This is a genomic window from Pseudomonas sp. MWU12-2029 (assembly GCF_023242425.1).
Taxonomy (GTDB): domain Bacteria; phylum Pseudomonadota; class Gammaproteobacteria; order Pseudomonadales; family Pseudomonadaceae; genus Aquipseudomonas; species Aquipseudomonas kribbensis.
Genome location: NZ_JALJDY010000015.1, coordinates 1 through 56,344, shown reverse-complemented (window position 1 = coordinate 56,344; position 56,344 = coordinate 1). Strand labels below are relative to the sequence as shown.

The window sequence follows — 56,344 nt, the reverse complement described above, 5'->3', positions numbered from 1 at the left end:
GAAACGGCCGGCTAACGTCTGTGCAACGAGGAATATCCATGCAAGTTTCTGTTGAAAATACTACTGCTCTTGAGCGCCGCATGAGCATCACCGTGCCGGCTGAGCGCATCGAGACTCAGGTCAACAAGCGTCTGCAGCAGACTGCCCAGAAGGCCAAGATTGCTGGCTTCCGTCCAGGCAAAGTGCCTATGAGCGAAATCAAGCGCCGTTTTGGTGCTGATGCGCGTCAGGAAGCGATCGGCGACGTGATCCAGTCCTCCTTCTACGAAGCTGTGGTTGAGCAGAAGCTGAACCCGGCCGGTTCGCCGTCGATCGAGCCTAAGTCGCTCGAAGCTGGCAAGGACCTGGAATACGTAGCCGTATTCGAAGTGTTCCCTGAGTTCACCGTTGCCGGTTTCGAAGGCATCACCGTTGAGCGTCTGAGCGCTGACGTGGCTGACGCCGATCTGGACAAGATGCTGGACATCCTGCGCAAGCAGAACACCCGTTTCGAAGTGGCCGATCGCGCTGCCCAGAACGAAGACCAATTGAACATCGATTTCGTTGGCAAGGTTGACGGCGAAGTGTTCGCTGGCGGTTCCGCCAAGGGTACTCAGCTGGTGCTGGGTTCGGGTCGCATGATTCCTGGCTTCGAAGAAGGCCTGGTTGGCGCCAAGGCCGGTGAAGAGCGCGTTCTGAACCTGACCTTCCCAGAGGACTATCAGAACCTGGACCTGGCTGGCAAAACCGCCGAGTTCACCGTGACCGTCAACACCGTTTCCGAGCCAAAGCTGCCAGAACTGACCGAAGAATTCTTCGCTCAATTCGGCATCAAGGAAACCGGCCTGGAAGGTTTCCGTGCCGAAGTTCGCAAGAACATGGAGCGTGAACTGCGTCAGGCGATCAAATCCAAGGTCAAGAATCAGGTAATGGACGGTCTGCTGGCCACCAACCCGATCGAAGTGCCAAAGGCTCTGCTGTCCAACGAAGTTGACCGTCTGCGCGTGCAGGCTGTTCAGCAGTTCGGTGGCAACATCAAGCCTGACCAACTGCCGGCCGAGCTGTTCGAAGAGCAAGCCAAGCGCCGCGTTGTCCTAGGTCTGATCGTGGCTGAAGTGGTCAAGCAATTCGACCTGAAGCCAGACGAAGCCCGCGTTCGCGAAATGATTCAGGAAATGGCTTCGGCCTACCAAGAGCCTGAGCAGGTTGTGTCCTGGTACTACAAGAACGAGCAGCAACTGAACGAAGTCCGTTCGGTTGTGCTGGAAGAACAAGTTGTGGATACTGTTCTGCAGAAAGCTAGCGTGACCGACAAATCGGTCTCTTACGAAGAAGCGGTCAAGCCGGTAGAAGCTCCAAAAGCCGACTGATTGTTTCTGCGTTAGAAGCACACACCATAAGCCAGCCTTCGAGCTGGCTTATGCGTATTCAAGACATGACTATTTGGGAGTGACTGCAGAGCATGTTCCGTAATTCCTATATTCAGCAGAACTCTGATATCCAGGCCGCCGGCGGCCTGGTCCCGATGGTTGTCGAGCAATCTGCTCGTGGCGAGCGCGCCTATGACATCTACTCGCGTCTTCTCAAGGAGCGAGTGATCTTTCTGGTGGGTCCGGTAGAGGACTACATGGCCAACCTGATCTGCGCGCAATTGCTGTTCCTTGAAGCGGAAAACCCGGACAAGGACATCCATCTTTACATCAACTCCCCGGGCGGCTCGGTCACTGCAGGCATGTCGATCTACGACACCATGCAGTTCATCAAGCCAAACGTGTCGACCACCTGCATCGGTCAGGCCTGCAGCATGGGCGCATTCCTGCTGACCGCAGGTGCACCGGGCAAGCGTTACTGCCTGCCGAACTCGCGAGTGATGATTCACCAGCCACTGGGCGGTTTCCAGGGCCAGGCGTCGGATATCGAAATCCACGCCAAGGAAATCCTCTTCATCCGCGAGCGTCTGAACACGCTGATGGCCAAGCACAGCGGGCGCACTCTGGAAGAAATCGAGCGCGATACCAACCGCGACAACTTCATGAGTGCAGAAGCTGCGAAGGAATACGGCTTGATCGACGAAGTGATCAACCAGCGTCCAGCTTAAAATAAGCAGCTCAAAACAGGCCTGATCGGCTGGTCCGATCAGTGGCGGGCTTGAAAAAGCCCGCAATAGCCTTCATCTTGTGTTGCAAGCCTATCGGATTTGGATCGAACGAATGACTGACACCCGCAACGGCGAGGACAACGGCAAGCTGCTCTATTGCTCCTTCTGTGGCAAAAGCCAGCATGAAGTGCGCAAATTGATTGCCGGCCCCTCGGTCTTTATCTGCGACGAGTGCGTCGACCTGTGCAACGACATCATCCGCGAGGAGGTGCAGGAAGCACAGGCCGAAAGCAGCGCGCATAAATTGCCTTCGCCTAAAGAAATCAGCGGCATCCTTGACCAGTACGTCATTGGTCAGGAGCGTGCGAAGAAGGTTCTGGCGGTAGCGGTGTACAACCACTACAAGCGTCTGAACCAGCGTGACAAAAAGGCTGACGACGTCGAACTCGGCAAGAGCAACATCCTGCTGATCGGCCCGACAGGCTCCGGTAAAACCCTGCTGGCCGAAACCCTGGCCCGCTTGCTGAACGTTCCGTTCACCATCGCCGACGCAACCACCCTCACCGAGGCGGGTTACGTGGGTGAAGACGTCGAGAACATCATTCAGAAGCTGCTGCAGAAGTGCGATTACGACGTGGAAAAGGCCCAGATGGGCATTGTCTACATCGATGAAATCGACAAGATTTCGCGCAAGTCCGACAACCCGTCGATCACCCGGGACGTTTCCGGTGAAGGCGTGCAGCAGGCCTTGCTCAAGTTGATCGAAGGCACGGTCGCTTCCGTTCCGCCGCAAGGTGGCCGCAAGCATCCGCAGCAGGAATTCCTGCAGGTCGACACCCGTAACATCCTGTTCATCTGCGGTGGTGCGTTCTCCGGTCTGGAGAAGGTGATTCAGAACCGTTCCACCAAAGGTGGCATCGGTTTCAACGCAGAAGTGCGCAGCAAGGAAGAGGGCAAGAAAGTCGGTGAGTCCCTGCGTGAAGTCGAGCCTGACGATCTGGTCAAGTTCGGTCTGATCCCGGAATTCGTCGGTCGTCTGCCGGTCCTCGCGACGCTGGACGAGCTGGATGAGGCTGCATTAATGCAGATTCTCACCGAGCCGAAAAATGCCCTGACCAAACAGTACGCCAAGCTGTTCGAGATGGAAGGCGTGGATCTGGAATTCCGTTCCGACGCGCTGAAATCGGTCGCCAAGCGTGCCCTGGAGCGTAAAACCGGTGCCCGTGGCCTGCGTTCGATTCTCGAAGGTGTGCTGCTCGACACGATGTATGAAATCCCCTCGCAGTCCGAGGTGAGCAAAGTCGTGATCGATGAAAGCGTGATCGAAGGCAAGTCCAAGCCACTGTATATCTACGAAAACAGTGAGCCGACGGCCAAGGCAGCGCCGGACGCGTAAGTGTCCACCCTGCCGGAACAAAGAAGGGGCCTTCGGGCCTCTTTTTTTTTATGTCGTTTTTTACATCCGCTTTGCGCTTGTTTTTTTTCAAGGCAGCCCCCATCTTGGTTTCAAGCTTAATTCCATCTGATTACGGCCATATGGCCGCCGTAGAGGCGAAATCATGAAGACCACCATCGAATTGCCTCTCCTGCCATTGCGTGATGTCGTTGTGTATCCGCACATGGTTATCCCGCTGTTCGTGGGGCGCGAGAAATCCATCGAAGCCCTCGAGGCCGCGATGACGGGCGACAAGCAGATCCTGCTGCTGGCCCAGAGAAACCCAGCTGACGACGATCCCGGAGAAGACGCTCTGTATCGCGTCGGTACCATTGCAACCGTTCTGCAATTGCTCAAGCTGCCTGACGGCACCGTCAAGGTTCTGGTCGAAGGCGAGCAGCGCGGTACTGTCGAGCGTTTCAGCGAGGTCGATGGCCACTGCCGTGCCGAAGTCTCGCTGATCGACGAAGTCGACGCCGCCGAGCGCGAGTCCGAAGTCTTCGTGCGCACGCTGCTGTCGCAGTTCGAACAATATGTTCAGCTGGGCAAGAAAGTCCCGGCTGAAGTCCTGTCGTCGCTCAACAGCATCGATGAGCCGGGCCGTCTGGTAGACACCATGGCTGCGCACATGGCGCTGAAGATCGAGCAGAAGCAGGAAATCCTCGAAATCATCGATCTGGCTGCCCGGGTCGAGCACGTTCTGGCTCTGCTGGACGCCGAAATCGACCTGCTGCAGGTCGAAAAGCGCATCCGCGGCCGCGTCAAAAAGCAAATGGAGCGCAGTCAGCGCGAGTACTACCTGAATGAGCAGATGAAGGCCATTCAGAAGGAGCTCGGCGACAGCGACGAAGGCCACAACGAAATCGAAGACCTGAAAAAGCGCATCGACGCTGCCGGTCTGCCGAAAGACGCACTGGCCAAGGCCACCGCCGAGCTGAACAAGCTCAAGCAGATGTCGCCGATGTCGGCCGAGGCCACCGTCGTGCGTTCCTACATCGACTGGCTGGTACAGGTGCCGTGGAAGGCCCAGAGCAAGGTGCGTCTGGATCTGGCCCGTGCCGAAGACATTCTCGACGCCGATCACTACGGCCTGGAAGAGGTCAAGGAACGCATCCTTGAGTACCTCGCCGTGCAGAAGCGGGTGAAAAAGATTCGTGGCCCGGTGTTGTGCCTGGTCGGTCCTCCGGGCGTGGGTAAAACCTCGCTGGCGGAGTCGATTGCCCACGCCACCAACCGTAAATTCGTGCGCATGGCCCTCGGTGGCGTGCGTGACGAAGCGGAAATCCGTGGTCACCGTCGGACTTACATCGGTTCGATGCCAGGAAGATTGATTCAAAAGATGACAAAGGTGGGCGTCCGCAACCCGCTGTTCCTGCTCGATGAAATCGACAAAATGGGCAGCGACATGCGTGGCGACCCGGCGTCTGCGTTGCTGGAAGTGCTCGATCCGGAGCAGAACCACAACTTCAACGATCACTATCTGGAAGTCGATTACGACCTGTCGGATGTGATGTTCCTCTGCACCTCGAACTCGATGAACATTCCGCCGGCGCTGCTGGACCGGATGGAAGTGATCCGTCTGCCGGGCTACACCGAAGACGAAAAGATCAACATCGCCGTCAAGTACCTGTCGCCAAAGCAGATTGCCGCCAACGGCCTGAAGAAGGGCGAGCTGGAATTCGACGAGGAAGCGATCCGCGACATCATTCGTTACTACACCCGTGAAGCCGGTGTGCGTGGCCTCGAGCGGCAGATTGCCAAGGTCTGCCGCAAGGCGGTCAAAGAGCATGCACTGGAAAAACGCTTCTCGGTGAAAGTGACAGCTGATCTGCTGGAACACTTCCTTGGCGTGCGCAAATTCCGCTACGGTCTGGCCGAGCAACAGGATCAGATCGGTCAGGTGACCGGCCTGGCCTGGACTCAGGTCGGCGGTGAATTGCTCACCATCGAAGCGGCCGTGGTGCCGGGCAAAGGGCAACTGATCAAGACCGGTTCGCTGGGTGACGTAATGGTCGAATCGATCACTGCGGCCCTGACCGTTGTGCGCAGCCGTGCCAAGAGCCTGGGCATTCCCCTGGACTTCCACGAGAAGCGCGACACCCACATTCACATGCCGGAAGGTGCTACGCCGAAAGATGGCCCGAGCGCCGGTGTAGGCATGTGCACCGCACTAGTGTCCGCTTTGACGGGTATTCCTGTGCGTGCCGATGTCGCCATGACCGGCGAGATCACCCTGCGTGGTCAAGTCCTTGCCATTGGTGGCCTGAAGGAAAAACTCCTGGCCGCGCACCGTGGTGGAATCAAGGTCGTGATTATTCCGGAAGAGAACGTGCGTGATCTGAAGGAGATTCCTGACAATATCAAGCAGGATCTGCAGATTAAACCGGTTAAATGGATTGACGAGGTCCTGCAAATTGCGCTGCAATACGCGCCGGAGCCCTTGCCGGATGTGGCTCCGGAGATTGTCGCGAAGGATGAAAAACGCGAGTCCGATTCCAAGGAAAGAATTAGCACGCATTAATACGTCTTTGGCTGGGGGGCTTGTTGACAGTTTTTTAGAGCCCTTGTTATAAAGCGGCTCTTAAGTGTCTGTAGGCCATTCAGCACTCGTTTTTGCTTTCACCAAAAAACTTAGAATCATCTCAAAATAGATATAAGGGGACTTAGAGTGAACAAGTCGGAACTGATTGATGCTATCGCTGCATCCGCTGATATCCCGAAAGCTGCTGCTGGCCGTGCGCTGGACGCTGTAATCGAATCCGTCACTGGCGCTCTGAAGGCTGGCGACTCCGTAGTTCTGGTAGGTTTCGGTACTTTCTCGGTAACCGATCGTCCAGCTCGCATCGGTCGTAACCCACAGACCGGCAAGACTCTGGAAATCGCGGCAGCCAAGAAGCCAGGTTTCAAAGCCGGTAAAGCCCTGAAAGAAGCCGTCAACTAAGTTTGATTCAGGTTTTTACCCATCCGGGTCGGGGTCATGCCTGACTTGGCAGCGGAGCGGTAGAGCAGGCAGTCTGGAATAATTGCCTGCTACGCCGGGATCGAGGGTTCGAGCCCTGTCCGCTCCGCCAGTTACGAGAAGGCGCATCCTCGGATGCGCCTTTCTTCTATCCGGATTCTACCCACGCTCCACGGTTGCCTAATTTTTGAAGTTCAACCGTTTCTGGGGGACGCATGCTGCAGAATATCAGGGACAATTCACAAGGCTGGATTGCCAAGACCATTATCGGGGTCATCGTTGCACTGATGGCCCTGACCGGTTTCGATGCCATTTTCAAGGCCACGACTCACACCAACGAGGCGGCCAAGGTCAATGGTGAAGAAATCAGCCAGAACGAGCTGAGCCAGGCCGTTGACATGCAACGCCGTCAGCTGATGCAACAGCTGGGCAAGGACTTCGATGCTTCCTTGCTCGACGAAAAAATGCTGCGCGAATCGGCCCTCAAGGGTCTGATCGATCGCAAGCTGCTGCTGCAAGGCGCAGAAAAATCGAAGTTCGCCTTCTCCGACGCGGCGCTGGACCAGGTGATCCTGCAAACGCCTGAATTCCAGGTTGACGGCAAGTTCAGCTCCGACCGTTTTGACCAGGTGATCCGTCAGCTGGGCTACAGCCGTATGCAATTCCGCCAGATGCTGGCTCAGGAAATGCTGATCGGTCAGCTGCGCGCCGGTGTAGCCGGCAGCGGTTTCGTGACTGACGCTCAAGTGCTGGCCTTCGCCCGTCTGGAAAAACAGACCCGTGATTTCGCCTCGCTGAACATCAAGGCTGATCCGGCAGCAGTGAAGCTGACCGACGATGAGGTCAAGGCTTACTACGACGAACACGCCAAGGAATTCATGACCCCGGATCAGGTGGTCATCGATTACCTCGAACTGAAGAAGGCTTCGTTCTTCGACCAGGTTGCCGTCAAGGATGAAGACCTGCAGGCGGCGTACCAGAAAGAAATCGCCAACCTGTCGGAACAGCGTCGTGCGGCGCACATTCTGATCGAAGTGAACGACAAGACCACCGAGGCCCAGGCCAAGGCGAAGATCGAAGAAGTCCAGGCACGTCTGGCCAAGGGCGAGAAGTTCGAAGCGCTGGCCAAGGAGTTCTCGCAGGATCCGGGCTCGGCCAACAATGGCGGCGACCTGGGTTATGCCGGTCCTGGCGTCTACGACCCGGCCTTCGAGAAAGCCCTGTATTCGTTGAGCAAGGATCAAGTGTCCGAGCCGGTTCGCACCGATTTCGGTTTCCACCTGATCAAGCTGCTGGGCGTCGAAGCGCCGGAAGTGCCGACCTTCGCCAGCCTGAAAGACAAGCTGACCCGCGAGCTGAAAGCCCAGCAGGTCGAGCAGCGTTTCGTCGAGGCGACCAAACAGCTGGAAGACTCTTCGTTCGAAGCGTCTGACCTGGCTCAGCCGGCCCAGGATCTGAAACTGACCGTGCACACCTCCAAGCCGTTCGGTCGTGAAGGTGGTGAAGGTGTTGCGGCCAACCGCGCCGTGGTCACTGCCGCGTTCAGCAACGAAGTGCTGGATGATGGTGCCAACAGCACCGCCATCGAGCTGGATCCGGAAACCGTGATCGTGCTGCGCGCCAAGGAACACCTCAAGCCTGCGCAACTGCCGCTGGATGCCGTGGCGACTGCCATTCGCACCCAGTTGGCCAAAGAGCACGCCAGCGCGGCTGCCAAGACCAAGGCGGAGCAACTGATCACCGGTCTGCGTGATGGCAAGACCCCTCTGGACAAGGCCATCGACGGTCAGAACTGGAAAGTCACCCAGGCGGCGACCCGTGCCCAGGAAGGTGTCGATCCAGCGGTGCTGCAAGCGCTGTTCCGCATGCCGAAACCGGCTGCCAAGGACAAGCCGACTTTCAGCAGCGTGACACTGCCTGATGGCAGCCTGACCATTGTGCGTCTGAACGCTGTGAACGAAGCCGCTGCGCCGACCGATGAAGAGAAAGCACAATACCGTCGCTTCCTCGCTTCGCGTGAAGGCCAGCAGGACTTCGCGGCGTACCGCAAGCAGCTGGAAAGCGAAGCGGACATCAAGCGTTTCTGATGCCTGACTGAGCGATAAAAAAGAGCCCCGGATAAAAGTCCGGGGCTTTTTTTTGCCCGCTATTCAGTGCGGGGGGAATCCATGTTGCCGGGCATTTGCGGTCGCCCAGAGGGTCAGAATCAACAAGCCCGCAACGATCCAGGGAAAGGCACTGACACCCGGATTCGCCAGCAACAGACCACCTGCCAGTCCGCCTCCGGCAATGCCGACATTCCACAGGGTCACCAGCATCGATTGCGCGGTGTCGGCGGCGTCCTTCGCCGTTTTCGCCGAGGCCGTCTGCAGCAGTGAAGGCATTGCGCCGAAGGCCAGTCCCCATACCGCCGTTGCGGCGTAGACCACGCCGGGCATTTCCCGCCACAGGGCCAGGGCAATCGCGGAAAGCATGAACAGTGTAGCGCTGATGAGTACCAGCTCCCGCAGCCAGCGATCAATCAGGCTGCCGACAATCCACAGGCTCAACACCGACGCGAGGCCGAATACCAGTAACACGCGGTCGATTTCGGCACCGAGGCCGGAGGGTTCAAGGAACGGCGCTATGTAGGTGTACAGAAGGTTGTGAGCGACCACGTAGGACAGCGTCACGAACAGCACGGACCGCACGCCCGGCAGGGTAAACACCTGAAGCAGGGGCAGGCGCTTCCCGGCGCGCTCACCGGCAAAGTCTGGCACTTGCCAGCGTACCCAGATCACCAGCAGCACGGTCATCGCGCTCATGATCGCGAAGCTCAACCGCCAGCCGACCACTGTACCCAGCAGCGTGCCGGCCGGTATGCCCAACGAAAGCGCGAGAGGGGCGCCGAGCATGGCCACGGTAATGGCGCGACCCTGCAGATGCGGGGCCACCATGCGGCTCGCATACCCTGCCAGTAACGCCCAGAGCAACCCGGCAAACACGCCGGCAATAAAGCGCGCGATCAACGTCAACCAGTACAGCTCCGACAACGCGGTGATGCTGTTGGCGATGGCAAAACCGCCAATGGCCGACAACAGCAGTGGTCGGCGACGCCAGCCTCGGGTGGCGATGGTCAGCGGAATGGCCGCCAGCATCGATCCGATGGCGTACAGCGTGACCAGTTGCCCGATCAGTGCCTGAGAGACTTCGAGACCCGCGCTCATCTGCGGTAACAGGCCAGCGGGCATGGCTTCGGTCAGCACGGTAATGAATCCGGCGGTGGCCAGTGCGAGCAGGGCACCCAACGGTAATCGTTCTGCGGGTTCGACCGGGTTGGCAAGCGTTGCAGAAGTCAGTTGTGCATCGTTCATGAGCCAGCATCCATTTTGCCGAGGGAGATGAAGGCCACAGGGTAGGGCGCTGCGCATTCGGGAAAAACAGGTTAGGGTTCCGAACATCTCGGACAGGAATGTCGTGAATCAGGGAGAAAGAATGGACAGTCTGGGCAGTATTTCGGTGTTCGTGCAGGTGGCGGAAACCCGCAGTTTTACCGAGGCGGGCCGCTTGCAAGGCGTGTCATCTTCGGCGGTGGGCAAGAGCATCGCGCGGCTGGAGGCGCGGCTCGGGGTCAGGTTGTTCCATCGCACCACCCGCAGCATCACGCTCACCAGTGAGGGCGCGCTGTTTCTTGAACGCTGCCGCAAGATTCTCGCCGAGGTCGAGGCGGCCGAATTCGAGTTGTGTGATGCCGCATCGGCGCCTCACGGCAAGTTGCGGGTCAGCTTGCCCCAGGTGCATGAACTGGTGATGCCGGTCATGAATGAGTTCATGGCGCTGTACCCGCAGATCGAGCTGGATCTGGACCTGACCGATCGCATGGTCGATGTCGTCGAGGAAGGCTTCGATGCGGTCATCCGCACAGGAAAACCTCGGGATTCTCGGCTCATGGCCCGGCCTTTGGGGAAATTTCACATGGTGCTGGTGGCCAGTCCCGGGTATCTGCGCGAACGCGGTGTGCCGCTGATCCCCGCCGATCTGGCGCAGCACGCCTGTCTGCGCCATACGTTTCACGCCACGGGCAAACTGGAACCCTGGCCACTGAAGCGCGAGGAGGGTGTTCCCGAGCCGAGCTTGCCGACACGCTTGGTCAGTACATCAATTGAAGCGGTCAGTCATGCGGCGCTGGCCGGCCTGGGCATCGCTTGCCTGCCGGACTTCATGATCCACGAGGCGCAAAGGCAGGGGCGCCTGCAGCGCGTGCTGGATGAACATCTGGAGCACGTCGGACAGTTCTGGGTGCTTTGGCCATCCAGTCGCCATGCAACCGCCAAGTTACGGGTGTTCGTCGATCATTTGTCGGCGCGACTTTTTCCTGTCGCCGAGGGTCAGTAGAGTTGTAACTGTTTTAAGACACTAATCGGTACGCCGCGGGGCAGCGATCTGTTGCACAATACGCCCCGGACCGTTTTCCCTCAGGATGTTTAATGTTGAATTCTATTCCCGTGCGTTTTTTCGGGTTGGCGTTGTTGCTGACCGCCGCTGCCGGCTGCTCCAAGGACAAGCCTATCTACGAGCATGAGAACTTCGACGACTCCGGCACCTTTTCGCGCAACTATCCGGTCACCGATGCCGCCAGCTGCGAAGCGGCGCGCCGTGCGTTGCTCAGCCAGGGCTACATCATCACCAGCAGCGACCCGAAACTGGTCAGCGGGCACAAGAGCTTCCAGCAGACCGGTGAAACCCACATGGAGATCAGCTTCAACGTGGTGTGCACCGATGACGGCAGCTCCGCGCACCACGCGACAGTGTTCGCCAACGCCCTGCAGGACCGCTACGCGCTGAAGAAGACCAACAACTCGGCCAGCCTCGGGGTTGGTGTGCTGGGCTCGGTGTCGATGCCGATCGGCTCCTCTGACGACTCGATGGTCAAGGTGGCCAGCGAAACCGTGTCCTCGCAGAAGTTCTACGAGCGCTTCTTCACCCTGGTCGAGCTGTTCCTGCCGGCCGAAGCGAAGAAAGCTGCACACATCACCGAGAAGCCGAAAGCCGATCTGGGCGTACCGGAGCCCAAGGCTGCGCCGGCCGCGCTGGCCCCGACGCCAGCGGCCGAGCCGACTCCGACTCCGACGCCAGCCCCGGCCGCCGAGCCGGCCACGAACCCGGCGCCTGCCGCCGCAGAGACTACTCCGGTCAGCTCGGAGCCGGTCGTTCCACCTGCCGAGGCGGCGCCGATCACCCCGGCCCCGGGTTCGGAGCTGGTTCCAACATCAGCGCCGGCACCGGAAGTCATCACGCCACCGGCCAATCCGACTGACTTGCCGCCGCCATCAGAGCCGATCCCGGCGATGCCAAGCGGGCATTGACCGGTCGTGGGAGCGACGCAACGTCGCTCCCGCTTCGATTCCTGTGTGAGCTGAAATGTCGGTATCCCCGCGATAAATCCCTGACCGCCTGCTACGTTTATTTCATGAAGGCCGTGTTTCATTTTTCCTTCATACGGGCACTTTATGCTCGAGGCACTGGTCATTTGCTCCAGGCCATTTCAGCAAAGCAGTGAGGGGGATTACACGATGGATGACTATCAAGAAGAACTGCTTGAATTCCAGGCTTACGAACTGGATTCGCCGGAGCCTGCGGAAGACGCCACCGAGCTCTGAGGCTTCAACCGGTCTTGCGGTGACTGCGGCGGAACTCGCCCGGTGTCTGGCCGTTCCAGCGCTTGAAGGCGCGCTGGAAAGCTTCGGCCGAGGCAAACCCCAGCAGGTAGGCGATTTCACCGAACGCCAGTTCAGTGTCGCGGATGTAGGTCATCGCCAGATCACGGCGGGTGTCGTTGAGGATCGCGCGAAACTGCGTGCCTTCTTCGGCCAGCTTGCGCCGTAACGTCCAGGTTGGCAGCTTCAGGCGTGCCGCCACTTCTTCCAGGTCGGGTTCCCGGCCGCCATTGAGCAACGGCCCGAGCAATTGCGTGATGCGCTCACGCAGGCTGCGGGTTCGCGTCAGTTGTTCCAGTTCCCGTTCACACAGTTGCAGCAGGTGTTTCCAGGTGCTGGGGCAGTGCTCCGGATTGCGTGCGGCCAGGCTGGCGAGGCTCAGGCGCAGTTGATTGTGTTCGGCGCCGAACTGGATCGGGCACTCGCCGAGCACGGCGTAGGCGTCGCGGTAGTCCGGTGTGTCGAACTCGATTTCGATTCGTTCCGCGCGCAGCGGTTCGGGGCTGACGCTGGACAACTGATGCAGCCACCCGGCGATGATCGAATCCACCACAAAACGGTTGTAGGCGTTGTACGGGCTGATCGAGTAGAAACGCAGCCACGCGCCGCTGGCATCTTCGTGGAAACTCGACTGACCCCGATAATTGGAGCCGTACAACGGTTCGAAGCGCGTCAGGCAGCGGGCGGCCTCGCGCACGGTCGGCGCCTGCGCTGCGGTGACGCCGGCCAATCCCGCCTGGCTCAGACAACTGAGCTGGCCCATGCGCAAACCCAGCGCCGGATCGCCGGTCAACTGAATTGCACCATGACCCAGGCGCATGTAGCGCGGGATCGACAGGCGTGCGCCGGCCTCGGCCAGTCGTGCGGTGTCGAGCCCATATTGTTCGAGTAACGGCTGCGGGTCGGCGTCATGACTGCGCACGGCATCGGCCAGGCTATGGACGAAGCCCACCGACAGATCCCCGAGACGCATCGGCAGCGGCTTCATGGTCTACAGCCAGAGATTGAGCAGGCGCGCGCCACGGGCTTCGCCGTCGGCGAACTGCTGGCCATTGCTGCTGAGGAAGCTCTGCCCGGAACTCGGCTTGTCCCAGAACTGCCCGCGCAGGAACACGCTCATGCCGGCAATCGCCCGGCTGCCCGGCGGTTGTGCCGTGAGGGTCAGGCGATGCCAGGCCTGGCCTTCGCTGATCTCTCCCGGTTTGAGGTTGACTGAGTCCGGCACGTTCAAGCCCCTGTAACCCTGCCAGGGCTGGTCCCACACGCCATGCCCGATGACGAACGCAGGCACCGCGATCAATTGCGCACCTTGCTCGTCGAGCCTGCGATAGTTGTCCGGATACCAACTGTCGTTGCCGATCAGCACACCGAGGCGTCCGGCGGGGGTGTCGACCACATTGATCTGTGAAGCCTCGCCAGTGCCGGTCGCTTGATCCTGATCGAAGATCGGGCGCATCTGCCGCTGTGGCTGGCCGAGCGGGGCGCCGTCACGACCGAACACCACGCTGGTGTTGTACAGCGCACCGCTGCCGGCCTTGAGTCGGCCGTCGATGATGTTCGGCTCGGGCAGCACGATCGAACCGGCCACCAGAGTGATATGGAATTCCCTGGCCAGACCGCCGAACAGCAGCTGATAGTCCTTGGCCATGTCTCGGGATTTCATCCGCAGGTGGGCGTCATCCAGACGGCTGCTGCCCCTGGCGGTGAGCCAGGCGCGGGCGAACTGCAACGGGTTGCTGGCGGCCAGCCAGTTCATCGCCTCTTCGAGGGTGGGCGCCTGGTACAGCTCGTCTTTTTCGCCGCTGATCATCAGCCAGGTGCCGACATGCTCGGGCAGCACCACGATGGTTTTGTCATTGAGCAGACCCTGATCCTGCGCTTGCTGCAGATAGGCCGCGAGTTTGCGGTGCAGGCGCTCGGAGCTTTGGTAGTCGGTGGGGAACAGTTCCGGCTGAATCCCCAGCAGATTGCCACGGTCGGCGCGGGTGCCCTGATCGACCGCCAGTTTGATCCGCAGGTCCGACAGGTAATGACCGGCCGGACGGTCAGCCGCCCACATGGCGTAAAAGGTGAGCGCGGCGACCAGCGCCATGGAAAAGGTCAGGTACAGAAGTTTGCGCATGAAATCCAACAACAGCCGGGTACAGGGTGTGGGACTAGGGTAGGGCCCATGCCTGCGCTTGCCAAGGGGCGCTGCGCATTTGGATCAATAACTTGTCAGTTACGGTCATTGAGTGACAGCGATGCGACTCTTAGGCTGTCGAACATGACTGACGGGGGACGCAGAGCTCCCGCATTTTCCGTGATCGCTCGCTGTGGAGTTACCGATGACCGCCACTTACCCGCACCTGCTGGCCCCGCTGGACCTGGGATTCACCACGCTGCGCAACCGCACCCTGATGGGCTCGATGCACACCGGCCTGGAAGAGAAACCGGGTGGTTTCGAGCGGATGGCGGCGTATTTTGCCGAGCGCGCCCGTGGCGGCGTCGGCCTGATGGTGACCGGCGGTATCGGCCCGAACGACGAGGGCGGCGTGTATTCCGGCGCAGCCAAGCTGACCACCGAGGAAGAAGCCCTCAAGCACCGCATCGTCACCCGTGCGGTGCATGAGGCGGGCGGCAAGATCTGCATGCAGATCCTCCACGCCGGGCGTTATGCCTACAGCCCGAAACAGGTCGCACCGAGCGCAATCCAGGCGCCGATCAACCCGTTCAAGCCCAAAGAGCTGGACGAGGAAGGCATCGAGAAACAGATCAGCGATTTCGTCACCTGCTCGGTACTGGCCCAGACCGCCGAGTACGACGGCGTGGAAATCATGGGTTCCGAAGGTTACTTCATCAACCAGTTCCTCGCGGCCCACACCAACCACCGCACCGACCGCTGGGGCGGCAGCTACGAAAACCGCATGCGCCTGCCGGTGGAAATCGTTCGCCGGGTGCGTGAGGCGGTTGGCCCGAACTTCATCATCATCTTCCGTCTGTCGATGCTCGATCTGGTGGAAGGCGGCAGCACCTGGGAAGAAATCGTCATCCTGGCCAAAGCCATCGAGCAGGCCGGCGCGACCATCATCAACACCGGCATCGGCTGGCACGAAGCACGGATTCCGACCATCGCCACCAAAGTGCCGCGTGCGGCGTTCAGCAAGGTCACCGCCAAGCTGCGCGGTTCGGTGAACATTCCGCTGATCACCACCAACCGTATCAACACCCCGGAAGTTGCCGAGCAGATTCTGGCCGAAGGCGATGCCGACATGGTGTCGATGGCGCGGCCGTTCCTCGCCGACCCGGATTTCGTCAACAAGGCTGCCGAAGGCCGCGCCGACGAAATCAACACCTGCATCGGCTGCAACCAGGCCTGCCTCGATCACACCTTCGGTGGCAAGCTCACCAGTTGCCTGGTCAACCCACGTGCCTGCCACGAGACCGAGCTCAACTATCTGCCGGTCAAGCAGATCAAGAAGATTGCCGTGGTCGGTGCCGGCCCTGCGGGCCTGTCCGCTGCCACCGTGGCTGCCGAGCGCGGGCATCAGGTGACGCTGTTCGATTCGGCCAGCGAAATCGGCGGCCAGTTCAACGTGGCCAAGCGCGTGCCGGGCAAGGAAGAGTTCTACGAAACCCTGCGTTACTTCAAACGCAAGTTGCAGACCACCAACGTCGAGGTGTGCCTGAACACCCGCGTCGATGTGGCAAAACTGGTGGAGGGCGGTTACGACGAAGTCATCCTGGCCACCGGCATTGCGCCGCGAGTGCCGGCGATTCCGGGTGTCGAGAACGCCAAAGTGTTGAGCTATCTGGATGTGCTGCTCGAGCGCAAACCGGTGGGCAAGCGCGTGGCGGTGATCGGCGCCGGCGGTATCGGTTTCGACGTCTCGGAGTTCCTCGTTCATGAAGGCGTGGCCACCAGTCAGGATCGCGCCGCGTTCTGGAAAGAGTGGGGCATCGACACCAATCTGGAAGCCCGTGGCGGCGTGGCCGGGATCAAGGCTGAACCGCACGCACCGGCCCGCGACGTATTCCTGCTGCAACGCAAGAAATCCAAGGTCGGCGACGGTCTGGGCAAATCCACCGGCTGGATTCACCGTACCGGTCTGAAGAACAAGCAGGTGCAGATGCTCAACAGCGTCGAATACCTGAAGATCGACGACGGAGGTCTGCACATCCGCATCGGCGAAACCGGCGAGCCGCAAGTGCTGCCGGTGGACAACATCGTCATCTGCGCCGGCCAGGATCCGCTGCGTGAGTTGCACGACGGTCTGGTGGCTGCCGGGCAGAACGTGCACCTGATCGGCGGTGCCGATGTCGCGGCCGAGCTGGATGCCAAGCGTGCGATCAATCAGGGTTCGCGTCTGGCCGCCGAGCTCTGATCCACCCTAGAATGCCGGCTCTTTTTACAGAGCCGGCCTTCATGTTTCTGCCTCCCACCGACTGGCTGGCCCCAGCCCCTCTCGAACCCCTTCATCTGGACTGGCTCACTGCCGCCGGCATTGAAGTGGCGATCCTGCGCCTCGACCGGATCGACCCGCTGATCAGCGGCAACAAGTGGTTCAAACTCGTCGAACACCTGAAAGCCGCCGACCGTGCGGGCGCCGAAGGCATCATCAGCCTGGGCGGCGCGCACTCCAATCATCTGCATGCACTGGCCGCGGCGGGCAAACGCCTGGGACTCACAACGGTCGGTCTGTTGCGCGGGCATCCGCAGGACACACCGACGGTCAGGGATCTGCAGGATTTCGGCATGCAGTTGCACTGGCTCGGGTTTGGCGGCTATCGGGCGCGGCATGAGCCGGGATTCTGGGACTCGTGGCTGGCGCAATATCCGACGCTGCATCCGGTGCCTGAAGGTGGTGGTGGTTTGCCGGGGGCGCAGGGTTGCGCATCACTGAAGGATCAGGTCAGTCAACAACTCGGCAAGCTCGGCTGGGACAACCATGACGGCTGGTGGCTGGCCTGTGGCACCGGCACCACGCTCGCGGGGCTGGTGCTGGCAGAGGCGGGTGAACACCCGGTGTACGGCGCAATGGCCGTGCCCGACGATCACGGCGTCGCGGCCAATGTCGGGGCGATTGTCGGTGATATCGGCGGCTACGAGCTGATCGACGCCAGCCGTGGCGGCTTCGCCAAAGTCGATGCGCCGTTGCTTGAGTTCATCGCGCAGACCGAACAGGCCAGCGGCATTCCCCTCGAACCGCTGTACACCGGCAAGGCCTTGCTCGCGCTCAAACAGCAAATCGAGGCCAGCCGTTTCAAGAGCGGAACGCGCCTGATCTTCGTCCACACCGGCGGTTTGCAGGGCCGGCGTGGATTCGACGGTCAACCCTGATTGCGCTTGGGCATCATCCGCAGCAGCGTGTTATCGCCCACCACGTAATGGTGATACAGCCCGGCCAGCGCATGCAGGCCAATCAGCCAGTAACCGATGTTGCCGATCAGCACGTGCCAGTGTTCAACCTGCTTGGCGAAGGCTTTGTCCTCGTGCACCAGCAACGGCAGGTCGAAACCGTAGAACATCACTTGATGGCCCTCGGCGCTGGTGATCAGCCAGCCCAGGATCGGCATGGCGATCATGAACAGGTACAGCGCCCAGTGCATCAGCCGGGCCAGTGCGGTCTGCCACTGCGGTGAGGCGGGGAATATCTTCGGCGCAGGGCCGATGCTGCGGGCCAGCAGGCGAAACCACACCAGCACGAACACGGTCAGGCCGAGCATGTAATGCACTTCGCGGATCAGCGAGCGGCCACCACTGCCCTTGGGAAAGATGCCTCGCAATTCCATGCTGGCATACACCAGCACCAACAACACCAGCATCAACCAGTGCAACAGGACTGACACGGTGCTGTAGCGTGATTCGGAACTTGTCCACGGCATACGGTATTTCCTCACGGATCAGGGTCGAAACGTGCCGTTCTTGAGCGACGGCATGCTTTAACTGTAATCCGCTTTGGCCGAATTGCCCGCGTCTAAAAACTCTTTCATTGCGCGAAATCAGGGGTTTGCCCAAAAAAAACGCCAGTGTCGGGCAGACACTGGCGTTTTTGTTTGCTGCAGGCTGCGTTATCAGCTGCTTTGCGGCATCTCACCCTTGGCCAGGCGCTTGTTGATGTCGGCGATCACTTCCGGCAGGTCGGTGATGGTGTCGATCATGTAGTGCGGACGTGAACCTTCGAACAAGGCGTGGATACGCTTGCGTTCGCTGGCCAGGGCGTCGCTGCCCAGTGCGCGGTAGCCTTCGTAATCCAGGCCCAGCGCGTTGCCGGAACAGATCAGCGCCACGGTCCACATCCCGGCGCGTCGACCTTCGAGAATCCCCGGTACGGTGTCGTCGATCTTCACGCAGGCGGCGACATCGTCGATGCCCAGTGCAATCACGTTGGCCAGGGCTTGAGCCGGCCATGGGCGACCGTTCGGCACTTCGTCGGTGGCCACCACATGGTCGGCGATGTAGCCGTTGGTGGCGGCCAGGGCCACGACCTTGTCCATCACTTGTTTCGGATAACCGGAGCAGGAGCCGATCTTGATGCCTTGCTGGCGCAGGTTGGCGATGGTCTCCAGTGCGCCGGGAATCAGCGCCGAGTGCTCGGCGATTTTCTCGATCTGCAGCGGCATGAAGCGGTTGTAGATCGCGGTCACGTCATCGTCGGTCGGGGTGCGGCCGAACGCCTTGCGATAGCGCTCGGCAACCTGCGGCTGGTCGCACAGGGTGCGGATGTGATCCCACTTGCCCATGCCCATCGGGCCACGGGCCTCTTCGATGGAAACCTGGACATCGAATTCGGCGAAGGCTTCGACGAAGATCTGAGTCGGGGCGAACGAACCGAAGTCGACGACGGTGCCGGCCCAGTCGAGGATGGCGGCTTGCAGTTTGGTTGGGTTGTTGTAGTTCATGCTGGTCAAAATCCTGTGTTGGCAATGCAATTCAAATAAGGGAGCGGGCCGGGTGAATCAGATGTCGAGCACTTCCATCTCGCGCAGCACTTCACCCACCGCCGCGACGGCTTCGCGCATCTGCGCCGGGGTGACGTGGCCGATGCAGCCGACGCGGAAGGTTTCGACCTGGGTCAGCTTGCCGGGGTAGAGGATGTAACCCTTGGCCTTGACCCGTTCGTAGAAGTCCTTGAACTGGTAGCGCGGATCTTTCGGTGCGTGGAACGTGGCGATGATTGGTGCCTGGATCTCTGCGGGCAGGAAACTGCGCAGGCCGAGTTTGCCCATCTCTTCCATCAGCGCCTGGCAGTTGGCGGCGTAGCGCGCATGCCGGGCTGGCAGGCCGCCTTCTTCGTTGTATTGCAGCAGAGCTTCGTGCAGCGCGGCGACCACGTGGGTCGGCGGGGTGAAGCGCCACTGGCCGGTCTTTTTCATGTAGCTGTGCTGGTCGAACAGGTCCATCGCCAGCGAATGCGAATTGCCGGCGGCAGCCGCCAGGGATGCCTTGCGGGCAAACACGAAGCCCATGCCCGGTACGCCTTCGAGGCATTTGCCGGAGGCGGCGATCAGGGCATCGAACGGGACTTTCTGCGCATCCACCGGCAACGCGCCGAAGGAACTCATGGCATCGATGATCAGGCGTTTGCCGTGCTGTTCGACGACCTGGGCGATTTCCGGCAGCGGGTTGAGGATGCCGGTGCTGGTTTCGCAGTGGATCAGCGCGACGTGGGTGATGTCGCTGTCGGCGCGCAGCAGGCGGTCGACGTCGGCGGCGGTGGTCGGCTCGTCTTCAGCGGTTTCAAAGGTGCTGAACGAGCGGCCGAGCACTTCACAGATCTTCGCCAGACGCTTGCCGTAGGCGCCGTTGATCAGCACCAGCACCTTGCCGTCGGGGGGGACGAGGGTGCCGATGGCAGCTTCGACGGCGAAGGTGCCGCTGCCCTGCAAAGGCACGCAGTGGTGGCTGTCGGCGCCGTTGATGATGGCCAGCAGTTGCTCGCAGAGGCTGGCGGTCAGTTGATTGAAGCGGTCATCCCATGAACCCCAGTCGACCATCATCGCCTGACGGGTGCGGGCCGAGGTAGTCAACGGGCCGGGAGTGAGCAGGATGGGTGCGGCAGTACTCATTCGTGTGTCCTCGCGATAGCGCTGTGGGATGAAGCTACGGGGCATACGTTGCAATTCGGCGGATCATCAATCAAATTGTTTGTTGTTATGCCAACCATCAGCGAGGGTTATTCATGAACCTGTTCCAGCTCCGCGCTTTCGACGCCGTGGCCCGGGAAGGCAGCTTCACCCGTGCCGCCGCGCGGTTGTTCATCAGCCAGCCGGCGGTCACCGGGCACATCAAGGCGCTGGAGGAGCACTACCAGATCACCCTGTTGCGACGGACGGCGCGCCGGGTCGAGCTGACGGAGGAGGGCACCAAACTGGCGGCGATCACCCGGGCGATGTTCGGCATGGCCGAAGAGGCCCAGGCGCTGCTCGAAGCCAATCGGCAGTTGCTGACCGGACGTCTTGAGGTGGCGGCGGACGGCCCGCACATGGTCATGCCGATGCTTGCGAGCCTACGGGCGCGCTATCCGGGAATCACGGTGAATTTGCGTCTGGGCAATGCTCAGGAAACCCTGGCGGCGTTGTTGTCCGAGCATGCGGACGTGGCGGTGCTGACCGAAGTCGAGCCGCGCAAGGGCCTGCACCTGCAAGCGCTGAGCGAATCGCGGATCTGCGCACTGGTGCCGGCCGGGCATCCCTGGGCGACTCGCAGTGGCGAGGTCAGGCTCAAGGAGCTGGATCAGGTGATCATGGTCCTGCGCGAGCCGAGTTCGATTACCCGGCGCACTTTCGATCAGGCCTGTACCCAAGCGTCGGTCAGTCCACGGGTGTTGCTGGAACTGGACAGTCGCGAGGCGGTGACCGAAGCGGTGGCGGCTGAATTGGGGGTTGGCGTGGTGTCATCGGTGGAAGTCAGCCACGACCCCCGTGTCGTCGCGATTCCAATCGCGGGAGAAGGGCTGGTGAACCGGCACATGATCGGTTGCGTGGAGCGGCGGCGGGAGTTGCGCTTGATTCAGGCGTTCTTCGGTTTGGCTCCCAGCTGATCGTTCCCACGCGGAGCGTGGGAGCGATCTATAGGAGACTTTCGCGCACCATCTCGAGAAACGTCGCCACCACCCGCCGCGAACTCTGCTCACGCAGGCACACCAAAGTTTCGGTCAACCGCCGGGTGCAATCGGTGATCGGCAGCGCGCAGACCCGTGAGTCCGCGCCAAACTCCGCCGCCGACACCACGCCCACGCCAATCCCCACGACCACCGCTTCCCGCGCGGCTTCCCGGCCTTCGACCTGGATCGCCGGGCGGATGCGGAAACCGGCGCGGGCCATTTCCTCTTCCAGGGTCTGGCGGGTGACCGAGCCGTGTTCGCGCAACACCAGCGGCGTGTCATCGAGGTCGGCCAGGCAGATCGACTCGCGCTCGGCCCACGGATGATGGCGCGACACGAACGCCACCATCGGATCGTTACGCAATGGCACGCACAGCAGGCGTTCATCGCTGACATCGCGCCCGAGCAACGCCAGATCGGCCTGATAGTTGAACAGGCGGAACAGCGACTCATCGGTATTGCCGGTTTCGATCTTCACGCTGATCCCCGGATAGCGTTCGCAGAACCGGGCAATCTGCGGCAGCACATGCACCGGGGCATCCACCGCCAGAATCAGGCTGCCGGTCTGCAGGGCCTGGGACTCCTGCAACAACTCCTGGGCTTCGGCCTCGACCACGAACAGGCGCTGGGTGATTGCCAGCAGGCGCTCGCCCAGATCCGTCAGGCGCACCGAGCGTTTGTTGCGATGGAACAGCAACACACCGAAGCGCTCTTCCAGCTTGCGCACCTGATCGGAAATCGCCGGTTGCGTCAGATAAAGCCGCTCGGCGGCCTTGGTGAAGCTTCCGTGTACGGCCACGGCGTGAAAGGCTTTGAGCTGGGCGTGGGACACCGACATCGCTGATTCCTCATTTACGGATGGCGTTCAGTAACAAGCTGAACTTATGTGTGAAATACGATAAATCGATTTTATTTATTAAACAGTAATTGCTTTGATCCGCTCACGCCAACGCTGACTGCCCGGTCGGGCAGCGACGCTGGCCATGAGCCTGTGCGTGCAACAGCAGGACTCATCTGACCGGTATCGCCGAAGGGACGGGGTGATATCGCAGTGCTCAACAATAAAAAACACAGGCGTTTACTTAACGATTCTGCCGGCACACTCACACCCTGAGGTCAGAACCACAATGAACAAGCACATCGGCACCATTGCGCGTTGGCGCATGCAGATCTTCGCTGTCACCTGGCTCGCTTACGCCGCGTTCTATTTCACCCGCAAAGCCTTTTCGGTGGCCAAACTGGGCATCGCCGAAGACCCCACCTTCATGCTCGACAAAATGGCCATGGCCAACCTCGACGCGATTTATCTGGCGGCCTACGCCATCGGCCAGTTCACCTGGGGCATGCTCGCCGACCGCTTCGGCCCGCGGGTCGTGGTGCTCGGCGGCTTGCTGATTTCCGCCGCTGCCGCGCTGGTGATGGGCAGTTTCGCGACCTTGCCGATCTTCGCCACCTGCATGCTGATTCAGGGCCTGGCGCAGTCCACGGGATGGTCGGGATTGTGCAAGAACCTCGGCAGTTTTTTCCCCGCCGAACAGCGCGGGCGAGTGCTCGGGTTGTGGAGTTCCTGCTACGCGTTTGGTGGCCTGGTGGCGTCGCCGTTCGCCGGTTGGTGGGCGTACACGCTGATCGGTTCGTGGCACGCGGCGTTCATTTCCAGTGCGGCGGTGGTGGCCGTGGTGGCGCTATTGTTCTTCATCTTTCAGCGCAACAAACCGGAAGATGTCGGCCTGCCCGCCGTGGAGCCGGAGCCGGTCATCAGTGCCGAAGAAGCCGAAGCCAACAGCAAACTCAGCGTCTGGGAACCGCTCAAGGAAATCCTGCGTAACCGCACGGTGCTGGTGCTCGGACTGGCGTACTTTCTGCTGAAACCGGCGCGTTACGCGATTCTGTTGTGGGGCCCGGTGATCGTCTTTGAACAGATGCCCACAGTCGGCAAGGTCGGGGCGGCGATCATTCCTACGGCGTTCGAACTGGCCGGGCTGCTCGGGCCGATCATGATCGGCATGGCCTCGGACAAACTGTTCGGCGCCCGGCGCATGCCGGCCTGCGTCCTGAGCTTGCTGGCGCTGACCGTGACCCTCGCGCTGTTCATGGGCGCCTTGCACACCGGCAGCGTGATGTTGGTAGTCGCGTTGTTATTCGTGATGGGCCTGACCCTGTACGGCCCGGACTCGATGATCAGCGGCGCGGCCGCCATCGATTTCGGCAAGGCCAAGGCCGGCGCCACGGCGGCCGGTTTCGTCAACGGCTGCGGCTCGGTCGGCGCGGTGCTCGGTGGTTTACTGCCGGGTTATTTCGATTCGGTGACGGTGTTCATCGTGTTCGCCGGTTGCGCATTGTTCTCGGCGCTGGTGCTGATACCACACTGGAACAGCCGCCCGGTCGGTGTCATGGAACCCCGTGCCTCGGTGCCCAATCGGGCCCTGACCATCAAACCTCTACGTAACTGAAAAACCTGCCTCGCGGCCTGCTGCGACATTCGCGGCAGGCTGTGCCGTGGCCGATTGACTGGAGAATGTTCATGAGACCGTTTTGGCTGGAGCAGGCCTTGCAGCTCGATTCGTCCGAACCGTGCCCGCCGCTGCAAGGCGAAGTGCGCACCGACGTGTGCATTGTCGGTGGTGGTTACACCGGGTTGTGGACGGCGATCATGGTCAAGCAACAGAACCCCGAACTCGAGGTGTTGCTGATCGAAGCCGACATCTGCGGCGCCGGCGCCAGCGGGCGCAACGGTGGTTGTGCGCTGTCGTGGTCGGCGAAGTATTTCACCCTCGAGCGGTTGTTCGGCGTCGAAGAGGCGGTGCGGCTGGTCAAGGAGTCCGAGCGCAGCATCCACGCCATCGGCGAGTTCTGCGAGCAGTACGGCGTCGATGCCGATTACCGGCTCGACGGCACGCTTTACACCGCCACCAACCGCGCGCAATGCGGCTCGACCGATGCGGTGATTGCCGCGCTCGAGCGCAACGGCATCAACTCGTTCACCCAGCGTCCCGTTGCCGACGTGCAGCGAATGGCCGGTTCAGACAAGCATCTGGAAGGCTGGTTTTCGCCGGCCGCCGCCAGTGTGCAGCCGGGCAAACTGGTGCGCGGGCTGCGGCGAGTCGCGCTGCAACTCGGCGTCAGGATCCATGAAAACACCGCGATGACCGGGCTTGAGGAGGGCCGTCCGGCGCGCATTCAGACGGCCAGTGGCAGCGTGGTCGCCGACCGTGTGGTGCTGGCGATGAATGCCTGGATGGCCCGGGCTTTCCCGCAGTTCGAACGCAGCGTGGCGATCGTTTCCAGCGACATGCTGATCACCGAACCGCGCCCGGAGCTGTTGCAGGAAATCGGTCTGACCAGCGGTGTGACCGTGCTCGATTCGCGGATTTTCGTGCACTACTACCACAACACCCCGGACGGCCGGATCATGCTCGGCAAGGGCGGCAACACCTTCGCCTACGGCGGGCGGATGCTGCCGGTGTTTGATCAACCATCGCCTTACGCCGGGTTGCTCAAACGCAGTCTCGACGATTTTTTCCCGGCCTTCGCCGATGTGAAGGTCGACGCAACGTGGAACGGCCCGTCGGATCGCTCGGTCACCGGCTTGCCGTTTTTCGGCCAGATGAGTGCCAGCGGCAATGTGTTCTACGGTTTCGGTTATTCCGGCAGTGGTGTCGGGCCGTGCCACATGGGCGGTCAGATTCTCGCTTCGCTGGTGCAAGGCCTCGACAACCCGTGGACGCGTTCGCCGCTGGTCAACGGACCGCTGGGCTATTTCCCGCCGGAGCCGATTCGTTATCTCGGCTCGCTGATGGTGCGCAACGCCATTCGCCGCAAGGAACGCGCCGAAGATCACGGGCGGCGACCACGGCATCTCGATGTACGCCTGGCGAAATTCGCCGCCGCTGCCGGCAAGGCCGACAAGGGGTGAACATCAGGACGAAGGCGGGGTGCGGTTGAGCAGCCAGTCGAGCAACAGGCCGTTGTCAGACGGCTCCGGGGTCTTGCGTGCCGGGCGAGGCTGGCTGACGTCCAGGCACAGGATCGGCCGATCCGGGTCACTGTCGAGAAAACTCACCCAGACTTCGCTGCCGGCACGGGGCAGCGCTTCCCTGTTGATCCGGCCACCGCTGCCGACCACGGCAATCGTCAGCCACAAGCCGTCAGTGTCGGCATTGTGTGTCAGCGCGGGCCATAACCGCACGGCGAGTCGGCCCAGATCGTCCAGCTGCGCAGGTTGCCCGGGCGAGCCCAGCACTTGCGCCGGGTGATAGCCCGGAATGCTCGGACGTGGCTGTCGCAGCGGCGGGCGAAACTCGGTTGACCAGGGCTGTGCGGTGAAATCGTTGTGATAACGACGGGGCGTGGACATCGGATCGAGAATCGACGGCTGTTGACCCTGATGGCGCAACTCGGTGATCAGCCACTGGTCGTTGAACGCGCCCACCGGATGATCCGTGACCTGCAACAAACGGCCGCTGAGCAGCTGCAGGCAATCGCTGCGCCCCTCGATGCAGCGGTAGTGGCAGCGCTGGCGCTCAAGCTGTCGACGGCTGCGTTGATCGGCGTAGCGTTGACCGGTTGACGGAAGTCCTCGCATGGGTATGGCGCCTGTCACCGCGTGGTTGGCCGCTTCATCATCGTTGCCGGGCTGCCCGCGTTCGCGGACGGTGGGCGACACCTGCGCCGTGACGGGGTCGTGACGCAGGAACAGCGTGCCGAGGGTGGGGGCACGTGTCGCGTTCTCCGGGCTGAAAGGCAGGGGTATCGGGGGCTGCGGCAGGCTCAGGCTGTCATCGGCAAACACCACGACATGGCCATCCGGCCGGTGCTCGAAGTGATAGTGGATGCCTTCTTCTTCACACAATCGATGCAGCAATACCAGGTCCGACTCGTCGTACTGGATGCAGAACGGGCGCGGCGGGTAGTACCCCACCGTCAGATCGAAGCGGAAGCCGTTCGCGGGCAGGCGATGTTCTGTCAGCAACCGTTCGAGAATGTCCGGCACGCTCAATCGGGTGAACACCCGGCGTCTGGGCTGTTGCTCCAGTTTCTGCAGGTCTGGCACCAGCACCACCTGGTAACCGATCCGGTGGGCGCCTCGGTGTTCGCAACCGGCGCTGTGAAGGGTGCCGTGCAGGCCATGCTCTTCACTCAACTGCAGGAACGCCGGGCGATGCAACAGACTGGCGGGAGCCAGGGCCGGGGCCAGGCCAATGACTTCAATCTCGAATCGGTAGGGTCGGTTCAGCGCTTCGAGGCCGCTGAAGCGCAGTACCGGCAGGCACAGGCCACCGTCGGTGAGTGTCAGCGTGAAGGGACTTTCCTTGTCATTGAGCATTCGGACGGGCTCTGTCGGGTAATACGGGCTACAGAGGGTACGAAACCGCAGTGCGAAATGGTCATGACAAAGCGGTTTTTCAGAATCGCCCTACAAGGTGTGTAGAAGATGTCGACGGGCAACGGAATTTTTGGTCGATTGCCGACTTTAGGCCGTATAAACTTGGCGCCACGCGTCGGCCAATAGATGTCTCGGCGCCACAGATCAAGAGAGTGAGTAATGGGCGCACAGTGGAAGGTTAAACACAAAGAAGCGGCAGCCAACGCCAAGGGCAAGATCTTCGGCAAACTGGTGAAAGAAATCACCATCGCTGCCCGCAACGGTGCCGATACCGCCACCAACGCACACCTGCGTCTGGTGGTCGAACAGGCCAAGAAAGCCTCGATGCCCAAGGAAACCCTGGATCGCGCGATCAAGAAAGGCGCGGGCCTGCTGGGTGAGACCGTTCAGTACCATCGTGTGACTTACGAAGGTTTCGCTCCGCACCAGGTTCCGTTGATCGTCGAGTGCGTCACCGACAACATCAACCGCACCGTGGCGGAAATCCGCGTGGCGTTCCGCAAGGGCCAACTGGGCGCTTCCGGTTCTGTAGCGTGGGACTTCAACCACGTCGGCATGATCGAAGCCTCGCCGGACACTCCGGACGCCGATCCGGAAATGGCCGCGATCGAAGCCGGTGCCCAGGACTTCGAGCCGGGCGAAGAGGGCGCGACCCTGTTCCTGACCGATCCGACCGACCTCGACGCCGTGCAGAAAGCCCTGCCGGAGCAAGGTTTCACCGTGCTGTCGGCCAAACTGGGCTATCAACCGAAGAACCCGGTCAGCGGCCTGACCGACGAGCAGATGGCTGAAGTCGAAGCGTTCCTCGAAGGCCTCGACAACCACGACGACGTGCAGGAAATGTTCGTCGGCCTGGCCGGCTGATCCGCTGCGTCATATATGCCGCCATCGCGAGCCCGGCTCGCGATGGCGGTGTAGCGTTTACAACGCTTCCAGCTGCTGCACGACTTCGCTGAACCCCGGCCGCGCCAGCACATCCGGCTGACAGCAGCGCTGTTCCAGCGCCTCCAGCACCTCACGCCGATCCGCACTCAGCCCCGAGTCGATGCGCGCCAGCAATTCCCCCAGCAAAATCCCGAACGCTCGCACTTCAATACGTTGCAGGGCGCGGGTTTCCAGGTTGTCGGTGGTGGCATGGAACGACGCCGCGCCAAAATCCCCCAGCAGACAGTCGCCCTGATCGTTCAACAAGATGTTGTGCCCATAGAGGTCGCCATGGGTGATGCCTTGTTCATGCAGATGTTCGGCGACCGACGCAATCCCTTTTGCGATGCGCAAGGCGACATCGGCACTGAACCGGCAGTCATCGGTGTAGATATCCCGCGAACAGGAAGCCAGGCTTGGCAACGCGGCGAGGTTGCGATAGCTCGGATCGATCAGTTGCATCACCAGCCCTTGCTGGCCCTCGGGATGGTTGCCGATGCGTCCCTCGACCCGGATCAGGTTCGGGTGCAGCCCGGCGGTGATGCAGGCGTTCATCTCGTGCAACGGTGAGCCGTCGCTGGTCATCTCGCCCTTGTAGAGTTTGACCGCCACCGAACGCTCGGGCTGGCCGACCGGCTGCCACGACGCACGGGAAATGACCCCGGACGCGCCTTCGCCCAGCCGCTGCTCAAGACGCAGGCTTGACCAGTCGATCAACGGCGTGGCCTCCAGCGCGGCGGCATCGGCTTCGGTTTCCAGCGGATTGCCGGCGTAGGCCAGCCAGGTCAGGCTCGGCAGGGTCAGCAGCCACTGCGGCAGTTCCGTCAACTGGTTGGCGGCGATGCGGATCAATTCCAGCCGATGGCACTGGCTCAAGGATGGCGGCAACGCGCGCAGACGGTTACCGGCGAGCATGAGTTTTTGCAGGAGCGGGCGCTCGCCCAGTTCGGCGGGCAGGGTTTCGATGAGGTTGTCGGTCAGGATCAGCCAGCGCAACTGCGGTGGCAGGGCGGTGCCGGACACCCGGACGATCCCGTTGGCCTTGAAGCCGATCATGCTCAGGGCCTGGCACTGACCAAGGCACTCGGGCAACTCGGTGAACCGGTTGTCGGAACAGAACAGCACCCGCAGACGGGACAAGCGATGCAAATCGTCCGGCAGGCTGCTCAGTTTGTTGCCGCTGAGGTTAAGTACCTCCAGCGTGTCGGCCAGGTCGAAGATCTCTTGTGGGAACTCGGTCAAGCCTTCGACCAGATCCAGCCGGGTGATGCCCGACAGTTCGCCGGCGCGCAATTGAGCAAGGGTGTGCATGTAAATAAGGTCGCTATCGAGAGGGCGCCGTGACGCCGGGAATGGCCGGCATGATACCGGCAAATCAGGCCGTTTCGCGCACTTCAGACAATTGCCCCAGCCGGCTGCGGGTGCGGGCCAGGTCGATGGCGTTGCCGGCCAGGCTTTCATGCAGAGGCTGGCGCCCGAGCAGCGTCAGGTGTTTGTCCTGGTCGTAGAGCACGTCGATCAGGTTGATGAAACGCTGCTGGACCGCTATCGAGCATTCGTCCAGCTCCGGCATTTCATCGATGATCCAGTGGTCGAAGCGCCGGCACAGTTCCAGATAATCCATCACGGCCGTGGGCTGCTCGCACAGGTCATTGAAGGTGAAACCGACGCGGCGACCTTCGCACAGACGCGCCTGCAAGACCCGGTTGCCAACCGTTAACGGTTGCGGCGCGGTATCCCGTGGCGGTAAATCCAGCGCCAGCCGTTGTGCCGGTGTGGCCGGCCAGACGTAATGGCCCTGGGTGAACAACTGATGCGCGTGATTGCGCGCCTGGCTGCGGTAGTCATGGGGGCCGCCGACTTCCATGACCTGCATGCGCGCGTTGATCAGATCGATCACCGGTTTGAACCGCGCATGATACAGCGGGTTGGGCAACAGGCCTTCCGGTGGATAGTTGGAGGTCACCAGCAACAGGATCCCACGCTGGAATAAGGCCTTGTACAACCGGGTGATGAGCATCGCGTCGCCGATGTCATGCACATGGAATTCGTCGAAGCACAGCACCCGGCAGTCCAGCAGCAGTTCGTCGAGCGTGGCAGCGAGGGCGTCTTCCTGCTCGCGATGCCGGAACATCCCCTGATGCAGGCGGGCGAAGAACTCATGGAAGTGCAGGCGTTGTTTTTGCTGGATCGGCAAGGCTTGAAAAAAACCGTCGAGCAACCAGCTCTTGCCACGCCCGACGGCTCCGTACAGGTAAAGACTGGGCGGGGTTTGCGCCGAAGGGCCGAACAACAGGCCGGCCTGTTGTGCCATGCAGTCGATCACCCGCTGCTGGCTGTGGCTGAGGGTATAACCCTGGCCATGGGCCTTGAGCCGGAAGTAATCGCGGATTGACTGGGCGCTGGCGCAATGGCCAGCACTGGCCAGATTTCGTTTGCCGAACAAACGGCGCAACCCTGAAAGGCGCTGGGACAGACGCGAACGTTCGGGCGGTCGGGCGGGCACGGTGAGGTCACTCCGTCATCGTCGGGCCGGCTCCCCCCGAGCGCGGCGGCGTAGTGTAACCAGATGGGTAGTTTGCCTTCTACTGCGCTTTATCGGCCAAGAGTCTTTCTGGACAGTAATCTGCGGCGCGTACAGGTTTTTTCAGTGCCATGGGGTAACGGATCGACAACTTTTCGAAACATATCCCGCACGTTCAGTGGATCCAATCGACTGGCGCAATCGGCGTCCGTTGCTAACCTGAAACACTGTAACGGCAGAGACGCTGTCGCCATCAAGGATCGGACGGTGAATGCAAGGGTGGTCTGGGCATTGCTGGGCGGGCTCGCAACACCCGTGCAGGCGGCCGACCTGCAGGTCGAAGTGCGGGTCGATGTGCAGCGCGGTTGCCAGTTGATCGGTCAGCAGCGCGGAGCCGGTATCGAGCAACTGGGCGTGCTCGACTTCGGTAGCGCCGCGCGCCTTGACGATCCGGCCGGGCCGCTCGGGGCGGCGCTGATGAATGCACGATTGCCGCGCCTGGAGTGCAATCCCGACACGCCGTATCAGCTGCGCGTCGATGGCGGGCTGCATGGCGGGACCGGCGAAGTGCGCTACATGACGGGCGAGGCGGGTGGCAAAGCCATTCCTTACCGTTTGTACCAGGACGCCGCACGGCGGGTGCCGCTGGTGGTGGACGTGCCGGTCAGCGGGCGGGTGCCGGACAGCGGTTCGGTGGATCTGCCGATGTACGGCCGGATCGAGCGGATGGCGGAGGTGCCGAGAACCGGTCGGTATTCGGATCTGGTCAAGGTGACAGTGACCTGGTGATCGACCGGAGCGTGTGCGGCAGGAGCGTTCAATGACGAACGCGGTCAGGGATCGGAAGGAGTAGGGATGCATGACAGGCAAGCACTGGCTGGTCATCACCGCAGGCGCATTGCTGTTGCTCACCGAGGATGCCCGGGCGGCCATCAACGGGCAGATTCACGCCCGTCTGACCCTGATCGCCGGCTGCGAAGTGACCAATACATCCAGTCCCGCCAGCCCGGTTGGGGATTTCGGCAAGCTCGATTTCGGCCAGCAGGGCCCGACCTGGAACGCTCCCATCAAGGCCAGCCTGGCCAACGACAGCAGCGGCAGGCTCAACGTGGCCTGCAACCCTTCGGTGACCGGTTTCACCGTGAGCATCGACGGCGGCACTCATGGTGACGGCAATACCCGCCGCCTGAGCAACGGTCGCCAGACCATCCCCTATCAACTGTTTCTCGATGCCTCGGGCAGCCAGAGCTACAGCATCGGCCAACAACACAATTTCGCTGTCACCAGCGGCGCGCAGATACCCATCCCGGTATTTGGCTCGGTGGTGGCGAACACCCGTGCGGTACCGGCCGGTGTCTATACCGACACCCTGACGGTGACGCTCGATTGGTAAACCGTAGAGGAAGGACACCATGGGTACGATTGCATCAAGGATAGGTTTGTCGTTGCTCGGCCTGACACTGGCCTCCAGCGTCAATGCCGCTACCACGGTCACCGGTCAGATCACTTCCAGCCTGATCCTGATCAGCAGTTGCCAGGTCAACGGTTCCGGCGGTTCCACAGGCCTGAACTTCGGTGCCTTGAACTTCGGCACTGCCAACAGCCTGTTCACCACCGCGACCGGCCAGGTGCTGGGCGGCGGTGGCGGGGCGTTGTCGATTCTCTGCTCGGCCGGTACCACGCCGTCGGTCAAGGTGCGGGCCGGCGCCCACGACGGGTTGTCGCCCGGCGGCACCCGCGCACTGTACGACGGTGTTGCCAACTACGTGCCCTACGACCTGTACACCGATGCCGGGCACTCGCAATTGCTGGCCATCGACGGCGTGATCAACCTCGCGGCCAGCACCGGCGTGGCGCAGACCGTGAACCTCTACGGTCAGGCGGTGGGCAAGGCCGGCCTGCCGGCGGGCACTTACACCGACACGATTTCCGTTGAGCTGACGTTCTAGTGCCATGGGCCGGCATGGTTGTGCGGCGCTGCTTCTGTTGTGCGCGGGGGCTGTGCCATTGCCGCTGGCGGCGGTGACCAGTCAGAGCTTTCAGGTCAGCGCGACGATCACACCGGGCTGCCTGGTGGTGGGGGGCGTGTCGAACTATGGCGGACTGAATTTCGGTTCGAGTTCGGCCTTGGCCACCGGCACGGTGCAAGTGGCATTGACCGGCGGCGTGCAGTTGCAATGTACGCCGGGGGTGACGCTGAACATGACGGTCGATGGCGGCCAGTACAACAGCGGCGGGCGCCGCATGCAGATCAGTGGCGGCAGCGCGAAGGTGGCATATGCGCTGTTTCGCGACGCGGCCTACAGCCAGAGCCTGGGCATCGGGCAGAGCGTGGCGGTGGCCTATAGCGACGCCAACAACATCAGCCTGCCGATCTACGGTCAGGTGCAATTGCCGGGCAATCAGCCTGGGGGGACGTACAGCGACGTGTTGCAGGTGCAACTGTCGTGGTGATGAATGGCACAAGGAGCGGGTATATGGGGGTTGTCTCGTCGCGGCTGTTGCGGGCGGGTTGCACAATACTGGTGTTGGCTTCACTCGGCGCGATCAAGGCGCAGGCGGCCAGTTCGGTGCTGATCTGGCCCATCGATCCGGTGCTCGAAGCCGATCAGCAGGCCAGCGCGCTGTGGCTGGAAAATCGTGGCAGTGAAACTGCGAATCTGCAGATCCGCGTGTTTGGCTGGAGTCAGAACGGCTTCCAGGAGCAATACCAGAACCAGCGTGACGTGATCGGCAGTCCGCCTGTAGCGAAGATCGAGCCGGGGCAGAAACAACTGGTGCGCCTGACCCGGACCAAAGAGGTGCCGCCCGGCCAGGAACTGGCCTACCGGATCATCATCGACGAAATTCCTTCGGCGCAGCCACCTGTCGCCGATGCCGGAAAGACGGCTGCGGCCATTCGCTTCCAGATGCGCTATTCGGTGCCCCTGTTTGCATACGGTGCCGGCCTGTGGAGCAAGGAAGACACGACCCGACAGCGTGATCCCAAGGGTATCGGCCTGCCGCAATTGAGCTGGCGCACGGTCTCGGTCGACGGTAAACCCTATGTGGAAGTGCGCAACCAGGGCGCGGTGCATGCGCGGTTGACTGATGTCGCGCTCAAACAGGGCGGGCAGAGCAAGCCGTTGGCGGAGGGGCTGTTGGGTTATGTGTTGCCCGGCGCGGTCATGCGCTGGCCGGCGCCGGGATCAACAACGGGAGAACTGGCGGGTCGGATCAATGGCGCGGCACAGGTACAGAGCATCGCTCCGGCGAAGTAAGGATTTCGGCCTGCGGGCCGGGTAGTGCGGGGCCGCCGGGCAAGCGATTGGCCGACGGGCAACAGCGGTTTCAGGAGGAACCAGTCCATTGACGGACGAAACACGCTAATGAGCCCGGGATGGGCTCGCCGTATTCAGCGTCCGTTGTGGCTTGTCACCGGCGCGTGTTGCCTGATGTTCATTCATCCATCCGGGGCCGGCGAACTGCCGCCGCCTCCCAGCGGCATGGAGGCCGTCAGCGATGCTCAGTTGTTTCTGGAACTGGTGGTCAACCAGATGAATACCGGACGCGTAGTGGCAGTGGAGCAGCGCGGCGGGCGGTTGTTCCTGCCGGCCAGTGTATTGCGCGACACCGGCATGACACTGCCCGAGAGTGCCGGTACCGAAGTCGATCTCGACGGTCTGCCGGGGCTGCACAGCGACTACGACAGCGTCGGCCAGCGACTGCTACTCGACGTGCCGCCGGACTGGCTGCCGGAGCAGTTCATCGGCAATCGTCAGGTCTATCCACGTACCCCGGCGCTGAGCAGTTTCGGCGCTTTGTTGAACTATGACCTGTACCTCAACGACACCGATGATGCCGGGACTTATCTGGCGGCATGGAACGAGGTGCGGGTGTTTGACAGTTGGGGCACGCTCTCCAACACCGGGCAGTACCGGCGTACCTTGTCGGGTGATTCGGTCAGCACGCTGAGCAACGGTTATTTGCGCTACGACACCACGTGGCGTTACTCCGACGACGAGCGGATGCTGACTTACGAGGCGGGGGACGTGGTCAGCGGCGCCTTGCCGTGGAGCAGTTCGGTGCGTCTGGGGGGCGTGCAGTTCTCCCGGGATTTTGCGGTGCGCCCGGATCTGGTGACCTATCCGCTGCCGCAGTTCGCCGGTGAAGCGGCGGTGCCGTCCTCGGTGGATCTGTTCATAAACGGCTACAAGTCCAGCAGCACCGATTTGCAACCGGGCCCGTACACCCTGACCAACATCCCCTTCATCAACGGTGCGGGCGAAGCCGTGGTGGTGACCACTGATGCGCTGGGTCGGCAGGTATCGACCACCGTGCCGTTCTATGTCACCAGCAGCCTGTTGCAGAAGGGCTTGAGCGATTTCTCGATCAGCGCCGGTACGCTGCGTCGCGATTATGGGCTGAAGGATTTCAGCTATGGGCCGGGCGTGACATCGGGCAGCCTGCGTTATGGCATCAGCGACAGCTTCACGCTGGAAAGCCACGCCGAAGCGGCCGATTCACTGACCCTTGGCGGCCTCGGCGGCAATCTGCGGCTGGGCAATTTCGGGGTGCTCAACAGTGCGATCAGCCAGAGCCGTTTCGACGGTGACGGTGGTCAACAATACAGCCTCGGTTATCAGTACAGCGCCCAGCGTTTCAGCTTTTCCTGGCAACGGTTGCAACGGCGTGACCAGTACGCCGACCTCACGGTGGTCGACAGTCCTTACACCAGCCTCAGCAAGCGCAGCGAGCAGGCGACCCTGAGCCTCAACCTAGAGCGCTGGGGCAGTCTGGGTGTCGGTTATTTCGATATCCGGGCGGCGGACGATTCCCGCACGCGGTTGCTCAACCTGAGCTGGAGCAAGCCGTTGTGGCGCAACAGCAGTTTCTACCTGTCGGCCAACCGCGAAATCGGCGACGCCAACTGGGCGGTGCAGGCGCAACTGGTGATCCCCTTCGACCTGCGCGGCAGCCTGGCCATCAGCAGCGAACGCAGCAAGACCGGGCAGACTCAACAACGCGTCAACTACAGCCGCGCCGTACCGTCCGAGGGCGGGGTGGGCTTCAACCTCGGCTACGCCAACGGTGACGGTCCTGATTACCGTCAGGCTGACGTGACGTGGCGACTGCAATCGGTGCAGTTGCAGGCCGGTGTCTATGGCACTTCGGACGCCGAAACCCGCTGGGCCGATGCCAGTGGTTCGCTGGTGTGGATGGATCACCAAGTGTTCGCCGCCAATCGCATCGACGATGCGTTCGTGGTGGTCAGCACCGACGGTTATGCGGATGTTCCGGTGCGCTACGAGAACCAGCAGGTCGGCCAGACGGATCGCAACGGCCATTTGCTGGTGCCCTGGAGCAGCGCCTACTACCGCGGCAAATACGAAATCGATCCGTTGAACCTGCCGGCCAACGTGCGCAGTCCGAATGTCGAACAGCGCATTGCCGTGCGTCGAGGCAGTGGCTATCTGCTGGAGTTTCCGCTGAGCCGGGTGATTGCCGCGAGCATCGTGCTGGTGGATGCGCAGCAGCAGGAGTTGCCGCTCGGCAGCGGCGTGCTGCATGAGGAGAGTGGCACGCGCACGGTGGTGGGCTGGGATGGGCTGGTCTATCTGGAAAACCTGCAGGCGCAGAACTCGCTGAGGGTGACGCTGGCCGATGGCAAGACCTGTCAGGCGCAGTTCAAAGTTGACCTGCAACAGGATCAGATCCCGCTGATCGGGCCGCTGGTGTGTCAATGAATCTCATGCGGATGTTCCTTTGGCTGGTACTGATGCTGCCGGGAGCTGCGCAAGCAGTGTGTTCGGTGGTCACGACCACACCGGCCGGGTTCGGCACGATCAGTTCGATTGCGGTACGCACCACGTCGCAACCGAGCTCCACGCTCAACGGCGGGTTGAGCTGTACAGGTTCGCTGTTGTCGCTATTGGCCAACAACGATCACTTCTGGGCCACGGTAACCTCCACCCAGAGCGGCTTGCTCGGGCCCACTGGCGATGTCATCGGCTACACGATCTACGCCAACAACAGCACCAGTTACCCGCTGACCCGCGGCACTGCCTACGACTTCGCCCGTAACGGCATCATCGATGCGCTGGGGTTGCTCAATGGCACGGTGCCGAAAACCGTGCCGCTGTACTTCGGCACAACGATTGGCAGCAATGTGGCAGCCGGGGTGTACACCGAGACCCTGAGCATTTTCTGGAACTGGAATTACTGTTCGGGCATCGGCGTCGGGGGACTCTGCCTGGGTCGCGACATCAACAGCGGCACCACGACGCTGACGGTCAACCTGACCGTGTCCAACGATTGCACCATCACCGCGCCCAACATCGCGTTCGGCAGCGCTCCGGTGATCAGCGCGTTTACCCCGGTGACCGGGCAGACCATCAATCTGGCGTGCACCAAGGGCAGCGCCTACACCGTGGGTTTGGGCGACGGGCAGAACGCGATCAGTGTCGGTGGCCGACGGCGAATGATTTCGGGCAGCAACTATCTGGCCTACGACATTTTCAAAAGCGCCGGCACCACCCGCTGGGGCAGCGTCGGCGCCGCACGTCGGGCCAGTACCGATGCCGAGGTCAATCCCGGCAATGGCCTGGGCACCGGCAGCCAGATTTTCAACTACAACGCGAAGATCTACACCGACCAGACCACGCCGCCCGCCGGCACCTATCTGGACAATGTGGTGCTGGATGTCGGCTTCTGAACCGGCTAGAAGCGCTCGGTGTGCTGGAGCAACGGCGCCGCCGGGGTGTCGGTCGGACTGACCATTGCATAGTTGTAACCGTCGCCGGACCAGTACTCGGCCTGCAGATCCCCGTCGCGACGGCTACCCCGTGGCAGAAAGGTATTTTTCGGCCCTGGCGGGCGCACGTAGAAACTGACCTTGTGCCCGTTTTGATCCTCATACATGACCATCGCCGCCGGGCCTTCTTCGGTGCTCAGCAGGCGGCCGCTGACCGGTTGAAACCCGGCTGCCGTCAGGTCCGGCAGACGGTTGGCCTGCGTGAAGTAGCGGTCGAGCCAGCGCTGCATGTCACCTGCGCCGCCGTCCTTGTAGTCCGCCGGCAGGATCCCTTGCTGAGCGATCAGACGGTACGCCTGCAGGGCATCGCTCATCGGCGCTATCGAGCGCACGAGGGTCATTTCCCGGGCCTGCCAGCCACTGACGCCACCGAGGCTGACCGCTATCAGCAACACCGCCGCGCTGGCCCAGCGCCGGCGTGAACGATGCTTGAGCCGCTGGCGGATCAGCGCCGGGTCCAGATCCGGGTTGGCCGGTTGTTGCAACGCGCCACCGAGGGCCGCGCGCAGGTGCTGGGCATCCTGTTGCCAGGCGCGGATCAACGCGGCGTCGTCGGGGTGGCTGGCCAGCCAGTTGTCCAGCACACGCCGGTCGGCGTCGCTGAGCTGGTGGTCGATGTAGGCGTGCAAATCACGCTCGCTGGGGGGCAGGCTGATCATTTGAGTATCCGCAAGGAAGGGCTGCTGATTTCGCCGTCGCTGAGCTGGCGCAAAGCCTGGCGGGCGCGGGACAGGCGCGACATCACGGTGCCGGTGGGGACGTCGAGAATCTCGGCGACCTCCTTATAGGTCAAGCCTTCCACCGACACCATCAGCAGCAGGGCGCGCTGTTCGGTGGGCAGGCGATCGAAGGCTTGCAGGGTCGATCGGGCAATGACGGTGCGTTCCACCGAGGGTTCGGCGTCATCGCGACCGGTGAAGAATTCGAGCATTCGCGCGTAGCGCCGGGAACGCCGGTGCGCATCGAGGAACTGGCGATACAGGATCGAAAACAGCCACGCGCGCAGATCGCCCTCGGCACGCTTGTCACCCCAACTGGAGAGGGCACGTTCAAGGCTGGCCTGGACCAGGTCGTCGGCGCTGCTGGCGTTGCGCGTCAACGACACGGCAAAGCGTCGCAATCGGGGGATCACTTCGCGAAGTTGTTCGTCGAGTGTGTTCATGGCAGGGGGCATGCTCTGGCTCAGAAGCGCGGTGGTCATAAGGAGAGACGCCTCTCGACACAGCTTATTCCATCCTGCGGGCTGAAAGATTTTATAACCCGCTATGTAGGAAAACTCACCGCATCTTGTAGTCCGTGTAATGGATTCAAATTTCCCGGCTCAACCCGTCCGACACGCGCAAACAACCATCGAAACAGCCTGACGGCGGCCGGTGGCTGATTTGGCTGGAACGACAATTTGAGCAATAGGAAAGTTTGAGATGCATGCAATCGCAATGGGTACCCCGTTTACATCTTCGGTCGAGTCTGACGCTTGGCGTCAGTACGGATGCGGTCCGGTGGTCGAGCCTGGATTCTCGTTGATCCATCGCGCAATCGAAGAGCAGGCTGCGGCTCACCCGCAGAATCTGGCCGCGTGTTTTCAGGGGCAAACCCTCACGTACGGTGAACTGAACCGTCAGGCCAACCGGCTGGCCACAGCGCTGAAGGCTCATGGCGTGGTGCCTGGTGATCATGTCGCTTTGTTTGTCGAGCGCTCTATCCCGATGCTGGTGGGCATGCTTGCCGCATTGAAGGTAGGGGCCGCCTATATTCCACAACATGTTGGCATAACGCCTGCGACTCAATTGCGCCACATCATGGAAGTCGCCTCGACGCGGGTGGTCCTGACGCTTTCCACACTCGCGCCTGCCATTCCCCTGACGGCGGGGCAGCAATGCATCCATCTGGACGCATTCATCGATTCGCCAGGCTCGATCGCCGATGACTTGAACGTAGGGAATGGCGCACCGTCCGAGGATGCGCTGTGCTTTGTGTTGTTCACTTCCGGCACGACCGGGCAACCCAATGGCGTCAGGGTTACCCAACGCAATGTCTGCAATATTCTGCTGACCGCTCCCGGCAATCTCGGTATGCGGCCAGGTTTGAAAGTCGGCCAGATCCTCAACATCGCTTTCGACATGGCGGCCTGGGAAGTTCTGGGCTGCCTGGCTCATGGCGCAACACTGATTATTCGCGGCAAGGACATCGCCGAGACGGCCGAGCAATGCGATGTGTTGATCGCAACGCCATCGATTCTCGCCACGCTGGACCCCGCGCGCTGCAGTCAGGTGAAGGTGGTAGCCCTTGCAGGCGAACCCTGTCCTCAGCCGTTGGCCGATCGCTGGGCGTCCTTTTGCAATTTTTATAACGCCTGTGGGCCCACCGAAACCACCATCATCAACACCCTGCAGCATTACAAGGGCACGGGCCGGTTGACGATCGGAAAACCGACGCCGAACAACACGGTTTATGTGCTGGATGAAGCGGGGCAATTGTGCGGGCCGGGCGAACAGGGCGAGATGTGGGCCGGTGGCGATTGTGTGACGGCTGGCTATCTGGGCAACCCCGCACTGACTGCTGAACGCTATCGTCTCGATCCGTTTCTGGGGCAGGGACGCATGATGTTTCGCACCCGCGATCTGGGGCGCTGGACCGATGAGGGCGAACTGGAGCACCTGGGACGTGTGGATGATCAGGTGAAAGTCAGGGGCTTTCGGGTCGAGCTGGATTCGGTGTCGGCCGCACTGGAGTCGACACCGGGTTGTGAGCGCGCCGTCACATTGAAGTTCGATAACCGCAATCTGGTGGCTTTCGTCTATCCCGCTTCCACGGACGTCGATGCGGCACGACGCCGTTGCGAAGAGCGTCTGGCCTATTACTGCGTTCCTTCGATGATTCTGCCGGTCGATGAAATTCCACTGACCTCGCGGGGCAAGGTCGACAAACGCCTGTTGCTCGAGCGAGCGCAGGCGCACCACGCACAGCGTGTCGCCGCCGAACAGGAGGCGGTGCAATGAGTGGCCTGGACACAGGCGTCACCTTGCCCGAGCCACGTGCGTTATGGCGACGTCTGGGCACGTTGCCGCTGTTTTCCCATTACAACCGGCTGGTCGCGCTGGTGTTGATCTGCAATTTCGTTGCGCTCGGGCATGGATTGACTGCCGGACAGTGGTGGTCAGCGTCGGGAAGCGATCTGGAAGTGTTGTCGCAACTGGTGCTGATCAACTTGTCGATGGCGATCCTGATACGTCAGCAGTACCTGATCAACATACTGTTCTGGCTGGCCACTCGTGCACCTACGACCTGGCCTTTGGCAATTCGTCGGTCTCTGGCCAAGGTCTATCACTTTGGGGGGTTGCATAGTGGTGGAGCGATGGCGGCGATTGCCTGGTTTATCGCGCTGTTCGGCTCGCTGGTCTGGCAACGGATCGAAGGCGTAGGTGGGGTTTCGCTGACGCTGTTGGCGATCAGCGGCACGTTGTTGGGGTTGTTGTTGCTGATGGCGATCATGGCGATGCCAGGGATTCGTTCGCGCTTTCACAACGGTTTTGAACGTACACACCGTTTTGCCGGTTGGGCTGCCTTGCTGCTGTTCTGGGCCATGACGCTGGTGTTTGCCCGTGACCGCAATCCAGCGACGGATCTGACACAGGTGTTGCTGACGTCTGTGTCGTTCTGGATGCTGCCGGTGCTGACGCTCAGCATTGCGTTGCCCTGGCTGCGTCTGCGCAGGGTGCCGGTGACGTTGGTCAAACCCTCGTCACACGCGGTCATTGCCCGCTTCGATCACCATACGCCGTTCGCTGGATCCTCAACTGCAATCAGTCGCAATCCTCTGTGGGAATGGCATTCCTTTGCGAATATTCCTGCACCAGGCGAGCGCGGTTTTCGTTTGATCATTTCCCGGGCGGGTGACTGGACAGGCGAACTGATCGAGCAACCGCCAACCCATGTCTGGGTCAAGGGCATCACCACCGCCGGGGTCGCCCGTATCGAAACCCTGTTCAAGTCGGTGGTTTATGTCGCCACTGGCAGCGGGATCGGCCCGGTTTTGCCGCATCTGTTGGCGGGGCAGGTGCCCATTCATCTGATCTGGTCGACCCGCAGTCCGCGAAAGACCTACGGCGATGCGCTGGTCGATGAAATTCTTCAAGCCCAACCCGATGCCCATATCTGGGACACCGATCTGTTGGGCAAGCCAGAACTGGTGGCGCTGGCTTACTCAGCTGTTCGAAGCCACGGTGCGGAGGCGGTGATTTGCATTTCCAACCAGACGTTGACGGAGCGTGTGGTCAAGGAAATGGAGGGGCGGGGCATTCCGGCCTACGGTGCGATCTGGGATTCCTGACGGGCGTATTACCGTTTTCCTTCCCCTTACATAGAAAGAGACTGCGATGAATATATTGATCGAAAGACTGGGGCGCGTGGTGTTGATTCGCCTCAACCGGCCCCAGGCCCGTAATGCGCTCAGCGCGCAATTGATGCGTGAACTGCTGGAAACCCTGCAAGCACTGGATGGCGATCCGGGTGTCGGGTGTTTCCTGATCACCGGTACGAAGGATTACTTCGCGGCAGGTGCCGACATCAAGGAAATGTACGAAAAGTCTTGTCTGGACATGATTCAGGAAGATTACTTTGCCGGTTGGGACGCGTTCGCCGCGCTGCGTACTCCGAAGGTCGCAGCAGTCGCGGGGTTTGCCTATGGCGGAGGGTGCGAGTTGGCAATGATGTGTGACGTAATTGTGGCGGCCGAGTCCGCAACGTTCGGTCTGCCTGAAATCACCTTGGGAGTGATGCCGGGCATGGGAGGGACGCAGCGTCTGACTCGTTTGATCGGTCGTGCAAAAGCCATGGACATGATTCTCACGGGCCGCTCGATGTCCGCTCGTGAGGCGGAGCAGTCGGGTCTGGTATCGCGGGTGGTCGCCACCGAGCATTTGCTCGAAGAAGGATTGGCGGTTGCACGGCGGATTGGCGGCTTCCCTCGCACCGCGACACGGGCTGCGCGGGAGGCGGTGGAGCGGGCCGATGAATCAGGGATGCGCGAAGGCCTTCTGTTCGAGCGACGTTCGTTTCACGGCTTGTTTGCCACGCCCGGCCAAAAGGAGGGCATGCAGGCATTTCTGGAAAAGCGCGAGCCACGGTTTGATCTGATGTAGCCGGCCCGGAAGTGAGCTCGCGCGTCACAGCGTGAAAGAAACTACAGTTCAAAGGGAATAAACCTACGAGGCGTGCGTCTCATAGCACCTTTCCCTATGGCCGATGGCCCTGGAGTTTTTCATGGTTGATCGCAGCTCACCGCCCGGCGGGCCACAACGCCCGCCATTGAGTGCCGCGAGCCTGGTGTTGCGTCTCGGCGGTATCGCCGTGGTTGTCGCAGCCGTGGCCGGGGCGTTTGCCTACGTTCACGGCAACTTTGATCCACAACGACTGACACCCAAGGCGTTGGTCGATGTGCTGGAAAAGAACAACGGCGTGCATCCCGGGTTTCGTCGCAATCACGCCAAGGGTGTTTGCGTCATCGGCCATTTCGAAAGCAGTGGCGAGGCGCGTCCTTACTCTGTCGCGCAGGTGTTCAATGAGCCACGCACTCCGGTCGTCGGGCGATTCGCGCTGCCGGCGGGTAATCCTTATGCACCGGACAGCGCCGTACCGATTCGCAGCCTGGCGCTGCGTTTCACCCAGGCCAACGGCCAGCAATGGCGCACCGGGATGAACAGCATGCCGGTGTTCCCGGTGGGCACCCCGGAAGCGTTCTATCAGTTGCAGCAGGCGCAGTCGCCGGATCCGGCGACCGGCAAACCCGATCCCGCCAAAGTCCCGGCATTTTTTGCTGCCCACCCTGAAGCCGTGCCGTTCCTGACCTGGGTGAAGACGGCCAAACCTTCGGCCAGCTACGTGACCGAGACTTACAACAGTGTCAACGCGTTCTATCTGGTCGACGCGAGCGGCAAGAAGCAGGCCGTGCGCTGGAGCATGGCGCCGCTGGCGCAGGATGCAGCGGGAGCTACGGCTCCGGAAGGTAGCGACTTTCTCGAAAAAGACTTGGTGCAACGTCTGGCCGAGGGGCCGCTGCGCTTTCAGCTGAACATCACGTTGGCCAACGCTGACGATCCGGTGAACGACGCGAGCAAGGTCTGGCCTGCCGGTCGCAAAATGCTGAACGCCGGCACCCTGGTGCTGGAAAAGACCCAGCCGCAACTCAGTGGCGAATGCCGCGACATCAACTACGACCCACTGGTCCTGCCCGCCGGGATTGAAGGTTCCGACGACCCGTTGCTTGCCGCTCGTTCAGCCGGTTACGCCGATTCCTACCTGCGCCGCACCAGCGAAGTCAGTCAATTGCCCACTGGCAAGCAGGAGGCACGCCCATGAGAACGCCACCGACACATTTCAATCCGCTGGCGCGGCTGCTGCACTGGATGATGGCAGTCATGATCATTGCCATGTTGTTCATCGGGGCCGGCATGGTCACTTCGGTGTCGGCGCGGCATGAATGGCTGATCAACCTGCACAAGCCGCTGGGTATTGCGATCCTGTTGCTGGTGATCGTGCGCATTCTGGTGCGGCTGGGCACGCGTCAGCCGCCGCTGCCGGAAGATCTGCCGGGCTGGCAGGTGATGGCAGCCAAGGCGTCGCACCTGTTGCTGTACGCATTGATGCTGGTGTTGCCGCTGCTGGGCTGGGCGATGATCAGCGCGGCGGGCGATCCGGTGATGCTTGGCCATTCGTTGCAGTTGCCGTCAATCCTGCCGGCGGATGCCCAGGTGTTTGCGCTGTTGCGCAAGGCGCACGGTTATCTGGCGTATCTGTTGTTTCTGACCGTGCTGCTGCACCTGGCGGCGGCGCTGTTCCATGGTTGGGTGCGCCGCGACGAGGTGCTCGACAGCATGCTGCGGGGACGCAATCGCAACTGACCGCAGACGTTAATCCGGCGTGGCGAGTGTGCACATCTGCTCGCCACGTTTTTGCGGTGCCAATGTTCGCCACCAATACAGCAGCGCGATGATGTTGATTCCAGCACCGAGCCAGCAGACGCCCGGCCATCCTGCCCAGGCGTACATGGCCGTCGAGGCGATGGAGCCCAGGGCGCTGCCAATCGAGTAAAACAGCATGTAGCCGGCGGTCAGTCGGCTCTGTGCCTCTGGGCGGACGCTGTAGATCATGCTCTGACTGGTGACATGCACAGCCTGCAAGCCCAGATCCAGGGTGATCACCCCGAGCAACAGCGCCCACAACGAGGATTGGGTAAATGCGATCGGCAGCCACGAACCGAGCATCAGCAGTAGGGACAGGCCGCTGACCCATTGCCCGAGACCTCTATCCGCCAGGTGTCCGGCTCTTGCGGCGGCCAATGCGCCAGCCGCGCCGGCCAGTCCGAACAATCCGATTTCACTGTGGGAAAGCGACAGCGGCGGGGCGGCCAACGGCAAAACCATTGGTGTCCACAGGACCATGGCACTGGCGAAGGTCAGCAGGGCCAGAATCGCCCGTTGCCGCAGCACTGGTTCCTCTCGAAACAGGCTGAACACCGAGGTAATCAACGCGGCGTAGGACGTTGCCGGTTGTGGGTTCTCGTCCTTGGGCAGTACACGAAACAACAACAGCGCCATGATCAGCGTCAGCCCCGCCGACAACAGATAAATCGCCCGCCAACCGGCCAGATCCGCCATCCCGCCCGCCACGGTGCGTGCGAGCAAAATGCCGACCACGATGCCGCTGGTGATCACGCCGACGACACGACCGCGTTGCGCCGGGATGGCCAGAGTTGCAGCGTAGGCCACCAGCACTTGAGTGACGACGGCGAGCAGACCGGTCAGGGTCATGCCGATCAGCAGCCAGATGCTGTTGGTTGCCAAGGCGATCATCAGCAATGCTGCGGCCGACAGCAGGGTTTGCGTGACAATCAAGCGTCGGCGGTTGAGCAGATCGCCGAGCGGCACGAGCAAAACCAGCCCGACGCCGTAGCCAACCTGAGTCAGCGTGATGACGATGCCGATGCTCGCGGGCGACAGGTTGAAGGCGTCGGCCATGGCGTCCAGCAACGGTTGCGCGTAATACACGTTGCCCACGGCCAGGCCGCAGGCGATGGCGAACAGCAGTACAACACTGCTGCCAAGATTTTGCGCGTTCATGTCCTGATTCCTTTTCTGGTTTCAAATGGAAACTGGAATGACGGTAGATAATCTGGTTTTGTTTTGCAACTTGATTGGGTGAAAGTGCAGCGCAAAAAAAAGATCGCAGACAGGGCTGCGATCTTTCATGGGGCGAGAAGCAGGGGGGATCAGCGCAGGGTGTCGACCATGTCGGCGATGGTGGTCAACACGTCCTTGCCCAATTGTTTCGAGCGTTGGCCCGACCAACCGGTGAGCGGGTTCGGCGCATCATCGTGATCCTTGAACGGCATTTCCAGGGTCAACGACAGGCAGTCGAATTTCTGACCGACGCTGTTGCAGGCCAGGGTCATGTTGGCCTGACCCGGTTCGTCGCGGGTGTAGCCGTACTTGGTCTGGAAGTCTTTGGTGGTGTGTTTCAGATGGCTGCGGAAGTGCTCTTCGAGTTTCTCGATCCGCGAAGTGTAGCCCGGGTTGCCTTCGCAGCCGGCGGTGAATACGTGGGGAATTTCTTCGTCGCCGTGTACGTCGAGGAACAGATCGACGCCGTACTTTTCCATCTGCTGCTGTACGAAAAGGACTTCCGGGCTGACTTCCTGACTGGCGCTCTGCCAGGCGCGGTTCAGGTCCTGGCCCATGGCGTTGGTGCGCAGATGGCCGTGGAAGGCGCCGTCCGGGTTCATGTTCGGCACCAGGTACAGATCGGCACTTTCCAGCAGCTTGTTCAGCACTGGATCGTTGTGATGTTCCAGACGCTCGATCACGCCTTCCATGAACCACTCGGCCATGTGCTCGCCGGGGTGCTGCTGGGCGATGATCCAGATCTTGCGTCGGCCTTCGGCGCCGGTGCCTTTGCGCAGCAGCTGGATGTCGCGGCCTTCGACGCTTTTGCCAGTGGCCAATAGTTCAGTGCCGGCCTTGGTCAGCGCTTGCTCGATCAGCCAGTCATGACGGCCACGGCTGTAAGGTTCGAAGTAGGCGAACCAGGCGTGGGTCTGCTCGGCTTCAAGGCAGAAGCGCAGGCTGTCGCCTTCGAATTGGGTCGGAATGCGGAACCAGTTGACGTGGTCGTAGGAAGCGACGGCCTGATAGCCGGTCCAGGCCTTGTTGTAGGAGGACTGGCTGGCATTGACCAGGCGGAACCAGTGTTCCTGATGAACATGCAGGCCGCTGGCCTTGAAGTGGAACCACTGGAAATGGGCGCTGCGGGTATCTGGCCGAATTGCCAGAACCGGGTTGAGCGGGTTGCTGATGTCGATGACTTGGATGTTGCCGCTGTCGAAGTTGGCGCTGATGTCGAACGAAGATTTGGCCACGGTCATAATCGGTTCCTGAATATGATTTTTATGGCGGCTACTTTACACGCAAGACAGGGGTGAAACCGAGGGAAATTGCGGGGTGTGGCGGGGGGCGTCTTCCATGACGCGGGTGCAGCTTAGTAGCTGTGCGATTGATTCTCAAGTGCTAATTGGCATTACTTTTCCCCAATGCGGACGGGGTTCCCTTGCCAAGCGATATTCTTTTGATATTATCCGCGCCACCGAATTTGCAGCACCCAAAGACTTCATTAGCCTGAAGCCACAAGCCAGAAAACTGGCAAAAAAAAGACCCGGCAAAAAGCCGGGTCAAAAACCGTGATTAGCCTGATGAGGAGATAGTCCAGAAGACCGACCTAAGGTCTCTGGTCCATCGACTGATCTCGCGACCAGCTTCTTGCAATAATAATCATTATCATTTGCAAGTCAAACGTTTTTATCTGCGCGATTGGAAAATTCTTTCCTGTCCGTCTTCAGCGAACACCGCCGTCCAGCGAGTGATCGACCATCGCCCGTGCCATGTCCACCATGTGCACGACCGAAAACGCCAGATCCCGACTGACGCCCTGCAAGCCGTCTGCAGCCTTGAATGCCGTGGCCGCCGCACACCGCAGCAAGTCCGAGGCGTGGACCAGGGATTCTTCGCCACTCAAATTACTGTTCACGCCGAAAAAACGTTCTTCCACTTCCTGTTCTGACACAGCCGGTTTCAAGTAATAGTCCAATGCCCGCTGTGCGGCAGCGCAACCCTGTGGAGACTTGAAAGTGGTATCCATTTGAAGGTCGGGCAGGTCGTTGCTGGTGATATTCATGGTGAAAGGTCACTCCTTGGTCGATTCAAATCCGTGACTCAAGAATAGTACCTAGAGTATTTGTGACCAGAATTTAAATACTACAATATGTGTTTTGATGGCCCGGGACGGGCACGTATGGTGCCGCACATGGATAAATGGATTGAGTTGGTCAAGGCCAAAATGAGTGAACTCAACGTCACTCAAGTCGAGCTCGGCGAGCGCGTCGGCATGTCTCAGGGCGGTATCGGCCATTGGCTGAACAAACGCCGTGAGCCCGGTATCACGCAGATGAACCGTGTGCTGAAAGCGCTGGGCATGGAGTATCTCGAAGTCGCGGTGGTGATCCGCGAACCGCAAGTCGACAAGGACGACGAAATGCCGCTGGCGCAGAAGTACAACCCTTATTTCCGCTACCCGGTCAGCGATTGGAAGACGCCCATCGAGGCCCGTGAAGCCCAACCGGTCTATTCGAGCGGCAAGGACAAGCGACGTTTCGAACTGACGGATTACCACGCCCGTGGCCCAGCGTTCTGGCTCACGGTGGTGGGCAATTCGATGACCGCGCCTACCGGGCAGAGCATCGGCGAGGGCATGTTGATCCTGGTGGACCCGGCGCTGGAGGCCGAACCCGGAAAGCTGGTGATCGTCCAATGGCCGGACAGCGATGAAGCGATTTTTCGCAAGCTGGTCGAAGAGGGCGGCCAGCGTTACCTGGTACCGCTCAATCCGACCTGGCCGAAGGCCTTGTTTACCGATGAGTGCCGAATCATCGGTGTCGTGGTTCAGGCATCGGCCAAATACTAGTCAGATCGATCCTCGCCAGGCGTAGGATCGATCCACCTCTCAAGCGTCTTCCAGCTCGACCAGTGCGCTGCCTTCGCTGACCATTTCGCCTTCCTGGCAATACAGCGCCTTGATCACGCCGGCATGGGGGGCACGGATGCTGTGCTCCATCTTCATCGCTTCCAGCACCACCAGTTGTGCCCCGGCTTCAACCGATTGCCCGGCCTCCACCAGAACCCGCACGATGCTGCCGTTCATCGGCGCGGTCAGGCCGCCCTGATGACTGTGACTGGCTTCGACAGCGCTGATCGGGTCGTACGTTTCAACGCGCCGCAACTCGCCGTCCCATTGCAGATACAGAACCTCTCCGCGACGAATCGCACACAGCTGTCGACGCAGCCCGTCATGCTCGATCATCAGTTGCTCGCCGATCAGCTTTGAATTGTCGCCAGCACCGAGCGTCAGCGCCCGATCCTGCCCTTCGCAACTCAAATGCAGAGTGATTTCACGAGGCAACCCGGCGCGCAAACCGCTGTGAAGCGCCCAAGGCGAAGCCGGATCATCCGATCGAACTGCCCCCGGCAAGCTCTGTGCGAAAGCCTGCGCCGCCGCATCCCAGAACTCATCGCTCAGCGCAGCTGGCGCTGGCAGCAACTGTTCCTGATAACGCGGAATGAACCCGGTATCCAGTTCCGCCGCCGCGAATGCGGGATGACCAATGATCCGCCGCAGGAAGTTGATGTTGGTCTTCAATCCACCAATCGCAAACTCATCGAGCATGCTCAGCAGCCGCAAACGCGCCTGTTCACGATCCTCGCCCCAAGCGATCAGCTTGCCGAGCATCGGGTCGTAGAACGGGGAAATCTCATCGTCTTCCTCTACGCCACTGTCCACGCGGCGCCCCGGCCCGGCGGCGGATTCGCGATACAGTTCCAGACGCCCGGTGGCCGGCAGGAAGTCATTCGACGGATCTTCCGCATACAACCGAACCTCAATCGCATGCCCGTTCAATGGCACCTGATCCTGAGTGATCGGCAACGCCTCACCACGGGCGACACGAATCTGCCAGGCCACCAGATCGAGCCCGGTGATGGCTTCAGTGACCGGGTGTTCGACCTGCAACCGCGTGTTCATCTCCATGAAGAAGAACTCGCCACGAGCGTCCAGCAGAAACTCCACCGTACCGGCGCCGACATAACCGATGGCCTGCGCCGAACGCACTGCCGCTTCGCCCATGGCCCGGCGTAATTCCGGACTCAGACCCGGTGCCGGAGCTTCTTCAACGACCTTCTGGTGCCGGCGCTGGATCGAGCAGTCGCGCTCGTTCAGGTACAGGCAGTTGCCGTGCTGATCGGCGAACACCTGGATTTCCACATGACGCGGCTTGAGCAGGTATTTCTCCACCAGCATCCGCGAATCGCCGAACGATGACTGCGCTTCACGCTGGGCGGAGGCCAACGCTTCAGCCAATTGGCTGACATCCTCTACGACTTTCATGCCCTTGCCGCCACCGCCAGCGGTGGCCTTGAGCAGCACCGGGTAGCCTATGCGTTCGCAAGCATCGCGGAAGGTGTCCAGATCTTGCGCCTCGCCGTGATAGCCCGGCACCAGCGGCACACCGGCGGTTTCCATCAAGGCTTTGGCGGCGGACTTGCTGCCCATCGCATCGATGGCCGAGGCCGGCGGGCCGAGGAAAATCAGGCCGGCCGCTTCGATTGCGCGGGCAAACCCGGCGTTCTCTGACAGAAAGCCATAACCCGGATGAATCGCCTGAGCGCCGCTGGCCTTGGCCGCTGCGATCAGTTTGTCGATTTGCAGGTAACTGTCGGCCGCTTTGCTGCCGCCCAGATCAACGCGAATATCCGCCTCACGGCTGTGCCGCGCTTCACGGTCGGTGGCGCTGTGCACGGCCACGGTGGTCAGGCCCAGTGCCTTGGCGGTACGCATGACCCGGCAAGCGATTTCGCCACGGTTGGCCACCAGCAGGGTGGTGAGAACAGGTGCGCTCATCAACGCGGCTCCTTGGTGGTGGTTGCGGCTTGCCAGCTCGGCGGACGCTTCTGCAAAAAGGCCCGCAGACCTTCCTGACCTTCCGGGCTGACGCGGATGCGGGCGATGGCGTTTTCGGTATAGCGGCGCAGGGCCGGGGTCAGTGCGCCATTGCCGACCTCACGCAGCAGATCCTTGCTGGCGCGCATGGCGGCGGGGCTGTTGAGCAGCAAGTTGTCGATCCATTGTTCGACTTTCTGCTCCAGTTCAGTCGCCGGATAGCTTTCGGACAACAAACCGATTTCCCGCGCCCGCTGCCCGCCGAAGCGCTCGGCCGTCAGCGCATAACGCCGTGCCGCGCGCTCGCCGATGGTCTGCACCACGAACGGACTGATCACCGCTGGCGCCAGACCGATGCGCACTTCCGACAGGCAGAACTGCGCGTCATCGGCGCCAATCGCCATGTCGCAACAACTGATCAGGCCCAGCGCACCGCCGAAGGCCGCGCCTTGCACCACGGCCACGGTCGGGATTTTCAGTTTGGCGAGGTTGTACATCAGCTCCGCCAGTTCCCGGGCGTCGTCGAGGTTGGTGTGGTAATCGAGTTCGGCCGATTGCTGCATCCAGGCCAGATCGGCGCCGGCGCTGAAGTGTTTGCCACGTCCGCGCACCAGCAGGAAACGCAGGCTGGCGTCGCTGGCGACCTTGTCCAGCGCCAGGATCAGTTCGCGGATCATCTCGGCGTTGAACGCGTTGTTCTTTTCTTCGCGGCTGAGCCACAGGGTCGCGAAACCCCGTGGATCGCTTTGCAATTCGAGGGTGTTGAAGTCGCTCATGAGGTTCTCCCGATCACATCCGGAACACGCCGAAGCGGCTCGGTTCGATAGGCGCGTTCAACGACGCGGACAAGGCCAGGGCCAGTACATCGCGGGTCTGCGCCGGGTCGATGACGCCGTCGTCCCACAGTCGCGCGCTGGAATAGTAGGGGTGACCCTGCTCTTCGTACTGGTCGAGAATCGGTTGCTTGATCTCGCTTTCCTGCTCGGCGCTGAACGCCTGACCGCTGCGTTCGGCCTGCTCGCGCTTGACCTGAACCAGCACGCCGGCCGCCTGTTCGGCGCCCATCACGCCGATCCGCGCGTTCGGCCACATCCACAGGAAACGCGGATCATAGGCCCGCCCGCACATGCCGTAGTTACCGGCGCCAAAGCTGCCACCAATGATCACGGTGAATTTCGGCACCTTGGCGCAGGCCACGGCGGTAACCAGTTTCGCACCGTGTTTGGCGATGCCGCCGGCCTCGTATTTCTGGCCGACCATGAAGCCGGTGATGTTCTGCAGGAACAGCAACGGGATGCCGCGCTGGCAGGCCAGTTCGATGAAGTGCGCGCCTTTTTGCGCGGCTTCGGCGAACAGGATGCCGTTGTTGGCGAGGATCGCGATCGGGTAGCCGTGCAGATGGGCGAAACCGCATACCAGCGTGGTGCCGAACAAGGCCTTGAATTCATCGAACACCGAACCGTCGACCAGTCGCGCAATCACTTCACGCACGTCGAACGGCTGTTTGGCGTCCGCCGACACCACACCGTACAACTCGTCGCTGGCGTACAGCGGCGCAATCGGCGCGCGCTGCTGCACTTCGCCGAGCTTGCGCCAGTTGAGGTTGGCGACGCTGCGGCGGGCGAGGGCGAGGGCGTGCTCATCGCTTTCGGCGTAGTGGTCGGCGACCCCGGAAATCTTGCAATGCACATCGGCCCCGCCGAGGTCTTCGGCGCTGACCACTTCACCGGTCGCTGCTTTCACCAGCGGCGGGCCGGCGAGGAAAATCGTCGCTTGATTGCGCACCATGATCGCTTCGTCAGCCATCGCCGGCACATAAGCGCCGCCGGCGGTGCACGAGCCCATGACCACGGCAATCTGCGGAATGCCCATGGCGCTCATGTTTGCCTGATTGAAGAAGATCCGCCCGAAGTGCTCGCGATCCGGGAACACTTCGTCCTGACGCGGCAGGTTGGCGCCGCCGGAATCCACCAGATAGATGCACGGCAGACGGTTCTGCTGGGCGATGGTCTGGGCGCGCAGGTGTTTCTTCACGGTCAGCGGGTAGTACGAGCCACCTTTCACGGTCGCGTCGTTGGCGACGATCATGCACTCGACGCCTTCCACGCGACCGATCCCGGCAATCACGCCGGCGGCCGGCACGTCTTCGCCATAAACGGCGTGAGCGGCCAATTGGCTGATTTCCAGAAACGGCGAGCCCGGATCGAGCAAGCGGTTGATCCGCTCACGGGGCAGCAGTTTGCCCCGCGAGGTGTGACGTTCCTGAGCTTTCGCGCCACCGCCCTGTGCCACTTGGGCGAGCAGGGTGTGCAGGGCGTCGACCTGTTCGAGCATCGCCGCGCTGTTGGCAGCGAACTCCGCTGAACGAGGATTGAGCTGGGTATGCAGGATTGCCATGGACAGCTCCGTTTAGCGGGTTTCGTTGAACAGTTCGCGACCGATCAGCATGCGACGGATCTCACTGGTGCCGGCGCCGATTTCGTACAGCTTGGCGTCACGCAGCAGGCGGCCGGCCGGGAATTCATTGATGTAGCCGTTGCCGCCGAGAATCTGGATCGCATCCAGGGCCATTTGCGTGGCGCGTTCGGCGGTGTAGAGGATCACGCCGGCGGCGTCCTTGCGCGTGGTTTCGTTGCGCTCGCAGGCCTGGGCCACGGCGTAGAGGTAGGCGCGGCTGGCGTTGAGCTGGGTGTACATGTCGGCGACTTTGCCCTGGATCAGCTGGAATTCACCGATGCTCTGGCCGAACTGCTTGCGGTCGTGGATGTACGGCACGATCAGGTCCATGCACGACTGCATGATTCCGGTCGGGCCGCCGGACAGCACGACGCGCTCGTAATCGAGGCCGCTCATCAGCACTTTCACGCCGCCGTTGAGCACGCCGAGGATGTTTTCTTCCGGCACTTCGACGTCATCGAAGAACAGCTCGCAAGTGTTGGAGCCGCGCATGCCGAGCTTGTCGAACTTGTTGCTGCGGCTGAAGCCTTTCCAGTCGCGCTCGACGATGAACGCGGTGATGCCATGCGGGCCTTTTTCCAGGTCGGTCTTGGCATAGATCACGTAGGTGTTGGCGTCGGGGCCGTTGGTGATCCAGGTCTTGCTGCCGTTGAGCACGAAACGGTCGCCGCGTTTATCGGCGCGCAGTTTCATCGAGACCACGTCGGAACCGGCGTTTGGCTCGCTCATGGCGAGTGCGCCGACGTGTTCGCCGCTGATCAGTTTTGGCAGGTATTTGGCTTTCTGTTCGTGGTTGCCGTTGCGGTTGATCTGGTTCACGCAGAGATTGGAGTGAGCGCCGTAGGACAACGCCACCGAAGCCGAGCCACGGCTGATTTCTTCCATCGCTACCACGTGCGCCAGGTAACCCAGGCCTGCGCCGCCGTATTCTTCCGGCACGGTGATACCGAGCAGGCCCATGTCACCGAACTTGCGCCACAGATCGGCCGGGAACAGGTTGTCGCTGTCGATCTGCGCGGCGCGCGGGGCGATCTCTTTGGCAACAAAGGACTGAACCTGATCGCGCAGCATGTCGATGGTTTCGCCGAGGGCAAAGTTCAGGGATGGGTAGCTCATGGGTCACCTTTTGGCTTTTTTGTAGGGCGGGGAGGGCGGCGGTTTGGCTCTCACCTTTACGTTAACGTAAGCCTGTGACGAATGGCTGTCAATCACCCTTTACGTTAACGTCAACTTGAGCGAGAGTAGGGCCAGTTCTGAACGGTCGGAGCTCATATGGCTCCGGTCCAACACCCACTAATAAAGACAATAGGGGTCGTCATGGATCAACCCAGTGCAAATCCGCAGCGCAGCTACACCAGTGGTTCCCAGGACAAAGCCTTGCTGGCGATGACCATCGGGCAGAAGTTCGACGAGACCGTCAGGCAGTACCCGGGCGACGAGGCGCTGGTGGTGCGCCATCAGCAGCTGCGTTACACCTGGCGGCAACTGGCCGACGCGGTGGACGTGCATGCCAGAGCGTTGCTGGCGTTGGGTTTGCAGGCCGGTGACCGGCTCGGCATCTGGGCGCCGAATTGCGCACAGTGGTGCGTCACTCAATTCGCCACTGCGAAAATCGGCGTGATTCTGGTCAACATCAACCCGGCCTATCGCAGTTCCGAACTGGAATACGTCCTCAAGCAATCCGGTTGCCAATGGCTGGTCTGCGCCGGTGCCTTCAAATCTTCGAACTACCACGGCATGCTGCAAGGCTTGCTGCCGGAGCTGGCCGAGCAATCCATCGGCGAACTGCGCAGTGAGCGCCTGCCGGAGCTGCGCGGGTTGATCAGCCTTGATCCGCAGCCGCCTTCGGGTTTTCTCCCGTGGTCGCAACTGGCAGATCTGGCCGCCAGTGTCTCTCCAGAACAATTGCGTGAACGCAGCGACAGCCTGCACTTCGATCAACCGGTCAACATCCAGTACACCTCCGGCACCACCGGTTTCCCCAAGGGCGCGACCCTCAGTCACTACAACATCCTCAACAACGGTTACATGGTCGGCGAAAGCCTCGGCCTGACCGCCGCCGATCGCCTGGTGATCCCGGTGCCGCTGTATCACTGCTTCGGCATGGTCATGGGCAACCTGGGCTGCATCACCCACGGTAGCACCATGATTTACCCCAACGATGCCTTCGATCCACTGCTGACCCTGAACACCGTCGCCGAAGAAAAGGCCACGGGCCTGTACGGGGTGCCGACCATGTTCATCGCCATGCTCGATCAGCCGCAACGGGCAGAGTTCGACCTGTCGACCCTGCGCACCGGGATCATGGCCGGCGCCACGTGCCCGATCGAGGTGATGCGCCGGGTCATCAGCGAAATGCACATGAGCGAAGTGCAGATTGCCTACGGCATGACCGAAACCAGCCCCGTGTCCCTGCAAACCGGGCCTTCCGACGAACTGGAACTGCGCGTGACCACCGTCGGCCGCACCCAACCGCAACTCGAAAGCAAGATCATCGACGAGGCCGGCAATCCGGTTCCGCGCGGCACCATCGGCGAGCTGTGTACCCGTGGTTACAGCGTGATGCTCGGCTACTGGAACAACCCGGATGCCACCGCTGAAGCCATCGACGCAGCGGGCTGGATGCACACCGGCGACCTGGCGAGCATGAACGACGAGGGTTACGTGTGCATCGCCGGCCGTAACAAGGACATGATCATCCGTGGCGGCGAAAACATTTACCCACGTGAGCTGGAAGAGTTCTTCTTCACCCATCCAGCGGTGGCGGACGTGCAGGTGATCGGCATTCCCTGCTCGCGTTACGGCGAGGAAATCGTCGCCTGGATTAAATTCCATCCCGGCCACAGCGCCACCGAACAAGAGCTGCAAACGTGGTGCAAGGAACGCATCGCGCACTTCAAGACGCCGCGTCATTTCAAGTTTGTGGAGGAGTTTCCGATGACGGTGACGGGCAAGATCCAGAAATTCCGGATGCGTGAGATCAGTATCGAGGAGTTGCGCAGTAACGAGGGCTGAGGAAAAAATCTGTGGGGGCGTTGCTCCCACAGTGTCAACTTTCTATATCGATCAAAGCCTTCGAAGCCAGGGCGCGGACCCTGGCTTCGAAAGCGGCGCTTATTGCTTTACCTCTACATTTTCCAACGCCTGATTCACTGCCAATTCCCCCAACATCACCACTTGCGCAATGCCCAACAGGGTCTTGCGGTTCGGCCCTTCCAGCAGGCCGGCAAAGTCACCGAGCATGACCGTGGCTGACGCGAGGGATTCGCAGGCGTTGGCCAGCAAGGACTCCGTGTCGGTTTGCGGGTTGACCATGAACATGTCGTTTGGGGTGTAGGGCGTGGCCATGATCCGGGCTGCGGGGGTCAGGTAATAGTCGAGGGCGCGTTCGGCCGCGTCGTGGAGTTTTCTTGAATCGGGAAACTCATAGGGGGACACCGGATCTTCTAACGGTGGAATGACGGTCGTGGACATCAGCTAAAACTCCGGACAAGAGTCGCTTGAGAATTTGTGTAGACGGCTGCCAGGCAGTGAGGGGACAAGCCCCTCACCGAGGCGGCAACTACCGCGAGACGTGATGGTTATCCAGCACACGATTGATCAGCAGCTCACTCAGCATGATGACCTGCTGCAGTATCTGCATCGCCTTGCGCTGCGACGGATCGACGGTGTCGCCAATATCCCGGGCCATGTCACTGGCCGACGACAGCGTTTCGCACGCTTCGACCAGTAGCGTTTCGTCATCTACCGTTGGATTGACCAGATAGATCTTGCCGGGCTTGCGCGATGGCTTGGACGTCTTCTGCGCCCCGGGATCGAGGTAATGATTGATCGCCCGCTCGGTGGCCGTTTTTATGTTTTCGGCTTCGAGTGCGGCGTCGTAGGGAATTGAATCGGTTTCTGGCGGGTTTGGTGTGGCTTTGAACATACGTGAAACTCCTATCGCAGACTTCAAGGAGCCATCACCCA

51 protein-coding genes are annotated in these 56,344 nt (G+C 61.2%); 30 read left to right on the top strand and 21 right to left on the bottom strand.

What is annotated here, in order from left to right; genetic code table 11:
• The first annotated feature begins 38 nt into the window (after positions 1–38).
• From tig to M5B44_RS27060, 6 genes are all read left to right on the top strand, one after another.
• The gene (gene tig, locus M5B44_RS27085) at positions 39–1,349 is read left to right on the top strand and encodes a trigger factor (RefSeq protein ID WP_248741112.1); all 1,311 of its coding nucleotides are present in this window, start codon (positions 39–41) and stop codon (positions 1,347–1,349) included.
• A gap of 92 nt (positions 1,350–1,441) precedes the next feature.
• Complete coding sequence (clpP, locus tag M5B44_RS27080; RefSeq protein WP_053161532.1) at positions 1,442–2,077, top strand: ATP-dependent Clp endopeptidase proteolytic subunit ClpP; 636 nt, start codon at positions 1,442–1,444, stop codon at positions 2,075–2,077.
• A gap of 112 nt (positions 2,078–2,189) precedes the next feature.
• Positions 2,190–3,473 (top strand): ATP-dependent Clp protease ATP-binding subunit ClpX, encoded by a 1,284-nt coding sequence (gene clpX / locus M5B44_RS27075; RefSeq protein WP_016775335.1) that lies wholly within the window; start codon positions 2,190–2,192, stop codon positions 3,471–3,473.
• Positions 3,474–3,636: 163 nt separating this feature from the next.
• The gene (gene lon, locus M5B44_RS27070; RefSeq protein ID WP_085712471.1) at positions 3,637–6,033 is read left to right on the top strand and encodes an endopeptidase La; all 2,397 of its coding nucleotides are present in this window, start codon (positions 3,637–3,639) and stop codon (positions 6,031–6,033) included.
• Between the two features lie 147 nt (positions 6,034–6,180).
• A complete protein-coding gene (locus M5B44_RS27065) occupies positions 6,181–6,453 on the top strand; it encodes an HU family DNA-binding protein (RefSeq protein ID WP_002552737.1) in 273 nt (90 codons plus the stop codon).
• A 233-nt stretch (positions 6,454–6,686) separates the two neighbouring features.
• Complete coding sequence (locus M5B44_RS27060) at positions 6,687–8,558, top strand: SurA N-terminal domain-containing protein (protein ID WP_248741111.1); 1,872 nt, start codon at positions 6,687–6,689, stop codon at positions 8,556–8,558.
• 63 nt (positions 8,559–8,621) lie between these two features.
• Here the strand turns inward: M5B44_RS27060 and M5B44_RS27055 are convergent, their stop codons facing one another.
• Positions 8,622–9,824 carry an MFS transporter gene (locus M5B44_RS27055; protein ID WP_248741110.1) on the bottom strand — a complete coding sequence of 401 codons (1,203 nt, stop codon included), beginning with the start codon at positions 9,822–9,824 and terminating at the stop codon, positions 8,622–8,624.
• 121 nt (positions 9,825–9,945) lie between these two features.
• Here M5B44_RS27055 and M5B44_RS27050 point away from each other — a divergent pair, with 121 nt between their 5' ends.
• From M5B44_RS27050 to M5B44_RS27040, 3 genes are all read left to right on the top strand, one after another.
• Positions 9,946–10,845 carry a LysR family transcriptional regulator gene (locus tag M5B44_RS27050; protein ID WP_248741109.1) on the top strand — a complete coding sequence of 300 codons (900 nt, stop codon included), beginning with the start codon at positions 9,946–9,948 and terminating at the stop codon, positions 10,843–10,845.
• A 92-nt stretch (positions 10,846–10,937) separates the two neighbouring features.
• Positions 10,938–11,816, top strand: coding sequence for a DUF2242 domain-containing protein (locus tag M5B44_RS27045; RefSeq protein WP_248741108.1), 879 nt, complete (start codon positions 10,938–10,940; stop codon positions 11,814–11,816).
• A 144-nt stretch (positions 11,817–11,960) separates the two neighbouring features.
• Complete coding sequence (locus tag M5B44_RS27040) at positions 11,961–12,110, top strand: hypothetical protein (protein ID WP_170929600.1); 150 nt, start codon at positions 11,961–11,963, stop codon at positions 12,108–12,110.
• A gap of 4 nt (positions 12,111–12,114) precedes the next feature.
• Here the strand turns inward: M5B44_RS27040 and M5B44_RS27035 are convergent, their stop codons facing one another.
• Together M5B44_RS27035 and M5B44_RS27030 are read right to left on the bottom strand one after the other, a co-directional pair.
• Entirely contained in the window at positions 12,115–13,155 is a 1,041-nt protein-coding gene (locus M5B44_RS27035) for an AraC family transcriptional regulator (protein WP_248741107.1), read from the bottom strand.
• A gap of 3 nt (positions 13,156–13,158) precedes the next feature.
• Positions 13,159–14,289, bottom strand: a complete 1,131-nt coding sequence (locus tag M5B44_RS27030) for a carbon-nitrogen hydrolase family protein (RefSeq protein WP_248741106.1) — start codon at positions 14,287–14,289, stop codon at positions 13,159–13,161.
• 205 nt (positions 14,290–14,494) lie between these two features.
• Here M5B44_RS27030 and M5B44_RS27025 point away from each other — a divergent pair, with 205 nt between their 5' ends.
• Positions 14,495–16,531: an NADPH-dependent 2,4-dienoyl-CoA reductase gene (locus M5B44_RS27025; protein WP_248741105.1), complete on the top strand. Its 2,037-nt coding sequence runs from the start codon at positions 14,495–14,497 to the stop codon at positions 16,529–16,531.
• 41 nt (positions 16,532–16,572) lie between these two features.
• The gene (locus M5B44_RS27020; protein WP_248741104.1) at positions 16,573–17,487 is read left to right on the top strand and encodes a 1-aminocyclopropane-1-carboxylate deaminase/D-cysteine desulfhydrase; all 915 of its coding nucleotides are present in this window, start codon (positions 16,573–16,575) and stop codon (positions 17,485–17,487) included.
• On the opposite strand, the gene M5B44_RS27015 is transcribed toward M5B44_RS27020, so the two are convergent.
• The 3 genes from M5B44_RS27015 to M5B44_RS27005 form a co-directional block, all read right to left on the bottom strand.
• Positions 17,478–18,032 (bottom strand): cytochrome b, encoded by a 555-nt coding sequence (locus M5B44_RS27015; RefSeq protein ID WP_114884125.1) that lies wholly within the window; start codon positions 18,030–18,032, stop codon positions 17,478–17,480. The genes M5B44_RS27020 and M5B44_RS27015 overlap by 10 nt on opposite strands.
• Positions 18,033–18,221: 189 nt before the next feature.
• Positions 18,222–19,049 (bottom strand): phosphonoacetaldehyde hydrolase, encoded by an 828-nt coding sequence (phnX, locus tag M5B44_RS27010; protein WP_248741103.1) that lies wholly within the window; start codon positions 19,047–19,049, stop codon positions 18,222–18,224.
• A 57-nt stretch (positions 19,050–19,106) separates the two neighbouring features.
• A complete protein-coding gene (locus M5B44_RS27005; protein ID WP_248741102.1) occupies positions 19,107–20,216 on the bottom strand; it encodes a 2-aminoethylphosphonate--pyruvate transaminase in 1,110 nt (369 codons plus the stop codon).
• A gap of 113 nt (positions 20,217–20,329) precedes the next feature.
• Between M5B44_RS27005 and M5B44_RS27000 the strand changes: the two genes are divergently transcribed.
• Positions 20,330–21,190 carry a LysR substrate-binding domain-containing protein gene (locus M5B44_RS27000; RefSeq protein WP_248741101.1) on the top strand — a complete coding sequence of 287 codons (861 nt, stop codon included), beginning with the start codon at positions 20,330–20,332 and terminating at the stop codon, positions 21,188–21,190.
• Positions 21,191–21,218: 28 nt separating this feature from the next.
• Here M5B44_RS27000 and M5B44_RS26995 read toward each other — a convergent pair whose 3' ends face one another.
• Positions 21,219–22,091: a LysR family transcriptional regulator gene (locus M5B44_RS26995; protein WP_248741100.1), complete on the bottom strand. Its 873-nt coding sequence runs from the start codon at positions 22,089–22,091 to the stop codon at positions 21,219–21,221.
• 289 nt (positions 22,092–22,380) lie between these two features.
• Between M5B44_RS26995 and M5B44_RS26990 the strand changes: the two genes are divergently transcribed.
• Positions 22,381–23,706, top strand: coding sequence for an MFS transporter (locus M5B44_RS26990; RefSeq protein ID WP_085712458.1), 1,326 nt, complete (start codon positions 22,381–22,383; stop codon positions 23,704–23,706).
• A 65-nt stretch (positions 23,707–23,771) separates the two neighbouring features.
• A complete protein-coding gene (locus M5B44_RS26985) occupies positions 23,772–25,169 on the top strand; it encodes an FAD-dependent oxidoreductase (protein ID WP_248741099.1) in 1,398 nt (465 codons plus the stop codon).
• Positions 25,170–25,172: 3 nt separating this feature from the next.
• On the opposite strand, the gene M5B44_RS26980 is transcribed toward M5B44_RS26985, so the two are convergent.
• Positions 25,173–26,579: a type VI secretion system Vgr family protein gene (locus M5B44_RS26980; protein ID WP_248741098.1), complete on the bottom strand. Its 1,407-nt coding sequence runs from the start codon at positions 26,577–26,579 to the stop codon at positions 25,173–25,175.
• A 219-nt stretch (positions 26,580–26,798) separates the two neighbouring features.
• Between M5B44_RS26980 and M5B44_RS26975 the strand changes: the two genes are divergently transcribed.
• Complete coding sequence (locus tag M5B44_RS26975) at positions 26,799–27,503, top strand: YebC/PmpR family DNA-binding transcriptional regulator (protein WP_248741097.1); 705 nt, start codon at positions 26,799–26,801, stop codon at positions 27,501–27,503.
• Between the two features lie 57 nt (positions 27,504–27,560).
• Here the strand turns inward: M5B44_RS26975 and M5B44_RS26970 are convergent, their stop codons facing one another.
• On the bottom strand, positions 27,561–28,874 hold the full coding sequence (locus M5B44_RS26970; RefSeq protein WP_248741096.1) for a protein kinase: 1,314 nt from the start codon (positions 28,872–28,874) through the stop codon (positions 27,561–27,563).
• Positions 28,875–28,938: 64 nt separating this feature from the next.
• Positions 28,939–30,069, bottom strand: a complete 1,131-nt coding sequence (zapE, locus tag M5B44_RS26965) for a cell division protein ZapE (protein ID WP_248741095.1) — start codon at positions 30,067–30,069, stop codon at positions 28,939–28,941.
• Between the two features lie 285 nt (positions 30,070–30,354).
• On the opposite strand from zapE, the gene M5B44_RS26960 reads away from it, so the two are divergent.
• The 7 genes from M5B44_RS26960 to M5B44_RS26930 all read left to right on the top strand — a co-directional run bounded on the left by M5B44_RS26960 (position 30,355) and on the right by M5B44_RS26930 (position 36,781).
• On the top strand, positions 30,355–30,876 hold the full coding sequence (locus M5B44_RS26960; RefSeq protein WP_248741094.1) for a spore coat U domain-containing protein: 522 nt from the start codon (positions 30,355–30,357) through the stop codon (positions 30,874–30,876).
• Between the two features lie 70 nt (positions 30,877–30,946).
• Positions 30,947–31,480: a spore coat U domain-containing protein gene (locus tag M5B44_RS26955; protein WP_248741093.1), complete on the top strand. Its 534-nt coding sequence runs from the start codon at positions 30,947–30,949 to the stop codon at positions 31,478–31,480.
• 19 nt (positions 31,481–31,499) lie between these two features.
• The gene (locus M5B44_RS26950; RefSeq protein WP_119428025.1) at positions 31,500–32,036 is read left to right on the top strand and encodes a spore coat U domain-containing protein; all 537 of its coding nucleotides are present in this window, start codon (positions 31,500–31,502) and stop codon (positions 32,034–32,036) included.
• A gap of 4 nt (positions 32,037–32,040) precedes the next feature.
• The gene (locus tag M5B44_RS26945; RefSeq protein WP_248741092.1) at positions 32,041–32,541 is read left to right on the top strand and encodes a spore coat U domain-containing protein; all 501 of its coding nucleotides are present in this window, start codon (positions 32,041–32,043) and stop codon (positions 32,539–32,541) included.
• A gap of 23 nt (positions 32,542–32,564) precedes the next feature.
• The gene (locus M5B44_RS26940) at positions 32,565–33,347 is read left to right on the top strand and encodes a molecular chaperone (protein ID WP_248741091.1); all 783 of its coding nucleotides are present in this window, start codon (positions 32,565–32,567) and stop codon (positions 33,345–33,347) included.
• Positions 33,348–33,455: 108 nt separating this feature from the next.
• Positions 33,456–35,813: a fimbria/pilus outer membrane usher protein gene (locus M5B44_RS26935; protein WP_248741090.1), complete on the top strand. Its 2,358-nt coding sequence runs from the start codon at positions 33,456–33,458 to the stop codon at positions 35,811–35,813.
• Entirely contained in the window at positions 35,810–36,781 is a 972-nt protein-coding gene (locus tag M5B44_RS26930) for a spore coat protein U domain-containing protein (protein ID WP_248741089.1), read from the top strand. Before M5B44_RS26935 ends, M5B44_RS26930 begins: the two co-directional genes overlap by 4 nt.
• A 5-nt stretch (positions 36,782–36,786) precedes the next feature.
• Here M5B44_RS26930 and M5B44_RS26925 read toward each other — a convergent pair whose 3' ends face one another.
• Together M5B44_RS26925 and M5B44_RS26920 are read right to left on the bottom strand one after the other, a co-directional pair.
• Positions 36,787–37,539 carry an anti-sigma factor family protein gene (locus M5B44_RS26925; protein ID WP_248741088.1) on the bottom strand — a complete coding sequence of 251 codons (753 nt, stop codon included), beginning with the start codon at positions 37,537–37,539 and terminating at the stop codon, positions 36,787–36,789.
• A complete protein-coding gene (locus tag M5B44_RS26920; RefSeq protein WP_248741141.1) occupies positions 37,536–38,042 on the bottom strand; it encodes an RNA polymerase sigma factor in 507 nt (168 codons plus the stop codon). The genes M5B44_RS26925 and M5B44_RS26920 overlap by 4 nt, the downstream gene beginning before the upstream one ends.
• 274 nt (positions 38,043–38,316) lie before the next feature.
• Between M5B44_RS26920 and M5B44_RS26915 the strand changes: the two genes are divergently transcribed.
• The 5 genes from M5B44_RS26915 (at position 38,317) to M5B44_RS26895 (ending at position 43,779) form a co-directional block, all read left to right on the top strand.
• Complete coding sequence (locus tag M5B44_RS26915) at positions 38,317–39,879, top strand: amino acid adenylation domain-containing protein (RefSeq protein ID WP_412546981.1); 1,563 nt, start codon at positions 38,317–38,319, stop codon at positions 39,877–39,879.
• Positions 39,876–41,210: a hypothetical protein gene (locus tag M5B44_RS26910; RefSeq protein ID WP_248741086.1), complete on the top strand. Its 1,335-nt coding sequence runs from the start codon at positions 39,876–39,878 to the stop codon at positions 41,208–41,210. The genes M5B44_RS26915 and M5B44_RS26910 overlap by 4 nt, the downstream gene beginning before the upstream one ends.
• Positions 41,211–41,256: 46 nt before the next feature.
• Positions 41,257–42,021, top strand: a complete 765-nt coding sequence (locus M5B44_RS26905) for an enoyl-CoA hydratase-related protein (RefSeq protein WP_248741085.1) — start codon at positions 41,257–41,259, stop codon at positions 42,019–42,021.
• Between the two features lie 121 nt (positions 42,022–42,142).
• A complete protein-coding gene (locus M5B44_RS26900) occupies positions 42,143–43,237 on the top strand; it encodes a catalase family peroxidase (RefSeq protein WP_248741084.1) in 1,095 nt (364 codons plus the stop codon).
• Positions 43,234–43,779, top strand: a complete 546-nt coding sequence (locus tag M5B44_RS26895; RefSeq protein ID WP_248741083.1) for a cytochrome b — start codon at positions 43,234–43,236, stop codon at positions 43,777–43,779. The genes M5B44_RS26900 and M5B44_RS26895 overlap by 4 nt, the downstream gene beginning before the upstream one ends.
• Before the next feature lie 9 nt (positions 43,780–43,788).
• On the opposite strand, the gene M5B44_RS26890 is transcribed toward M5B44_RS26895, so the two are convergent.
• A complete protein-coding gene (locus M5B44_RS26890; protein ID WP_248741082.1) occupies positions 43,789–44,997 on the bottom strand; it encodes an MFS transporter in 1,209 nt (402 codons plus the stop codon).
• A 149-nt stretch (positions 44,998–45,146) separates the two neighbouring features.
• Positions 45,147–46,298 carry a M14-type cytosolic carboxypeptidase gene (locus M5B44_RS26885; RefSeq protein ID WP_248741081.1) on the bottom strand — a complete coding sequence of 384 codons (1,152 nt, stop codon included), beginning with the start codon at positions 46,296–46,298 and terminating at the stop codon, positions 45,147–45,149.
• 97 nt (positions 46,299–46,395) lie between these two features.
• Between M5B44_RS26885 and M5B44_RS26880 the strand changes: the two genes are divergently transcribed.
• On the top strand, positions 46,396–46,614 hold the full coding sequence (locus M5B44_RS26880; RefSeq protein ID WP_134827404.1) for a hypothetical protein: 219 nt from the start codon (positions 46,396–46,398) through the stop codon (positions 46,612–46,614).
• Positions 46,615–46,765: 151 nt separating this feature from the next.
• On the opposite strand, the gene M5B44_RS26875 is transcribed toward M5B44_RS26880, so the two are convergent.
• On the bottom strand, positions 46,766–47,104 hold the full coding sequence (locus M5B44_RS26875; protein WP_114884082.1) for a DUF6124 family protein: 339 nt from the start codon (positions 47,102–47,104) through the stop codon (positions 46,766–46,768).
• Between the two features lie 129 nt (positions 47,105–47,233).
• Between M5B44_RS26875 and M5B44_RS26870 the strand changes: the two genes are divergently transcribed.
• A complete protein-coding gene (locus tag M5B44_RS26870; protein WP_248741080.1) occupies positions 47,234–47,890 on the top strand; it encodes a LexA family protein in 657 nt (218 codons plus the stop codon).
• 39 nt (positions 47,891–47,929) lie between these two features.
• On the opposite strand, the gene M5B44_RS26865 is transcribed toward M5B44_RS26870, so the two are convergent.
• Genes M5B44_RS26865 through M5B44_RS26850 form a run of 4 tightly spaced genes read right to left on the bottom strand, consistent with a single transcriptional unit; the run spans position 47,930 to position 53,491 of the window.
• Complete coding sequence (locus tag M5B44_RS26865; RefSeq protein WP_248741079.1) at positions 47,930–49,879, bottom strand: acetyl/propionyl/methylcrotonyl-CoA carboxylase subunit alpha; 1,950 nt, start codon at positions 49,877–49,879, stop codon at positions 47,930–47,932.
• On the bottom strand, positions 49,879–50,694 hold the full coding sequence (locus M5B44_RS26860; RefSeq protein ID WP_248741078.1) for a gamma-carboxygeranoyl-CoA hydratase: 816 nt from the start codon (positions 50,692–50,694) through the stop codon (positions 49,879–49,881). Before M5B44_RS26860 ends, M5B44_RS26865 begins: the two co-directional genes overlap by 1 nt.
• A gap of 13 nt (positions 50,695–50,707) precedes the next feature.
• Positions 50,708–52,315 carry a carboxyl transferase domain-containing protein gene (locus tag M5B44_RS26855; RefSeq protein WP_007951515.1) on the bottom strand — a complete coding sequence of 536 codons (1,608 nt, stop codon included), beginning with the start codon at positions 52,313–52,315 and terminating at the stop codon, positions 50,708–50,710.
• 12 nt (positions 52,316–52,327) lie between these two features.
• Positions 52,328–53,491: an isovaleryl-CoA dehydrogenase gene (locus M5B44_RS26850; protein WP_039767508.1), complete on the bottom strand. Its 1,164-nt coding sequence runs from the start codon at positions 53,489–53,491 to the stop codon at positions 52,328–52,330.
• 201 nt (positions 53,492–53,692) lie between these two features.
• Here M5B44_RS26850 and M5B44_RS26845 point away from each other — a divergent pair, with 201 nt between their 5' ends.
• On the top strand, positions 53,693–55,390 hold the full coding sequence (locus tag M5B44_RS26845; protein WP_248741077.1) for an AMP-binding protein: 1,698 nt from the start codon (positions 53,693–53,695) through the stop codon (positions 55,388–55,390).
• Positions 55,391–55,489: 99 nt separating this feature from the next.
• Here M5B44_RS26845 and M5B44_RS26840 read toward each other — a convergent pair whose 3' ends face one another.
• Both M5B44_RS26840 and M5B44_RS26835 read right to left on the bottom strand, forming a co-directional pair.
• The gene (locus tag M5B44_RS26840; RefSeq protein WP_085712433.1) at positions 55,490–55,849 is read right to left on the bottom strand and encodes a DUF6124 family protein; all 360 of its coding nucleotides are present in this window, start codon (positions 55,847–55,849) and stop codon (positions 55,490–55,492) included.
• 88 nt (positions 55,850–55,937) lie between these two features.
• On the bottom strand, positions 55,938–56,303 hold the full coding sequence (locus M5B44_RS26835; RefSeq protein WP_248741140.1) for a DUF6124 family protein: 366 nt from the start codon (positions 56,301–56,303) through the stop codon (positions 55,938–55,940).
• Positions 56,304–56,344: the final 41 nt, after the last annotated feature.

Excerpts from the sequence above, each read along its gene's own strand:
- M5B44_RS27000 (WP_248741101.1), top strand. The coding sequence starts at position 20,330 with ATGAACCTGTTCCAGCTCCGCGCTTTCGACGCCGTGGCCCGGGAAGGC.
- M5B44_RS27035 (WP_248741107.1), bottom strand. The coding sequence starts at position 13,155 with ATGAAGCCGCTGCCGATGCGTCTCGGGGATCTGTCGGTGGGCTTCGTC.
- clpP (WP_053161532.1), top strand. The coding sequence starts at position 1,442 with ATGTTCCGTAATTCCTATATTCAGCAGAACTCTGATATCCAGGCCGCC.
- M5B44_RS26850 (WP_039767508.1), bottom strand. The coding sequence starts at position 53,491 with ATGAGCTACCCATCCCTGAACTTTGCCCTCGGCGAAACCATCGACATG.
- M5B44_RS27030 (WP_248741106.1), bottom strand. The coding sequence starts at position 14,289 with ATGCGCAAACTTCTGTACCTGACCTTTTCCATGGCGCTGGTCGCCGCG.
- M5B44_RS27005 (WP_248741102.1), bottom strand. The coding sequence starts at position 20,216 with ATGAGTACTGCCGCACCCATCCTGCTCACTCCCGGCCCGTTGACTACC.
- M5B44_RS27060 (WP_248741111.1), top strand. The coding sequence starts at position 6,687 with ATGCTGCAGAATATCAGGGACAATTCACAAGGCTGGATTGCCAAGACC.
- M5B44_RS26890 (WP_248741082.1), bottom strand. The coding sequence starts at position 44,997 with ATGAACGCGCAAAATCTTGGCAGCAGTGTTGTACTGCTGTTCGCCATC.
- M5B44_RS27025 (WP_248741105.1), top strand. The coding sequence starts at position 14,495 with ATGACCGCCACTTACCCGCACCTGCTGGCCCCGCTGGACCTGGGATTC.
- M5B44_RS26860 (WP_248741078.1), bottom strand. The coding sequence starts at position 50,694 with ATGAGCGACTTCAACACCCTCGAATTGCAAAGCGATCCACGGGGTTTC.
- M5B44_RS27040 (WP_170929600.1), top strand. The coding sequence starts at position 11,961 with ATGCTCGAGGCACTGGTCATTTGCTCCAGGCCATTTCAGCAAAGCAGT.
- M5B44_RS26940 (WP_248741091.1), top strand. The coding sequence starts at position 32,565 with ATGGGGGTTGTCTCGTCGCGGCTGTTGCGGGCGGGTTGCACAATACTG.
- M5B44_RS27020 (WP_248741104.1), top strand. The coding sequence starts at position 16,573 with ATGTTTCTGCCTCCCACCGACTGGCTGGCCCCAGCCCCTCTCGAACCC.
- M5B44_RS26835 (WP_248741140.1), bottom strand. The coding sequence starts at position 56,303 with ATGTTCAAAGCCACACCAAACCCGCCAGAAACCGATTCAATTCCCTAC.
- M5B44_RS26935 (WP_248741090.1), top strand. The coding sequence starts at position 33,456 with ATGAGCCCGGGATGGGCTCGCCGTATTCAGCGTCCGTTGTGGCTTGTC.
- M5B44_RS26875 (WP_114884082.1), bottom strand. The coding sequence starts at position 47,104 with ATGAATATCACCAGCAACGACCTGCCCGACCTTCAAATGGATACCACT.
- M5B44_RS26910 (WP_248741086.1), top strand. The coding sequence starts at position 39,876 with ATGAGTGGCCTGGACACAGGCGTCACCTTGCCCGAGCCACGTGCGTTA.
- M5B44_RS26945 (WP_248741092.1), top strand. The coding sequence starts at position 32,041 with ATGGGCCGGCATGGTTGTGCGGCGCTGCTTCTGTTGTGCGCGGGGGCT.
- M5B44_RS27045 (WP_248741108.1), top strand. The coding sequence starts at position 10,938 with ATGTTGAATTCTATTCCCGTGCGTTTTTTCGGGTTGGCGTTGTTGCTG.
- M5B44_RS26995 (WP_248741100.1), bottom strand. The coding sequence starts at position 22,091 with ATGTCGGTGTCCCACGCCCAGCTCAAAGCCTTTCACGCCGTGGCCGTA.
- M5B44_RS26915 (WP_412546981.1), top strand. The coding sequence starts at position 38,317 with ATGGGTACCCCGTTTACATCTTCGGTCGAGTCTGACGCTTGGCGTCAG.
- M5B44_RS26985 (WP_248741099.1), top strand. The coding sequence starts at position 23,772 with ATGTTCATGAGACCGTTTTGGCTGGAGCAGGCCTTGCAGCTCGATTCG.
- M5B44_RS26840 (WP_085712433.1), bottom strand. The coding sequence starts at position 55,849 with ATGTCCACGACCGTCATTCCACCGTTAGAAGATCCGGTGTCCCCCTAT.
- M5B44_RS26880 (WP_134827404.1), top strand. The coding sequence starts at position 46,396 with ATGACGCGGGTGCAGCTTAGTAGCTGTGCGATTGATTCTCAAGTGCTA.
- M5B44_RS26845 (WP_248741077.1), top strand. The coding sequence starts at position 53,693 with ATGGATCAACCCAGTGCAAATCCGCAGCGCAGCTACACCAGTGGTTCC.
- lon (WP_085712471.1), top strand. The coding sequence starts at position 3,637 with ATGAAGACCACCATCGAATTGCCTCTCCTGCCATTGCGTGATGTCGTT.
- M5B44_RS26905 (WP_248741085.1), top strand. The coding sequence starts at position 41,257 with ATGAATATATTGATCGAAAGACTGGGGCGCGTGGTGTTGATTCGCCTC.
- phnX (WP_248741103.1), bottom strand. The coding sequence starts at position 19,049 with ATGAACTACAACAACCCAACCAAACTGCAAGCCGCCATCCTCGACTGG.
- M5B44_RS27050 (WP_248741109.1), top strand. The coding sequence starts at position 9,946 with ATGGACAGTCTGGGCAGTATTTCGGTGTTCGTGCAGGTGGCGGAAACC.
- M5B44_RS26855 (WP_007951515.1), bottom strand. The coding sequence starts at position 52,315 with ATGGCAATCCTGCATACCCAGCTCAATCCTCGTTCAGCGGAGTTCGCT.
- M5B44_RS26930 (WP_248741089.1), top strand. The coding sequence starts at position 35,810 with ATGAATCTCATGCGGATGTTCCTTTGGCTGGTACTGATGCTGCCGGGA.
- M5B44_RS26920 (WP_248741141.1), bottom strand. The coding sequence starts at position 38,042 with ATGAACACACTCGACGAACAACTTCGCGAAGTGATCCCCCGATTGCGA.
- M5B44_RS26865 (WP_248741079.1), bottom strand. The coding sequence starts at position 49,879 with ATGAGCGCACCTGTTCTCACCACCCTGCTGGTGGCCAACCGTGGCGAA.
- M5B44_RS26980 (WP_248741098.1), bottom strand. The coding sequence starts at position 26,579 with ATGCTCAATGACAAGGAAAGTCCCTTCACGCTGACACTCACCGACGGT.
- M5B44_RS26895 (WP_248741083.1), top strand. The coding sequence starts at position 43,234 with ATGAGAACGCCACCGACACATTTCAATCCGCTGGCGCGGCTGCTGCAC.
- M5B44_RS26900 (WP_248741084.1), top strand. The coding sequence starts at position 42,143 with ATGGTTGATCGCAGCTCACCGCCCGGCGGGCCACAACGCCCGCCATTG.
- M5B44_RS26870 (WP_248741080.1), top strand. The coding sequence starts at position 47,234 with ATGGATAAATGGATTGAGTTGGTCAAGGCCAAAATGAGTGAACTCAAC.
- M5B44_RS26955 (WP_248741093.1), top strand. The coding sequence starts at position 30,947 with ATGACAGGCAAGCACTGGCTGGTCATCACCGCAGGCGCATTGCTGTTG.
- M5B44_RS26975 (WP_248741097.1), top strand. The coding sequence starts at position 26,799 with ATGGGCGCACAGTGGAAGGTTAAACACAAAGAAGCGGCAGCCAACGCC.
- M5B44_RS26990 (WP_085712458.1), top strand. The coding sequence starts at position 22,381 with ATGAACAAGCACATCGGCACCATTGCGCGTTGGCGCATGCAGATCTTC.
- clpX (WP_016775335.1), top strand. The coding sequence starts at position 2,190 with ATGACTGACACCCGCAACGGCGAGGACAACGGCAAGCTGCTCTATTGC.
- M5B44_RS27055 (WP_248741110.1), bottom strand. The coding sequence starts at position 9,824 with ATGAACGATGCACAACTGACTTCTGCAACGCTTGCCAACCCGGTCGAA.
- M5B44_RS26970 (WP_248741096.1), bottom strand. The coding sequence starts at position 28,874 with ATGCACACCCTTGCTCAATTGCGCGCCGGCGAACTGTCGGGCATCACC.
- M5B44_RS26925 (WP_248741088.1), bottom strand. The coding sequence starts at position 37,539 with ATGATCAGCCTGCCCCCCAGCGAGCGTGATTTGCACGCCTACATCGAC.
- tig (WP_248741112.1), top strand. The coding sequence starts at position 39 with ATGCAAGTTTCTGTTGAAAATACTACTGCTCTTGAGCGCCGCATGAGC.
- M5B44_RS26950 (WP_119428025.1), top strand. The coding sequence starts at position 31,500 with ATGGGTACGATTGCATCAAGGATAGGTTTGTCGTTGCTCGGCCTGACA.
- M5B44_RS27015 (WP_114884125.1), bottom strand. The coding sequence starts at position 18,032 with ATGCCGTGGACAAGTTCCGAATCACGCTACAGCACCGTGTCAGTCCTG.
- M5B44_RS26885 (WP_248741081.1), bottom strand. The coding sequence starts at position 46,298 with ATGACCGTGGCCAAATCTTCGTTCGACATCAGCGCCAACTTCGACAGC.